At 71.1% G+C, this 54245-nt stretch carries 58 protein-coding genes (2 of these 58 running past the window's edge); 23 read left to right on the top strand and 35 right to left on the bottom strand.

Annotated elements, in window-relative coordinates; all coding sequences use genetic code 11:
* The 4 genes in view from H6927_01400 to H6927_01385 are tightly spaced (at most 53 nt apart) and all read right to left on the bottom strand, a layout consistent with a single transcriptional unit that may run on beyond the window.
* Positions 1-44, bottom strand: partial view of a biopolymer transporter ExbD gene (locus H6927_01400; GenBank protein ID MCP5216756.1) — the 5' end (the start) only. 427 nt of this gene lie to the left of the window's left edge; 44 of the gene's 471 nt are visible here — the first part of the coding sequence; the start codon lies at positions 42-44; its stop codon lies beyond the left edge, outside the window.
* A 9-nt stretch (positions 45-53) separates the two neighbouring features.
* On the bottom strand, positions 54-695 hold the full coding sequence (locus H6927_01395; protein ID MCP5216755.1) for a MotA/TolQ/ExbB proton channel family protein: 642 nt from the start codon (positions 693-695) through the stop codon (positions 54-56).
* A gap of 6 nt (positions 696-701) precedes the next feature.
* Positions 702-1520: a 4-hydroxy-tetrahydrodipicolinate reductase gene (gene dapB / locus H6927_01390; GenBank protein ID MCP5216754.1), complete on the bottom strand. Its 819-nt coding sequence runs from the start codon at positions 1518-1520 to the stop codon at positions 702-704.
* Between the two features lie 53 nt (positions 1521-1573).
* Positions 1574-2125, bottom strand: coding sequence for an outer membrane protein assembly factor BamE (locus H6927_01385; GenBank protein MCP5216753.1), 552 nt, complete (start codon positions 2123-2125; stop codon positions 1574-1576).
* 91 nt (positions 2126-2216) lie between these two features.
* On the opposite strand from H6927_01385, the gene fur reads away from it, so the two are divergent.
* A complete protein-coding gene (gene fur / locus H6927_01380; protein ID MCP5216752.1) occupies positions 2217-2669 on the top strand; it encodes a ferric iron uptake transcriptional regulator in 453 nt (150 codons plus the stop codon).
* A gap of 25 nt (positions 2670-2694) precedes the next feature.
* Here the strand turns inward: fur and H6927_01375 are convergent, their stop codons facing one another.
* The 3 genes from H6927_01375 to raiA form a co-directional block, all read right to left on the bottom strand.
* On the bottom strand, positions 2695-3657 hold the full coding sequence (locus H6927_01375; protein ID MCP5216751.1) for an HPr kinase/phosphorylase: 963 nt from the start codon (positions 3655-3657) through the stop codon (positions 2695-2697).
* A gap of 28 nt (positions 3658-3685) precedes the next feature.
* On the bottom strand, positions 3686-4153 hold the full coding sequence (locus tag H6927_01370) for a PTS sugar transporter subunit IIA (protein MCP5216750.1): 468 nt from the start codon (positions 4151-4153) through the stop codon (positions 3686-3688).
* Between the two features lie 188 nt (positions 4154-4341).
* A complete protein-coding gene (raiA, locus tag H6927_01365) occupies positions 4342-4671 on the bottom strand; it encodes a ribosome-associated translation inhibitor RaiA (GenBank protein MCP5216749.1) in 330 nt (109 codons plus the stop codon).
* Positions 4672-4986: 315 nt separating this feature from the next.
* On the opposite strand from raiA, the gene corA reads away from it, so the two are divergent.
* Positions 4987-5973 (top strand): magnesium/cobalt transporter CorA, encoded by a 987-nt coding sequence (gene corA, locus H6927_01360; protein MCP5216748.1) that lies wholly within the window; start codon positions 4987-4989, stop codon positions 5971-5973.
* Positions 5974-6198: 225 nt separating this feature from the next.
* On the opposite strand, the gene H6927_01355 is transcribed toward corA, so the two are convergent.
* The 6 genes from H6927_01355 to H6927_01330 all read right to left on the bottom strand — a co-directional run bounded on the left by H6927_01355 (position 6199) and on the right by H6927_01330 (position 12599).
* Positions 6199-6960, bottom strand: coding sequence for a 5'-methylthioadenosine/adenosylhomocysteine nucleosidase (locus H6927_01355; GenBank protein MCP5216747.1), 762 nt, complete (start codon positions 6958-6960; stop codon positions 6199-6201).
* Positions 6960-8633: a long-chain-fatty-acid--CoA ligase gene (locus tag H6927_01350; GenBank protein MCP5216746.1), complete on the bottom strand. Its 1674-nt coding sequence runs from the start codon at positions 8631-8633 to the stop codon at positions 6960-6962. The genes H6927_01355 and H6927_01350 overlap by 1 nt, the downstream gene beginning before the upstream one ends.
* Positions 8634-8784: 151 nt before the next feature.
* Positions 8785-10206, bottom strand: coding sequence for an NAD(P)(+) transhydrogenase (Re/Si-specific) subunit beta (locus H6927_01345; protein ID MCP5216745.1), 1422 nt, complete (start codon positions 10204-10206; stop codon positions 8785-8787).
* A 15-nt stretch (positions 10207-10221) separates the two neighbouring features.
* Complete coding sequence (locus H6927_01340; GenBank protein MCP5216744.1) at positions 10222-10539, bottom strand: NAD(P) transhydrogenase subunit alpha; 318 nt, start codon at positions 10537-10539, stop codon at positions 10222-10224.
* A gap of 45 nt (positions 10540-10584) precedes the next feature.
* Complete coding sequence (locus H6927_01335; GenBank protein ID MCP5216743.1) at positions 10585-11412, bottom strand: hypothetical protein; 828 nt, start codon at positions 11410-11412, stop codon at positions 10585-10587.
* Between the two features lie 23 nt (positions 11413-11435).
* The gene (locus H6927_01330; GenBank protein MCP5216742.1) at positions 11436-12599 is read right to left on the bottom strand and encodes an NAD(P) transhydrogenase subunit alpha; all 1164 of its coding nucleotides are present in this window, start codon (positions 12597-12599) and stop codon (positions 11436-11438) included.
* A 157-nt stretch (positions 12600-12756) separates the two neighbouring features.
* Here H6927_01330 and H6927_01325 point away from each other — a divergent pair, with 157 nt between their 5' ends.
* Entirely contained in the window at positions 12757-13239 is a 483-nt protein-coding gene (locus H6927_01325) for an NUDIX hydrolase (GenBank protein ID MCP5216741.1), read from the top strand.
* Between the two features lie 54 nt (positions 13240-13293).
* Complete coding sequence (locus H6927_01320) at positions 13294-14052, top strand: sulfite exporter TauE/SafE family protein (protein MCP5216740.1); 759 nt, start codon at positions 13294-13296, stop codon at positions 14050-14052.
* Positions 14053-14065: 13 nt separating this feature from the next.
* On the opposite strand, the gene H6927_01315 is transcribed toward H6927_01320, so the two are convergent.
* The 6 genes from H6927_01315 to H6927_01290 form a co-directional block, all read right to left on the bottom strand.
* A complete protein-coding gene (locus tag H6927_01315; protein MCP5216739.1) occupies positions 14066-16072 on the bottom strand; it encodes a tetratricopeptide repeat protein in 2007 nt (668 codons plus the stop codon).
* 3 nt (positions 16073-16075) lie between these two features.
* Positions 16076-17233: a D-alanyl-D-alanine carboxypeptidase gene (locus H6927_01310; protein MCP5216738.1), complete on the bottom strand. Its 1158-nt coding sequence runs from the start codon at positions 17231-17233 to the stop codon at positions 16076-16078.
* Between the two features lie 38 nt (positions 17234-17271).
* Complete coding sequence (locus tag H6927_01305) at positions 17272-17910, bottom strand: alpha/beta fold hydrolase (protein ID MCP5216737.1); 639 nt, start codon at positions 17908-17910, stop codon at positions 17272-17274.
* Between the two features lie 86 nt (positions 17911-17996).
* Positions 17997-18329, bottom strand: coding sequence for a (2Fe-2S) ferredoxin domain-containing protein (locus tag H6927_01300; GenBank protein ID MCP5216736.1), 333 nt, complete (start codon positions 18327-18329; stop codon positions 17997-17999).
* The gene (locus tag H6927_01295) at positions 18326-19441 is read right to left on the bottom strand and encodes a VanZ family protein (GenBank protein MCP5216735.1); all 1116 of its coding nucleotides are present in this window, start codon (positions 19439-19441) and stop codon (positions 18326-18328) included. Before H6927_01295 ends, H6927_01300 begins: the two co-directional genes overlap by 4 nt.
* A 16-nt stretch (positions 19442-19457) precedes the next feature.
* On the bottom strand, positions 19458-19886 hold the full coding sequence (locus tag H6927_01290; protein ID MCP5216734.1) for a CopD family protein: 429 nt from the start codon (positions 19884-19886) through the stop codon (positions 19458-19460).
* A 272-nt stretch (positions 19887-20158) separates the two neighbouring features.
* Between H6927_01290 and hemB the strand changes: the two genes are divergently transcribed.
* Entirely contained in the window at positions 20159-21169 is a 1011-nt protein-coding gene (hemB, locus tag H6927_01285) for a porphobilinogen synthase (GenBank protein MCP5216733.1), read from the top strand.
* A gap of 49 nt (positions 21170-21218) precedes the next feature.
* The gene (locus tag H6927_01280; GenBank protein ID MCP5216732.1) at positions 21219-22334 is read left to right on the top strand and encodes a magnesium transporter CorA family protein; all 1116 of its coding nucleotides are present in this window, start codon (positions 21219-21221) and stop codon (positions 22332-22334) included.
* 110 nt (positions 22335-22444) lie between these two features.
* On the opposite strand, the gene H6927_01275 is transcribed toward H6927_01280, so the two are convergent.
* Positions 22445-22747 (bottom strand): hypothetical protein, encoded by a 303-nt coding sequence (locus H6927_01275; protein MCP5216731.1) that lies wholly within the window; start codon positions 22745-22747, stop codon positions 22445-22447.
* 168 nt (positions 22748-22915) lie between these two features.
* On the opposite strand from H6927_01275, the gene H6927_01270 reads away from it, so the two are divergent.
* The 6 genes from H6927_01270 (at position 22916) to H6927_01245 (ending at position 29057) form a co-directional block, all read left to right on the top strand.
* Positions 22916-23848 carry a LysR family transcriptional regulator gene (locus tag H6927_01270; GenBank protein ID MCP5216730.1) on the top strand — a complete coding sequence of 311 codons (933 nt, stop codon included), beginning with the start codon at positions 22916-22918 and terminating at the stop codon, positions 23846-23848.
* A gap of 115 nt (positions 23849-23963) precedes the next feature.
* Positions 23964-24926 carry a LysR family transcriptional regulator gene (locus tag H6927_01265; protein ID MCP5216729.1) on the top strand — a complete coding sequence of 321 codons (963 nt, stop codon included), beginning with the start codon at positions 23964-23966 and terminating at the stop codon, positions 24924-24926.
* Between the two features lie 25 nt (positions 24927-24951).
* Positions 24952-25935 carry an ABC transporter substrate-binding protein gene (locus tag H6927_01260; GenBank protein ID MCP5216728.1) on the top strand — a complete coding sequence of 328 codons (984 nt, stop codon included), beginning with the start codon at positions 24952-24954 and terminating at the stop codon, positions 25933-25935.
* A gap of 18 nt (positions 25936-25953) precedes the next feature.
* Entirely contained in the window at positions 25954-26721 is a 768-nt protein-coding gene (locus tag H6927_01255) for an ABC transporter permease (protein ID MCP5216727.1), read from the top strand.
* An 11-nt stretch (positions 26722-26732) separates the two neighbouring features.
* Positions 26733-27500: an ABC transporter ATP-binding protein gene (locus tag H6927_01250; GenBank protein MCP5216726.1), complete on the top strand. Its 768-nt coding sequence runs from the start codon at positions 26733-26735 to the stop codon at positions 27498-27500.
* A 249-nt stretch (positions 27501-27749) separates the two neighbouring features.
* Positions 27750-29057, top strand: coding sequence for an FAD-binding oxidoreductase (locus H6927_01245; protein MCP5216725.1), 1308 nt, complete (start codon positions 27750-27752; stop codon positions 29055-29057).
* Positions 29058-29063: 6 nt separating this feature from the next.
* On the opposite strand, the gene H6927_01240 is transcribed toward H6927_01245, so the two are convergent.
* Together H6927_01240 and H6927_01235 are read right to left on the bottom strand one after the other, a co-directional pair.
* Positions 29064-29753 (bottom strand): dienelactone hydrolase family protein, encoded by a 690-nt coding sequence (locus H6927_01240; protein ID MCP5216724.1) that lies wholly within the window; start codon positions 29751-29753, stop codon positions 29064-29066.
* A gap of 19 nt (positions 29754-29772) precedes the next feature.
* The gene (locus H6927_01235) at positions 29773-30372 is read right to left on the bottom strand and encodes a 2-hydroxychromene-2-carboxylate isomerase (GenBank protein ID MCP5216723.1); all 600 of its coding nucleotides are present in this window, start codon (positions 30370-30372) and stop codon (positions 29773-29775) included.
* 91 nt (positions 30373-30463) lie between these two features.
* Between H6927_01235 and H6927_01230 the strand changes: the two genes are divergently transcribed.
* The 5 genes from H6927_01230 to H6927_01210 all read left to right on the top strand — a co-directional run bounded on the left by H6927_01230 (position 30464) and on the right by H6927_01210 (position 34616).
* Positions 30464-30946: a MaoC family dehydratase gene (locus tag H6927_01230; protein ID MCP5216722.1), complete on the top strand. Its 483-nt coding sequence runs from the start codon at positions 30464-30466 to the stop codon at positions 30944-30946.
* Between the two features lie 327 nt (positions 30947-31273).
* The gene (locus H6927_01225; GenBank protein MCP5216721.1) at positions 31274-31774 is read left to right on the top strand and encodes a hypothetical protein; all 501 of its coding nucleotides are present in this window, start codon (positions 31274-31276) and stop codon (positions 31772-31774) included.
* A gap of 7 nt (positions 31775-31781) precedes the next feature.
* Positions 31782-32954 (top strand): patatin-like phospholipase family protein, encoded by a 1173-nt coding sequence (locus H6927_01220; protein MCP5216720.1) that lies wholly within the window; start codon positions 31782-31784, stop codon positions 32952-32954.
* Positions 32951-33721, top strand: coding sequence for an acetoacetate decarboxylase (locus tag H6927_01215; protein MCP5216719.1), 771 nt, complete (start codon positions 32951-32953; stop codon positions 33719-33721). Before H6927_01220 ends, H6927_01215 begins: the two co-directional genes overlap by 4 nt.
* 79 nt (positions 33722-33800) lie before the next feature.
* Positions 33801-34616, top strand: a complete 816-nt coding sequence (locus H6927_01210; GenBank protein MCP5216718.1) for a 3-hydroxybutyrate dehydrogenase — start codon at positions 33801-33803, stop codon at positions 34614-34616.
* 5 nt (positions 34617-34621) lie between these two features.
* On the opposite strand, the gene H6927_01205 is transcribed toward H6927_01210, so the two are convergent.
* Entirely contained in the window at positions 34622-35380 is a 759-nt protein-coding gene (locus tag H6927_01205; protein ID MCP5216717.1) for a response regulator transcription factor, read from the bottom strand.
* A 3-nt stretch (positions 35381-35383) separates the two neighbouring features.
* Between H6927_01205 and H6927_01200 the strand changes: the two genes are divergently transcribed.
* A complete protein-coding gene (locus H6927_01200; protein MCP5216716.1) occupies positions 35384-37189 on the top strand; it encodes a hypothetical protein in 1806 nt (601 codons plus the stop codon).
* 12 nt (positions 37190-37201) lie between these two features.
* Here the strand turns inward: H6927_01200 and H6927_01195 are convergent, their stop codons facing one another.
* The 5 genes from H6927_01195 to H6927_01175 are packed head-to-tail and all read right to left on the bottom strand — an operon-like array spanning position 37202 to position 41304.
* Positions 37202-37699: a DUF421 domain-containing protein gene (locus tag H6927_01195; protein MCP5216715.1), complete on the bottom strand. Its 498-nt coding sequence runs from the start codon at positions 37697-37699 to the stop codon at positions 37202-37204.
* Positions 37700-37715: 16 nt separating this feature from the next.
* A complete protein-coding gene (locus H6927_01190; protein ID MCP5216714.1) occupies positions 37716-38327 on the bottom strand; it encodes a membrane integrity-associated transporter subunit PqiC in 612 nt (203 codons plus the stop codon).
* Positions 38328-38365: 38 nt separating this feature from the next.
* Positions 38366-39355, bottom strand: a complete 990-nt coding sequence (locus H6927_01185) for an MCE family protein (GenBank protein ID MCP5216713.1) — start codon at positions 39353-39355, stop codon at positions 38366-38368.
* 3 nt (positions 39356-39358) lie between these two features.
* The gene (locus tag H6927_01180; protein MCP5216712.1) at positions 39359-40195 is read right to left on the bottom strand and encodes an ATP-binding cassette domain-containing protein; all 837 of its coding nucleotides are present in this window, start codon (positions 40193-40195) and stop codon (positions 39359-39361) included.
* Complete coding sequence (locus tag H6927_01175; GenBank protein MCP5216711.1) at positions 40195-41304, bottom strand: ABC transporter permease; 1110 nt, start codon at positions 41302-41304, stop codon at positions 40195-40197. Before H6927_01175 ends, H6927_01180 begins: the two co-directional genes overlap by 1 nt.
* Positions 41305-41478: 174 nt before the next feature.
* Between H6927_01175 and H6927_01170 the strand changes: the two genes are divergently transcribed.
* Both H6927_01170 and H6927_01165 read left to right on the top strand, forming a co-directional pair.
* Entirely contained in the window at positions 41479-42015 is a 537-nt protein-coding gene (locus tag H6927_01170; GenBank protein ID MCP5216710.1) for a polymer-forming cytoskeletal protein, read from the top strand.
* Between the two features lie 37 nt (positions 42016-42052).
* Positions 42053-42760 (top strand): hypothetical protein, encoded by a 708-nt coding sequence (locus tag H6927_01165; protein ID MCP5216709.1) that lies wholly within the window; start codon positions 42053-42055, stop codon positions 42758-42760.
* A gap of 16 nt (positions 42761-42776) precedes the next feature.
* Here H6927_01165 and H6927_01160 read toward each other — a convergent pair whose 3' ends face one another.
* From H6927_01160 to H6927_01150, 3 genes are all read right to left on the bottom strand, one after another.
* Positions 42777-44774: a multicopper oxidase domain-containing protein gene (locus H6927_01160; GenBank protein MCP5216708.1), complete on the bottom strand. Its 1998-nt coding sequence runs from the start codon at positions 44772-44774 to the stop codon at positions 42777-42779.
* Positions 44775-44934: 160 nt separating this feature from the next.
* Complete coding sequence (locus H6927_01155; protein MCP5216707.1) at positions 44935-46479, bottom strand: YifB family Mg chelatase-like AAA ATPase; 1545 nt, start codon at positions 46477-46479, stop codon at positions 44935-44937.
* A 40-nt stretch (positions 46480-46519) separates the two neighbouring features.
* A complete protein-coding gene (locus H6927_01150; GenBank protein ID MCP5216706.1) occupies positions 46520-46954 on the bottom strand; it encodes a PAS domain S-box protein in 435 nt (144 codons plus the stop codon).
* 108 nt (positions 46955-47062) lie between these two features.
* Here H6927_01150 and H6927_01145 point away from each other — a divergent pair, with 108 nt between their 5' ends.
* Positions 47063-47881, top strand: coding sequence for a dioxygenase (locus H6927_01145; GenBank protein MCP5216705.1), 819 nt, complete (start codon positions 47063-47065; stop codon positions 47879-47881).
* A gap of 63 nt (positions 47882-47944) precedes the next feature.
* The gene (locus tag H6927_01140; protein ID MCP5216704.1) at positions 47945-48997 is read left to right on the top strand and encodes a serine endopeptidase; all 1053 of its coding nucleotides are present in this window, start codon (positions 47945-47947) and stop codon (positions 48995-48997) included.
* Between the two features lie 67 nt (positions 48998-49064).
* On the opposite strand, the gene H6927_01135 is transcribed toward H6927_01140, so the two are convergent.
* From H6927_01135 to queA, 4 genes are all read right to left on the bottom strand, one after another.
* Positions 49065-50039, bottom strand: coding sequence for a nitronate monooxygenase (locus tag H6927_01135; GenBank protein ID MCP5216703.1), 975 nt, complete (start codon positions 50037-50039; stop codon positions 49065-49067).
* 85 nt (positions 50040-50124) lie between these two features.
* Positions 50125-51297 carry a tRNA guanosine(34) transglycosylase Tgt gene (gene tgt, locus H6927_01130; GenBank protein MCP5216702.1) on the bottom strand — a complete coding sequence of 391 codons (1173 nt, stop codon included), beginning with the start codon at positions 51295-51297 and terminating at the stop codon, positions 50125-50127.
* 6 nt (positions 51298-51303) lie between these two features.
* Positions 51304-52644 (bottom strand): methyltransferase domain-containing protein, encoded by a 1341-nt coding sequence (locus H6927_01125; GenBank protein MCP5216701.1) that lies wholly within the window; start codon positions 52642-52644, stop codon positions 51304-51306.
* 56 nt (positions 52645-52700) lie between these two features.
* Positions 52701-53735 carry a tRNA preQ1(34) S-adenosylmethionine ribosyltransferase-isomerase QueA gene (queA, locus tag H6927_01120; GenBank protein ID MCP5216700.1) on the bottom strand — a complete coding sequence of 345 codons (1035 nt, stop codon included), beginning with the start codon at positions 53733-53735 and terminating at the stop codon, positions 52701-52703.
* Between the two features lie 48 nt (positions 53736-53783).
* Between queA and recG the strand changes: the two genes are divergently transcribed.
* Positions 53784-54245 carry the beginning of an ATP-dependent DNA helicase RecG gene (recG, locus tag H6927_01115; protein ID MCP5216699.1) on the top strand. The gene runs 1629 nt beyond the window's last position, so 462 of the gene's 2091 nt are visible here — the first part of the coding sequence; the start codon lies at positions 53784-53786; its stop codon lies off the right edge, out of view.

Here is a 54245-nt window from a genome sequence, read left to right as displayed (position 1 = left end):
ATGGGCTCGCTGCCCTTGGTGCGTTCCAGCCTTCCAAACGCCATGGTGGCCTCTTATGCGCGATGGGCCAGCAGCTCGCGCAAGTCGCGCGCAAAGCCTTCCAGCTCGGCCTCGATGGCGCCGATGACGCGCCCGAAGCCGTTGTAGGCCAGCACCGCCGGGATGGCCACGGCCAGGCCGGCGGCGGTCATGATGAGCGACTCGCCCACCGGGCCGGCCACGCGCTCGATCGAGATCTGGCCCGAGCCGGCGATGCTGGTGAGCGCGTGATAGATGCCCCACACCGTGCCCAGCAGGCCGATGAAGGGCGCGATGGAGCCGGTGGTGGCCAGCAGCACCTGGCCGAACTGCAGGCGCCGCATGACGGCGTGCAGCGCGCCGCGCAGCGTGCGCGTGAGCTGCTGCTCGCGCTCGCCCGCGCTGGCCAGGGTGTCGCCGGCCGGCGGCTGGGTGGCCTGCACCAGCGGCAGCACCAGCGTGGCGCGGTCGATGGTTTGCAGCTGCGTGGCGGCGTCCTGCAGCGAGGGCGCCTGCCAGAAGGCCGCCACCGCGCGCGCCACGTTGCCGCTGGCGCGGCGCAGCATCCAGGCTTTCCAGACGATGATCACCCAGCTGGCGATCGACATGAGCAGCAGCAGCAGCGCCACGGCCTTGCCGATGGCGTCGCTCTGCGAGAAGACTTGTTGCAGGTTCATAAAAATTCAGCGCAGGTTCAGCACGTCGGCCATGTCGAACAGGCCCCGGGCCTGGCCGGCCAGGAAGCGCACCGCGCGCAGGCTGCCCTGCGCGTAGCCGGCGCGGCTGGAGGACTTGTGGGCGATCTCGATGCGCTCGCCGGTGCCGGCGAACAGCACGGTGTGGTCGCCCACGATGTCGCCGCCGCGCACGGTGGCGAAGCCGATGGCGGAGGGGTCGCGCTCGCCGGTGTGGCCGTAGCGCTCGTACACGGCGCGGTCCGCCAGGCGCGTGCCCTGGGCCTGGGCGATCACCTCGCCCATCTGCAGTGCCGTGCCCGAAGGGGCGTCCACCTTGTGGCGGTGGTGCGCCTCGACGATCTCGATGTCGTAGCCGGTGGCCAGGGCCTTGGCGGCCAGCTCCAGCAGCTTGAGCGTGACGTTGACGCCCACGCTCATGTTGGGCGCCAGCACGATGGGGATGTGCTGCGCGGCGGCCTGGATCTCAGCCTTTTGCGCGTCGGAAAAGCCGGTGGTGCCGATCACCATGGCCACGCCGTGCTGGCGGCAGGCCGCCAGGTGCGCCAGCGTGGCCTCGGGGCGGGTGAAGTCGATCAGGCAGGCGGCGTCCCGCAGGCCGGCGTCCAGGTCGGCCGTCACCTTCACGCCGCTGGCCCAGCCGGCGAAGGCCCCCGCGTCCTGGCCCAGCGCCGGGCTGCCTGCGCGGTCCAGCGCGCCGGCCAGCGTGCAATCGTGCGCGGCGTGCACGGCCTCGATCAGCATCTGGCCCATGCGGCCGGTGGCGCCGGCAATGGCAACGCGGTGGGAGGCGGGGGCAGCGGTCATGGCAAAGGCGGGGGAAGGCGCGGCGCGCTTGAAGATGCGCCGCCGAAGGCTTCTCAGCGTGAGCTGTCGAGCGGGGGGTAGCCGCCGGCCGGCGGCTCGGGGGTGGGCGCGGCGGCGGCCGCAGCCGCCGAGGCGCCGGGCGCCGGGAACTTGGCGAGCTGCTCCTCGGTGGCTTCCAGCGGCGGCACCTTGTAGGTCTTGTCGCGGCCGATGCGCTGCACGAACTCGTTCTCGCTGGGCATCTCGTCGCCCTCGAAGCGGTCAAGCGCGTCGCCGTTGAAGAACAGCGTCAGGCGGTACTGCTGCGGCTTGACGCCCTGGCGCTCGATGGTGAACACGTAGTCCCAGCGGCCTTCGTGGAACAGGCTGGTCATCAGCGGCGTGCCCAGCAGGTCGCGCACCTGCAGGCGCGTCATGCCCGGCTGCAATTGGGCCACCTGCTCCTTGGACACGAAATTGCCCTGCACCACCTCGGGCTTGTACAGCGTGAGGGCGTTGGCCATGTCGCGCGTGGCTTCGTTGAACGAGCTGCAGGCGCCGACGAGCGCGGCCACGCACAGGGCGAGCGTCACCCGGCCAGCATGGCGGACGGGGGGGCGGGGCATCTGGGGCATCGCGGAGGGCTTGGGCACAATACGACCGGGCATTGTAGCCAGCGCGCGGCACCGGGCCGTGCCGGCGGGTATGCTGCACGCCATGGACGACACCCTCAACGAGCTGAAGAACACGGGCCTGAAGGCCACCCAGCCACGGCTGAAGATTCTGGAGATCTTCCAGAACTCCCAGCTGCGCCACCTGTCGGCCGAGGACGTGTACCGCCTGCTGGTGGCCGAGCACTCCGACATCGGCCTGGCCACGGTGTACCGCGTGCTGACGCAGTTCGAGCAGGCGGGACTGCTCAGCCGCAACCATTTCGAGGCCGGCAAGGCGGTGTACGAGCTCAACGACGAGCAGCACCACGACCACCTGGTGTGCCTGGACTGCGGGCACGTCGAGGAGTTCTACGACGCCCAGATCGAGCAGCGCCAGAGCGCCATCGCGCGCGAGCGCGGCTTCACGCTGGCCGACCACGCGCTGAGCCTGTACGCGCACTGCGACAAGGCGGTGTGCGCCTACCGCGGCAGCGCGCCGCCGCGTCGCGGCGCGTGAACGCCGGCGGGCGCGCCGACGCCGCTCAAGCCGACGAGGCGCTGCCCTTTTCCATCGCCACGCGGTGGCGCGTGACGAATTCCTCGTAGGTGTCGATGCCGCGCAGCTGCAGGATGTGGTTGCGCACCGCCGCCTCCACCAGCACGGCGATGTTGCGGCCGGCCACCACCGGGATGACCACCTTGTGGATCGGCACGCCCAGCACGTCCTGCGACAGCGGCTCGTAGGGCAGGCGCTCGTAGTCGCGCTCCATGGTCTCGCGGCGCACCAGGTGCACGATCAGGCGCAGGCGCATGCGCCGGCGCACGGCCGCCTCGCCGAAGATGGCGCGGATGTCCAGCAGGCCGATGCCGCGCACCTCCAGCAGGTTCTGCAGCAGCTCGGGACAGCGGCCCTCGATGGTGGTCTGGTTGATGCGGTACAGGTCCACCGCGTCGTCGGCCACCAGGCCGTTGCCGCGCGAGATCAGCTCCAGCCCCAGCTCGCTCTTGCCCAGGCCCGACTCGCCGGTGATCAGCACGCCCAGGCCCAGGATGTCCATAAACACGCCGTGCATGGTGGTGCGGTCGGCGAAGTGCTTGGCCAGGTAGGTGCGCAGCACGTCGATGACGAAGGCCGCCGACTCGTGGGTGGCGAACAGCGGGATCTGCGCGCGCTCGCACATGCTGACCAGCGCGTCGGGCGCCGCCTGGTCCTCGCACAGCACCAGCACCGGCGGCTCCAGCGTGACGATGCGCGCGATGCGCCGCGCGCTGTCCTCGGGCGAGCACGCACCGATGTAGCGCACCTCGCGCTCGCCCAGGATCTGCAGGCGGTAGGGGTGGATGTAGTTCAGGTAGCCCACCAGGTCGGCGCCCGAGCGCGCCTGGCGCACCACCACCTCGTCGAAATGCCGCTCGGACGCGCCCTGGCCGGCCACCCACTGCCAGCGCAGCGAGGCGCGGTGGTCCTCGAACAGAACGTCGGCGCTGATGGCGGTGGGTTTCATGCCGGCGTGGCGTGGGGCGGCGCGGCGCTCAGCCGCCCTGGGCCGAATGCCAGTCGGCGATCAGCGCGTGCAGCTGATCGGCCGTGGGCGCGGTCTTGATGCGCTCGCGCAGGCTGGCGTCGGACAGCAGCTCGGCGATCTCGGACAGGATCTCCAGGTGCTTTTGTGTCGCCGCCTCGGGCACCAGCAGGAAGATCAGCAGGCCCACCGGCTGCTCGTCGGGCGCGTCGAAGCCGATCGGCTGCTGCAGCTGCAGCACCGCCGCCATGGGCGCCTTCAGGCCCTTGATGCGCCCGTGCGGAATGGCCACGCCGTGGCCCAGGCCGGTGGAGCCCAGGCGCTCGCGCGCGAACAGGCTGTCGGCGATCAGCGCGCGCGACAGGCCGTGCAGGTTCTCGAACAGCAGGCCGGCTTCCTCGAACGCGCGCTTCTTGCTGGTGACCTCGATGCCCACCAGCACCTGCGATGCGGGAAGGATGGATGCAAGTCGATTCATGGATGGATGCGACAGCGTGGAAAGCCCATGTTACGCCAGCCGGCCGGCCGGGTGCGAAACCGCGCCGCGCCTTCCTGGGGCTGGTCCGTGCGGGCTCCCGAATGTCATCGAGTCGTCGAAAAGAAAGCCGCCCGAAGAAAGGCGGCTGTGTAAGTGGAGTCGGTTGCAGGTGTTTTTATTTGCTAATCTTACATCAGATGTTTGCCGGCCACCCGGTCCACCGTCTGGCGCCGGTCCTTGTCGCGCACCAGCTGGCGGTCCAGCTTGTCCATCAGCTCGTCGACCGCGGCGTACAGGTCTTCGTGCGCACTCTCGGCATACAGCTCGCCACCCTTGACCTTGATGTTGCATTCCGCGCGCTGGCGTCGGTCCTTTTCCTTCAGGTTGTCCACCGACAACAGCACCCGTACGTCCATCACCTGATCGAAATGCCGCGTGATCCGGTCCAGCTTGCCGGACACGTAGCCGCGCAGCGCCGGGGTCACTTCCAGGTGGTGTCCGCTGATCGTCAAGTTCATACCAATCTCCTTGCTTGCGATGGGTGGCCGCCACGGGCACGTGCGGGTGGCAGCCACCGGGCCCATGCACGGTGCCTGGCAGCGCGCCAAGCGGGCCGTGCCATGCCATGATGCCCCCGATCCGCAGCCAGTGCAATCCCGCCGCGGCCCCGGGGTGGTGACATAATCGCCGGCTTGTCCGAACGTCGAAAGCACACCGTGGAATCCATTCCCAGTCGGTAGCTTTCGCCTCCCTGGAACGCTGGCGCGGGGGGCCGAAAGCCCCCGCCTCCACCCATCCGCCAGACGCTTGCACTCCGCTGCAGGGAGAGCCTCATGTTGAACGTCTTCACGCTGTCGAACGGCCGCCTGTTCCAGGAAGAAATCGAGTCGCTGGAGGAGCTGTCGCGCTTCCAGCCCATCTGGGTCGACCTGGAGGAGCCCTCGCCCGAGGAAAAGCGCTGGGTCAAGCAGTATTTCGGCCTGTCGATCCCCGAGGACGCGATGGACGAAGACATCGAGGAGTCGGCGCGCTTTTACGCCGAGGACAACGGCGAGCTGCACATCCGCAGCGACTTCCTGGTGGCCGACCCGGACGCGCCGCACCAGGTGCGCGTGGCCTTCATCCTCAACACCGTCAACCAGCAGCTGCGCAGCCAGGGCGTGCTGTTTTCCATCCACGACGAGACCGTGCCCGCGTTTCGCCTGCTGCGCATGCGCGCGCGCCGCATGCCCGGCCTGCTGACCGACGCCAAGGAGGTGCTGCTCAAGCTGCTGGACGCCGACGCCGAGTACTGCGCCGACACGCTGGAGGGCATCTACGACGACCTGGAGGCCGCCGGCAAGAAGGTGCTGGACGACAACATCAGCGACGAGATGGCCAGCGAGGTGCTGGCCACCATCGCGCGCCAGGAGGACATGAACGGGCGCATCCGCCGCAACGTGATGGACACGCGCCGCGCCGTCAGCTTTCTGATGCGCAGCAAGATGCTGGACGCCGAGCAGTTCGAGGAGGCGCGCCAGATCCAGCGCGACCTGGACTCGCTGGACAGCCACACCACCTTCCTGTTCGACAAGATCAACTTCTTGATGGACGCCACGGTGGGCTTCATCAACATCAACCAGAACAAGATCATCAAGATCTTCTCGGTGGCCAGCGTGGCGCTGCTGCCGCCCACGCTGATCGCCAGCATCTACGGCATGAACTTCCGCAACATGCCCGAGCTGGAGCACCCGCTGGGCTATCCGTTCGCGCTGGCGCTGATGGTCGCCAGCGCGCTGGTGCCGATGTGGTACTTCCGGCGCCGCGGCTGGTTGAAATAGCTCCCCCCTGAGCCGCTCACGCGGCATCCCCCCAGAGGGGGGACGCACCCTGTGGCCGGGGGGACCCCGGCCACGAGTGCACTGGCCTGGCCTGCTCCGCGGCCTTTCGACTTGTTTCTCCCTCCCCCGCTGGGGGAGGGTTGGGGTGGGGGCCGGCGGCCGTTGTTCAGCCAGCGCGATTTGAACAAAATCGGCCGCTGGCCCGCATGCACAGAGCGCAATCAGCTATCTATTTGATAGTTTCGAGAAATACCCCTCCAGCACCGCCGCCCCCAGCGGGCTGGCCACGCGCTCGACGAAGCGGGTGAAATCGACGTGGGCGCTGTCGTCGGCGCGGTCGGAGATGGTGCGCAGGGCGGCAAAGGGCAGGCCGTAGTCGTGGCACACCTGGGCCACGGCGGCGCCTTCCATCTCCACCGCCAGGGCGTCGGGCAGCGCGTGGCGCAAGGCGGCGCTTTCGGCGGCGGTGGCGACGAAGCGGTCGCCGGTGACGATCAGGCCCTGGCGCAGCGTGGCGCCATGCAGCGCGAACTCGCGCGCCGCCGCGGCGCCCAGCGCGTCCTCGGGCCGGGCCAGCACCGCCTGCGTCGCGGCGGCCAGCGCGTCGGACAGCGCCGCGTCGGTGGCAAAGCGCGCGCGCCCGTACAGCGGCACCTCGTGGCGTGCAAACAGCGGCGAAGCGTCCATGTCGTGCTGCAGCAGCTCGCGCGCCACCACGATGTCGCCCACCTTCACGCCCGTGGCCAGGCCGCCGGCGACGCCGGTGAACACGATGCGGTCGACGCCGAAGCGCTCGACCAGGAGGGTGGCCGTGGTGGCCGCCGCCACCTTGCCCACGCGCGCCAGCACCGCCACCAGCTCGTGCCCGTGCCAGTGGCCGCGCCAGAAGTCGCGCCCGGCCACCGACTCGCGCTGCTCGTCGGGCAGGCGCTGCAGCACCGCCGCCAGCTCGTCGTGCAGCGCGCTGACGATACCGATGCGGGGCATCAGTGGTCGCGCAGCTCGCGGCGCAAAACTTTGCCGACGGGGGTTTTCGGCAGGTCGGCGCGGAACTCGATCACGTGCGGGCGCTTGTAGCCGGTGAGGTTTTCGCGGCAGTACGCGCGCACGGCCTCCTCGGTCAGGGCCGGGTCCTTCTTGACCACCACCAGCTTGATGGCCTCGCCGGTCTTGTCGTCGGGCACGCCCACGGCGGCGGCCTCCATCACGCCCGGCATGGCGGCCACCACGTCCTCGATCTCGTTGGGGTAGACGTTGAAGCCGCTCACCAGGATCATGTCCTTCTTGCGGTCGACGATCTTGGTGTAGCCGCGCTCGTCCATGATGCCGATGTCGCCGCTCTTGAAGTAGCCGTCGGCCGTCATGACCTTGGCGGTCTCATCCGGGCGCTGCCAGTAGCCGGCCATCACCTGCGGGCCCTTGATGGCGATCTCGCCGGGCTGGCCCAGCGGCACCTCGACGCCGTTGTCGTCCAGGATCTTGATCCAGGTGCCGGGAATGGGCAGGCCGATGGTGCCGGTGAAGGTCTTGGACGTCACCAGGTTGCAGGTGGCCGAGGGGCTGGTCTCCGACAGGCCGTAGCCCTCGCAGATCGGGCAGCCGGTTTTCTCGAGCCACAGCTTGGCCACGGCGCCCTGCACGGCCATGCCGCCGCCCACCGACACCTTCAGGTTCCTCCAGTTGACGGTGCCGAAGTCGGGGTGGTGCGCCAGACCGTTGAACAGCGTGTTGACGGCCGGAAAGCTGTGAAAGGTTTCCTTGGACAAATCCTTCAGCACCGAGGGCAGGTCGCGCGGATTGGGGATCAGGATCAGCATGCCGCCGGTGCGCATCGACAGCATCATGCCCACCGTGAAGGCGAAGATGTGATAGAGCGGCAGCGCGCACACCGAGGTGGACTGCTCGCCCGCCGGGATGCTCTTCATCACCGGGTCGTTCCAGGCCTCGGACTGCAGCACGTTGGCGATCAGGTTGCGATGCAGCAGCACCGCGCCCTTGCTCACGCCCGTCGTCCCGCCGGTGTACTGCAGCACGGCGATGTCGTCGGGCCCGATGGCGGGCTTGCTGAAGGCACTGGCGCGGCCCCGGGCCACGGCGTCGTTGTAGCGTACGGCGCCGGGCAGGCTGAAGGCGGGCACCAGCTTCTTGACCTTGCGCACCACGTAGTTGACGATGGTGCCCTTGAGCAGGCCCAGCCGGTCGCCCATGGCGGCCAGCACCACGTGTTGCACGGGCGTCTTGGCGATGCACTGCGCCAGCGTGGCGGCGAAGTTCTCGATGATGATGATGGCCTTGGCGCCCGAGTCGACGAGCTGGTGCTCCAGCTCGCGCGCGGTGTACAGCGGGTTGACGTTGACCACCACCAGCCCCGCGCGCAGCACCGCCGCCACCGCGGCCGGGTACTGCGGCACGTTGGGCATCATCAGCGCCACGCGGTCACCCTTGGCCAGGCCCAGGCCCTGCAGGTAGGCGGCCAGCGCGCGGCTTTGCTGGTCGGTCTCGGCGTAGCTGACGCCGTGGCCCATGAAGCGGTAGGCCGTGCGCTCGGCGTACTTGTCGAAGCTCTCCTCGATCAGCTCCACCAGCGAGCCATAGGCCGACGGTTCGATGTCGGCCGGCACGCCCTCGGGGTACTCGCGCAGCCAGATGCGTTCGGTCATGTCAGGAATCCTCCAGCAACACAGTCAACCAACGGATGTTTGCAACCTATTGTCACCGCGATGGGTGCACCCGGCGATTGTGGCCTCGAATGGGCATGAAAAAAGCGAGGCTTCGAAGGCCTCGCTTTTGGGGGACGGGGGCGTCAGCCGCTCATTCGATCGCCTTGGCAATCTCCTCGACCACCTTCTTGGCATCGCCGAACACCATCATGGTCTTGTCCATGTAGAACAGCTCGTTGTCCAGGCCCGCGTAGCCCGCCGCCATGGAGCGCTTGTTGACGATCACGGTCTTGGCCTTGTAGGCCTCCAGGATCGGCATGCCGTAGATCGGGCTGCCCTTTTGCAGCGCGACGGGGTTGACCACGTCGTTGGCGCCCAGGATGATGGCCACGTCGGCCTGGCCGAACTCGCCGTTGATGTCCTCCATTTCGAACACCTGGTCGTAGGGCACCTCGGCCTCGGCCAGCAGCACGTTCATGTGGCCGGGCATGCGGCCGGCCACGGGGTGGATGGCGTACTTGACGTCCACGCCCTTCTCGGTCAGCTTTTCCACCATCTCCTTGACGGCGTGCTGCGCGCGCGCCACGGCCAGGCCGTAGCCGGGCACGATGATCACGCTGTCGGCGTTGCCCAGCATGAAGGCCACGTCGTCGGGGCTGCCGCTCTTGACCGGGCGCTGCTCCTGCATGCCGCCGGCGGCGGCGGTCTCGCCGCCAAAGCCGCCCAGGATGACGCTGAGGAAGGCCCGGTTCATGGCCTTGCACATGATGAAGGACAGGATGGCGCCCGAGCTGCCCACCAGCGAGCCGGCGATGATCAGCATGCTGTTGTTGAGCGAGAAGCCGATGCCCGCCGCCGCCCAGCCCGAGTAGCTGTTGAGCATGGAGATGACCACCGGCATGTCGGCGCCGCCGATGGGGATGATCAGCGTCACGCCGATGATGAAGCCCAGCAGGCACACCAGCGCGAAGTCGAGGTGGCTTTGCGAGTGCCAGAAGCCGTAGATGAAGAAGATGGAGGCCAGGCCCAGCAGCAGGTTCAGCCAGTGCTGGCCGGCAAACTGCACCGGCGCGCCCTGGAACAGGCGGAACTTGCTCTTGCCCGACAGCTTGCCCCAGGCGATGACCGAGCCGCTGAAGGTGACCGCGCCGATGAAGGCGCCCAGCGACAGCTCGATGCGGTTGCCGCCCGGGATGGGCTCGCCCGCCTGCGCCACGATGCCCAGGGCGTGCGGCTCGATCGCGGTGGCGGCGGCGATGCACACCGCGGCCAGGCCGATCATGCTGTGGAAGAACGCGATCAGCTCGGGCATCTGGGTCATCTCGACCGTCTTGGCGCGCCAGGCGCCGTAGCCGCCGCCGACGACCAGGCCCAGCAGCACCCAGGCCAGGCCGGCCATGGAGCCCGAGAGCTTGACGATCAGCGCGGCCGTGGTCAGCATGGCGATGGCCATGCCGGCCATGCCGAAGACGTTGCCGCGGATCGAGGTGGTGGGGTGCGACAGGCCCTTCAGGGCCTGGATGAAGCAGACGCTGGCGATCAGGTACAGCAGCGCGACGAGGTTCATGCTCATGCCGGGTGCTCCTTCTTATTTGGCGGCGTCGGCCTTGGCCGGACGCTCTTTTTTCTTGAACATCTCGAGCATGCGGCGCGTGACCAGGAAGCCGCCGAAGATGTTGACCGAGGCCAGCGCCACCGCGGCCACCCCCAGCAGCTTGGTGAAGGCGCCGCCGGTCAGCGCGGCGGCCAGCATGGCGCCGACCACCACGATGGCCGAGATGGCGTTGGTGACGGCCATCAGCGGCGTGTGCAGCGCCGGCGTGACGGTCCACACCACGTGGTAGCCCACGTAAATGGCCAGCACGAAGATGGTCAGGTTGATGATGGTGTGGGATACGACATCCATGGGGGTCTCCTCGAAATGCTGGGTGGGCGGCGCGCGGGCCGGTTCTTATTGGCGGTCGGCGCGCGGGGCGCGCTCGGGCGGGTTCACCTGCACCGCCGTGGCGGCGGGCGGCGCCGTCACCACCGCCGGGGTGGTGGCGAGCGGCGCCGGCGCGGCCAGCGGGGCCGAATACGGGAAGGGCGGCACGCGCAGCGTGCCACCGGCGGCGGCCGCCTGCGTGGCGCGGGCGAACTGGCGCGCCCAGGCCTGGCCGGTGCCGCCGCTGACGAGAAAGTCGTAGTTGTTGCGCGTCACGGGCTCCAGCAGCGCCGGGTTGACCAGCGCCACGGCCTCGACGGCGTCGCCGCTGCCCGTGGCGCGGTCGCTGATCCAGGCGCGCGGGCGCGCGGCCCAGCCGTGGGCGTCGATCCAGCGCGCCAGCACCGGGTTTTGCTGCTGCAGCCAGTGGTCGAAGTCGGCGTCGCGGCGCATGCGCAGGCAGCCGGCGGCGTCGGCCACGTCCTGCCGGCCGGCCGCGGGGCAGGTGCTGCCGCCACCGGCCACGCGCTGCACCAGCACCAGCGCCAGCCATTGGCCGTCGGCACGCTGCAGGCCGGCCACGCGGGTGGGCACGCTGGCGCCGCTGGCGGGCGCCGGGCCTTCGCCGGCCAGCCAGGGAGCGTCGTAGGCGCCCAGGTCGTACCAGCGGCCGATGGCGCTGGGCGGCACCTCGATGGGCGGGGCAGACACCGGCTCCTGGGGTGCGGCGGCCACGGCCGGGTTGGCCGTCGGCGCCGATGCCAGCGGGGCGTTGGCGCAGGCGCCCAGGGCCAGCGCGGCGGCCAGCGCTAGGCCGGTGGCGCCGGAGCGCAAAAAGGAGGGTGAAGCGGTCATGGACATGGCGCGGGCGGCGCGCGTCAGGACTTGCGGGTGACGGCGCCCTGGTGCGCCATCAGGCAGGCGGCGACGATGTCGTCTTCCAGGTCGATGCGGAACGCCGACGCGGGCTCGCCCTTGGCGGCGGGCGGCAGCACCAGCTTGAGGAAGTCCAGCACGTTGCGCGCGTACAGGCTGCTGGCGTCGGCCGCCACCAGCGCGGCCAGGTTGGTCTCGCCCACGATCACCACGCCGTGCCGGGTCACCGTCTGGTCGGCCACCGTCAGCGGGCAGTTGCCGCCCACGCTGCCGTCCGGGTTGGGCGCGCCCTTGCCGGCCGCCATGTCGATGATGACCGAGCCGGGCTTCATGCTCTTGACCATATCCTCGGTGATCAGCACCGGCGCGGCGCGGCCGGGGATCAGCGCGGTGGAGATCACCACGTCGGCCTGCGCCACGCGCTTGGCCACCTCGGCCTTTTGCCGGTCGAGCCAGCTTTGCGGCATGGGCCGGGCGTAGCCGCCCACGCCCTCGGCGGCTTCTTTTTCCTCGGCGGTCTCGTAGGCCACGTCGATGAACTTGCCGCCCAGCGACTCGACCTGCTCCTTCACGCTGGGGCGCACGTCGCTGGCCTCGATGACGGCGCCCAGGCGCTTGGCGGTGGCAATGGCCTGCAGGCCGGCCACGCCCACGCCCAGGATGACCACGCGCGCCGCCTTCACGGTGCCGGCGGCCGTCATCAGCATGGGAAAGAACTTCTGGTAGCGGTCGGCCGCCATGACGACCGCCTTGTAGCCGGCGATGTTGGCCTGGCTGGACAGCACGTCCATGCTCTGCGCGCGCGTGGTGCGCGGCGCGGCCTCCAGCGCGAAGCCGGTCACGCCCGCGGTGGCCAGGCGCTGCAGGCCCTCGGCGTTGAAGGGCTCCAGCATGCCCACCAGCACCGCGCCCGGCTTCATCTGCGCCAGCTCGGCGGGCGCCGGGCTGCGCACCTTCAGCACCATCTCGGCACCCAGCGCGGCGGCGGCATCCACCAGTTGCGCGCCGACCGCGGCGTAGGCCTCGTCGGTCACGCTGGCGCGCAGGCCGGCGCCGGCCTGCACGCTCACCGCGTGGCCCTGCGCCACCAGTTTCTTGACCGTTTCCGGGGTCGCGGCCACGCGGCTTTCGCCGGCGGCCGTTTCGGCGGGGATGCCAATCAGCATGAAGTCTCCTCTTTGCTCAAGCGCATGCGTGAATCCGCCGCGCCAGCGGGCGGCGCGATCCGATGGGCGGGGGCTGCAGCCCCGCGATTGGGGCCGATTGTGCTTGATTTTTCCTGCCACGCCTGGCCACCCATAAACGCTCTGCATAATCGGCGCCATGAGCAAGCCCCGTTGGAGGCCGCGCGTCACCGTCGCGGCCGTGATCGAGCAGGACGGCCGCTACCTGCTGGTCGAGGAGAACACGTCCGAAGGCCTGCGCCTGAACACCCCCGCCGGCCACCTGGAGCCGGGCGAGACGCCCGAGCAGGGCGCGGTGCGCGAGGCGCTGGAGGAAACCGCGCGCCACTTCCAGCCCAGCGCGCTGCTGGGCGTGTACCTGGCCGCCTCGCGCGACGCCGAGGGCCAGCCCACCACCTGGCTGCGCATCACCTACTGCGGCACCGCGGGCGAGCCGCTGCCCGGCCGCGCGCTGGACGCCGGCATCGTGCGCACCCTGTGGCTGACGCCCGAGGAGGTGCGCGCCAGCGCGGCACGCCACCGCAGCCCGCTGGTGCTGTGCTGCATGGAAGACCACCTGCGCGGCCAGCGCTTCGGGCTGGATGCGGTGCAGGCGCATGCCTCCGCATTGAATTTCAAGTGAAACAGGCCTATGGCCCGCATGGAATGTGCGTCATAAGCTATCAAAATTGAAGCAATGACGGGCGATCTGCTGACCTGGGCGGTGCTGGCCGCCGCCGCGCTGGGCGCCGGCGTGCTCAACGCCATGGCCGGCGGCGGCACCTTCCTGACCTTTCCGGCCCTGGTGTGGGCGGGCGTGCCGCCGATCGCGGCCAACGCCACCAGCGCGCTGGCGGTGTGCCCGGGCTACTTCGGCAGCGTGGCGGGCTTTCGGCGCGAGCTGGCGGCCCTGCCGCGCGCGCTGCTGGCGCGCGAGATGGCGATCAGCGCCGCCGGCGGCGTGGCCGGCGCCCTGCTGCTGCTGGTGACGCCGCCCAAGGTGTTTGCCGGCGTGGTGCCCTGGCTGCTGCTGCTGGCCACCGTGCTGTTTGCCGCCGGCCCGCGCCTGGCGCGCTGGAGCGCGGGCGAAGGCGGCAGCCGCCTGGCCGCCTGGCGCGCGCCCGGCCTGCTGCTGGCCACGGCCTACGGGGGTTACTTCAACGGCGGCGTCGGCATCCTGCTGCTGGCGCTGTACCTGCTGGTGGGCGAGACGCGGCTGAACACCGCCAACGCATTCAAGAACCTCAACTCGTCCGTGCTGTCGGTGCTGTCGGTGGCCGCCTTCGCCCTGGGCGGCGCCATCGTGTGGGGGCCGGCGCTGCTGATGGCCGTGTTCGCCACCGTGGGCGGCGTGGCCGGCGCCCGCCTGGCCCGGCGCCTGCCGACGGCCTGGGTGCGTGCGATCGTGATCGCCACCGGCCTGGTGATGAGCGCGCTGTTCTTCGTGCGGGCGTAAGCGCTTCAGCCCTTCAGCCAATCGGCGCGACGTCGAAGCCCGCCGGCGGCAGGCCCTGCTGGTGGCGCTGCCCCATCTGGCGGTACGCCGCCTCCAGGTGCCGCGTGAAGCGCGCGCTGTCGAACAACGGCGCGGTGGCGCGCGCGGCGGCCAGGCGCGTGCGCAGGCCGTGCAGCCGCGCCGGCTCGCGCGCCAGGCGCAGGGCCAGCGCCTCATACTGAGCCGCGCCGTGCGTGATGAGCTCGGGCAGGCCCACGGCGTCGAGCAGGCTGGCGGCCATGCGGCCGGCGAAGCTGCGGCCGGCCAGGGTCAGCACCGGCAGGCCGGCCCACAGCGCGTCGCTGGCGGTGGTGCCGGCGTTGAAGGGCCAGGTGTCCAGAAACAGGTCGGCGCGCTGCAGTTGCCCCAGGTACTCGGCGTAGGGCCGGCGGCTGGCGAACACCAGCCGCGCCGGCGCGACGCCGCCCGCCTGCGCCGCGGCGCGCAGGCGCTGGCGCACGCCGTCCGATTCGCCCAGCAGCCACAGCACGCTGGCGGGCACCGCGCGCAGCAGGCGCAACCACAGTTCGAACACCTGCGGACCGATCTTGTGGGTGCTGTTGAGGCCGCAGAAGACGAAGCCGTCCTCGGGCAGGCCCAGCTCGGCGCGCGGCGGCGCGGCGGCGGGCCGCACGCGGCGCGCGTCGTTGGCCTGGAAGCTGTCCGGCAGCCGCACGACGTGCTCGGCGAAGTCGGCCTCGGCACCCGCGGGCGTGACCCAGCGGTCGCCCAGGATGTAGTCCAGCTCGGCCATGCCGCAGGTGCCCGGAAAGCCCAGGTAGCCCACCTGGACGGGCGCCACGCGCTGAGCCAGCAGTTCGGGGCGGCCGTGGCGCGTCAGGCCCATCAGGTCGACGGCGATGTCCAGCCCGAGCGCGCGCACGGCGGCCAGGGCGCGCTCGGGCCGCGGGTCGCTGGCGTCGACGAAGGGGCCCAGCGCCTGGCGCAGCCGGGCGCGCATGGGCGAGTCGGGCACGGGCGGGCGGTGCAGGTCGATGCCGACGATCTCGAAGCCGGCGCGGTCATGGTGCTCGAACACGCCGGCCATCAGGTAGGCCATGGCGTGCTCGCGGAAGTCGGCCGACAGGTAGCCGACGCGCAGGCGCCGGCGGCTGGCCGGGCGCGGCGCCAGCGGCGGCGCCGCGGCCAGGCCCTGGCGCAGCGTGCGGGCCTGCGCCTGGGCGCCGCGCAGCAACTCGGCGCCCGAGGCGCCGGGGTGCGACAGCATGGCCCAACTGGCCACGCCCGCGCGCGCGTGGTCGATTTGCGCCAGCGTCTGGGAAAAAAGGGCTTCCAGCCCGCGCCAATCGGCCTCATGCTGCTTCAGATTCATGAGCGCGCAGGCCAAGCCGGCATCGCCCGGGTCGCGCTGCCAGGCGCCGTGGTAGGCCGCCAGCGCATCGCCCGCGCGGCCGGCGCGCTCCAGGGTCTGGCCCAGCGCGCGCAGCACCAGGGCGTCCTGCGGCGCCAGGCGGGCGGCGGTGGCCAGGCTGGCCAGGGCCTCGTCGACGCGGCCCAGCTCGCGCAGCATGTTGCCGCGGTTGAGCCAGGCCTGGGCATGCCGCGGCGCCAGCGCCAGCGTGCGCTCGAAGCTGGCCAGCGCCTCGCCCGGGCGCCCGGCCTCGAACAGCGCCCGGCCGCGGTCGTGCCACAGGCCGGGTTCGGCGGGAGCCAGGGCCAGCGCGCGGTCGAAATGGGCGACGGCCTGCGCCGGCACGCCGGCCTGCACGCAGGCCACGGCCAGCAGGGACAGGGTGCGCGCGTTCTGCCCATCCAGCGCCAGCGCGCGGCCGAGCGCGGTGCGCGCCGGCTCGGCCTCGCCCTGTTGCAGGTGCACCAGGCCCAGCAGCTGCCAGGCCGCGGCATCGTCCGGCTGCTGCCGCAGCCACGGCAGCAGCAGGGCCCGCGCGGCCTCGACCTGGCCCTGGGCCAGCAACGGGGCGGCCGCCGCCGGCCCGGCGGGCGCGGCCGGCTCAGGCACCGATCACTTGATCCACAGGCGCATGGCGTCCCAGGCGCGGCCCAGGAAGCCCGATTCCTCGACGCCCTCGAGCGCGACCAGCGGCACCTCGCCCAGGGGCTGGCCGTTTTGCGTGATCTTGAGCGTGGCCACCACCTGGTCCTTCTTGAAGGGGGCGATCAGCGGCTCGGGGCGCGCCACCTCGGTCTTGACCTGGGCGGCGCTGCCGGCCGGCACCGACACCACGATGGGCGTGACGCTGCCCAGCTTGAGCTCGCTGGCCTTGCCCTTCCACACGCGCGGCGTGGCCACGGCCTGGCCGGCGTCGAACAGCTTGACGTCCTCCCAGGCGGTGTAGCCCCAGTTGAGCAGCTTCTGCGACTCGTTGGCGCGCGCGCTGTCGCTGGTGGCGCCCAGCAGCACCGACACCAGGCGCCGGCCCTTGAGGTTGGGAAAGTCGCGCGCCGCAGTGGCCACCAGGCAGTAGCCGGCGGCCTTGGTGTGGCCGGTCTTCAGGCCGTCGACCGTGGGGTCGCGAAACAGCAGGGTGTTGCGGTTGGTGTCGTTGCTGGCCGGGGTGCCGGGGTAGCGGTACTTCTTGATGGCGAAGTACTTCACGTCCTCCGGAAAGTCCTGCATCAGCCGTGCCGACAGCGTGGCCAGGTCGCGCGCGGTGGTGACGTGGGCCGGGTCCGGCAGGCCGTCGACGTTGGCGTAGTGCGTGTTCTTCAGGCCCAGCGCCTTGGCCTGGTCGTTCATCATCTCGACGAAGCGCTCCACCGTGCCGCCCACGCCCTCGGCCAGGGCCACGGTGGCGTCGTTGCCCGACTGCACCAGCATGCCCTTGACGAGGTCTTCCACCGGCACCTGCATCTTGGGGTCGATGAACATGCGCGAGCCCGGCGTCTTCCAGGCACGCTCGCTCACCGGCAGGGTCTGCGCCAGGCTGACCTTCTTGGCGCGCAGGGCGTCGAACACCACGTAGGCGGTCATCAGCTTGGTCAGCGAGGCCGGCTCGACCGGCGCGTCCATGTCCTTGCCCGCCAGGATCTGGCCCGAGCTGACGTCCATCAGCAGGTAGGCCTTGGCGGCGACCTCGGGCGGCTGCGGCGCCTGCGCGTGGGCCAGCAGCGCGGCGCTGGACAGGGTGAAGGCGGCAAGGGTCTTGAGCAGGCGGTTCATCATCGGCTTGGGCAACGGGAAAAAGTGGATGGGGTGGTTCAGGCGCGCACGTGGCGCGCCACCAGCGACTTGAGCAGCGGCAGCTGCCCGTGAAAGAAATGGCCGCCGCCGGGCACCACGGTGACCGGCAGGCTCTGCGGGCGCGCCCAGTCGAGCACGGCGGCCAGCGGCACGGTGTCGTCGTGCTCGCCATGGATGACCAGGGTGGCGGCGTGGAGTTCCGCCGGCACTGGCGCCACCGCGAAGTGCTGGGCGGCCGTGCCCACCAGCACCACGCGCTCGATCGGGCGCCGGCCCTGCAGCGCGGCGACGGCCTGGCTGGCCACGAAGGCGCCGAACGAGAAGCCGGCGATCGCCAGCGGCGCATCGGCCGGCGCCTGCTGCTCGATGGCGGCCAGCATGTCCTGCAGCTCGCCGCGGCCTTCGTCGTAGGCGCCCTGGCTGGCGCCCACGCCGCGAAAATTGAAGCGCAGCGCGCGCCAGCCGCACAGCACGCAGGCGCGCGCCACGGTCTGCACCACCTTGTTGGTCATGGTGCCGCCGAACTGCGGGTGGGGGTGGGCGATGACGGCGGTGCCGCGCGGGGCGGCGCCTTCGGCCAGCAGGGGCGTGTCGAGCAGGGCCTCGATCGCGCCGGCGGGGCCCGGCAGCGTCAGCGATTGGGTCAAGGCGTTCATCAGCTATTTAAATTATAGCTACCGGCGCTTGCCGCATCCGCGCGAGAACGTGAAAAAGCTTGTAAACGGCGGGGCGCGCGCCAGCCTCAGCGGCCCACGTCCGGTGGCAGCAGCAGGCGCTCGACGACCTGGCCGTGCTTGAGGTGCGAGTCGACGATCTCGTCGATGTCGCCGATGTCCACGTAGGAGTACCAGGTGCCCTCGGGGTACACCACGGCCACCGGCGCGCCGGCGCAGCGGTCCAGGCAGCCGGCCTTGTTGACGCGCACCTGGCCCACGCCGGCCAGGCCCTCGGCCTTGACGCGCGCCTTGCAGTGATCGAACGCGGCCTGGGCGCCGTGGTCGGCGCAGCAGTTTTCACCGTGGGTGCGCTGGTTCAGGCAAAAGAAGATGTGGCGCTGGTAGTAGGGCGGGCTCATGGCCTGATTCTAGGCACCGGCGCCCGCGCCAGCAGGCGCGCCAGCAGCCAACCCAGCACCGCAAAGGGCCACAGCCAGCCCAGCCACTGGGCCAGGCCGTAGAAGTGGATGAAGCGCCCCTGCTCCCAATTTTGGAGCGTAGCCGCAAAGTACACATTGGGCGTGGAACTGTTGAGCAGCGCCAGCTGGGCCAGAACGACCAGGCCAAGGGCGGCGGCGCAGGCACGCGGGGGCAGCGCCAGCAGCAGCGCCGCCGCCAGCGCCGCCAGCGGCAGGCCGTGCTGCACCGAGGGCGTCACCCAGGTCCAGGCGTTGGCCGGCCCGAAGGACAGCGCGGTCGACAGGGTCGACACGGCGATGCCCGCGGCCAGCGCGGCGGCGGCAAACACGGCGCGCCGCCCGCGCGGGGCAATCACGCAATAGCCCAGCAGGCAGGGCGCCAGCGCGCCCAGCGCCACGCTGGCGGCCTCGGCCCAGGGCAGCATGGGCTGCAGCTCGATGTCGCGCACCGGCAGCCAGTCCAGGAAGGGCGTGCCCTGCAGCCATGCGCCCAGCGCGTCCTCGCTGCGCTCGTAGACCTGGCCCATGCCGAAGGCCACCGGCAGCGGAAACAACAGGCCGATGGGCCACAGCGCCAGCAGCACCAGCGCGCCGCGGGCGTCGCGCGCGAACCAGCGGCTGCGCACGCGCCGCCCCTGCTCGATGGCGCCCAGGCGATCGAGCACCGCGGCGCCGAGCGCGCCCAGCGCGCCGCCCAGGGCGTTGAAGCCCAGGTCCACGTTGGAGGCCACGCGCAGCGGCAGGTACGACTGCAGGCATTCCATGGCGAAGGACAGCGCCGCCGTGGCCAGGCCGGCCAGCAGCGCCGCCGTCCAGCGCGGCCCGGTGCGCAGCAGCGCCAGCGCCAGCAGAAAGCCCATGGGCAGGTAGCCCACCAGGTTGATCGCCAGGTCGAACCCCGTCCAGTACCGGGGCCAGGGCGCGTGCAGGTAGGCCCAGGGCACGATGCCCTGGTCGCGCCAGCCGGTGAACGGAAACAGGCTGGCGTAGACGATCAGCGCCGCGTACAGCAGCGTCAGCGGCCAGGCGGTGGAAGGGGGGGAGCGTCCCATGGGGCCGCGCGGCGCCTCAAAACGGCTTGACGACCACCAGGATGACGGCCGCCAGCAGGCCCAGCACGGGCAGTTCGTTGAACCAGCGGAACCACACGTGGCCGGGCGTGGCCTGGCCGCGCTCGAAGCGCGCCAGCAGCCGCGCGCAGACCGCGTGGTAGGCGATCAGCAGCAGCACCACCGCCAGCTTGGCGTGCAGCCAGCCGTTGCCCGGCCCCTGGCCGATGCCGTAGCCCAGCCACAGCCACAGGCCCAGGGCCAGCGCGGGCACCGCCAGCAGGGTCATGAAGCGGTACAGCTTGCGCGCCATCAGCAGCAGCCGCGTGCGCTCGGCGCTGGACTGGGGGAGCACCATGGCCAGGTTGACGAAGATGCGCGGCAGGTAGAACAGGCCCGCGAACCAGCTGACCACGAACACGATGTGCAGGGCTTTGATCCACAACATGGGGCGAGTGTAGGCGGCGGCCCGGTGCGCGGGCTCGCGTGGTGGCGCCAGAGCAAAAAACCCCAGCCGCGAACGGCTGGGGTCAAAAGCCTGTCTGCTGTCACACATCAAGGCTCCCGCTCAGGGAGGAAAAGCGGGGGGCGACGAATCGCCCGAATGAAATATACCAAAAGTGTGCATCGCTTTCCACAAAACCCATGAACTTTTCGGGGGCGTGGGGATCGTCCGGCGCCCCGTCGGGCCGGCCGCCGTTTGGGGCACAATTTTCCCCCATGACCCCTTTCGCTCCCGCCCCGTTTCCCGCCCTGCGCCCGCGCCGCCTGCGCCGCGACGATTTCACCCGCCGCCTGGTGCGCGAGCACCGCCTGTCGGCCGACGACCTGATCTACCCCGTGTTCGTGCTCGACGGCAAGGGCAAGCGCCAGGCCGTGCCCTCCATGCCGGGCGTGGAGCGCCTGTCGCTGGACCTGCTGCTGCCGGTGGCCGAGGAATGCGTGGCGCTGGGCATCCCCGTCATGGCGCTGTTTCCGGTGATCGACGCCAGGCTCAAGGACGACAAGGGCAGCGAGTCGACCAACGCGCGCGGCCTGGTCCCGCGCGTGGTGCGCGAGCTGAAGAAGCGCTTTCCCGAGCTGGGCATCATGACCGACGTGGCGCTGGACCCCTACACCAGCCACGGCCAGGACGGCTGGCTGGACAAGAGCGGCTACATCCTGAACGACGAGACCGTGGGACAGCTGGTCAAGCAGGCGCTCACGCAGGCCGCGGCCGGCGTGGACATCGTGGCGCCCAGCGACATGATGGACGGGCGCATCGGCGCCATCCGCCAGGCGCTGGAGGCCAAGGGCCACATCCACACCCGCATCATGGCCTACAGCGCCAAGTACGCCAGCGCCTTCTACGGGCCGTTCCGCGACGCCGTGGGTTCGGCCGCCAACCTGGGCAAGGGCGACAAGAAGGTCTACCAGATGGACCCGGGTAACGGCGACGAGGCGCTGCGCGAGGTCGCCATCGACCTGCAGGAAGGCGCCGACATGGTGATGGTCAAGCCCGGCATGCCCTACCTGGACGTGCTGCGCCGCGTGAAGGACACGTTCCACGTGCCGACCTTCGCCTACCAGGTCAGCGGCGAGTACGCCATGCTCAAGGCCGCGGCGCAAAACGGCTGGCTGGACCATGACCGCGTGATGATGGAGGCGCTGCTGGCCTTCAAGCGCGCCGGTGCCGACGGGGTGCTGACGTATTTTGCCCGCGACGCCGCCCGATTACTACAAAACAAATAGCGACTTGCGCTTGTCCTGCGCCGGCCAAAGGCCCATTCGATTCAAATCCGTGCACATCGTCGAGTTCACCGCCGGCAGCCTGCGCTTCGTCGACACCGTGCCGGCGCAGCCGCCGGCCGACGGCTTCGTGTGGGTGTACCTGGAGCGCGCCGAGTACGCCGCCACCCTGCCCGAGCAGCAGGCGCTGGCGCAGCGGCTGGGCGGCTCGGCCCTGCTGGACGTGCACGCGCGCGACCTGGCCAACGAGGCCCATCCCTCGCACTTCGACGCCACCTCGGTCTACGACCGCGTGATCTTCCGGCGCCTGGCCACGGCCGAGGAAGCGCGCGCGACGGCCGCCGCGGGCGACGCCCCCGACGCGGCCGCCCGCATCGACTCGCGCGCGGTCGGCTTTGCCGTGTTCGACGGCCTGCTGGTCAGCGTGCACCCCGCCGGCTGCCCCGTGGCCGTCGGCTTCATCGAGCGCCTGGCCACCGACGCGCGCCTGAGCGTGGACGCCGCCAGCGCGCGCTCGCGCCTGCCGCAAAGCCCGGTCGACCTGGCGCTGCGGCTGATCAACGTCATGGTCGACAGCTACCTGGAACTGCGCAAGGCGCTGACGCGCCGGCTGGAGGCCGCGCAGCACCTGCTGCTGCGCCAGCGCCCCGCCGCCCAGGCCTGGCCGGCGCTGATGCAGGCGCGCCAGCAGCTCGGCTGGCTGCAGGAGCTGTGCGAGGAGCAGCAGGACGCGATGCAGGAATGGCTGGACGCGCTGCGCGAGCAGCCGCTGGCGGACTGGGGCGCCGACACCGCGCTGGCGCTGCACCGGCGCGATGGCCTGGTGGCGCGCGCCCGCGACGTGATGGAGCACATCGACCGCGTGCTGCACCACGCGCGGCGCCTGGAGCAGTCGGCCGAGACCGCGGTGCAGATCCACTTCAACGCCCAGGGCCAGCGCACCAACGACATCATGCGCACGCTGACGGCCATCACGGCGGTGTTTTTGCCGCTGAACCTGTTCACCGGCTTCTTCGGCATGAACTTCGACCACCTGCCGCTGATCCACAGCGGCCCGGGCATGTGGGTGGCGCTGGCCCTGCTGCTGGCGCTGGCCCTGGCCATCGTGGTGCTGTTCTGGCGCCGGCACTACCTCAGCCACGAGCGCGACGACGAAGGCTCGTCCTGAGAGCGTTGGCGCGTTGACGAACTGAGCGCCCGAAAGCCAAAAACCCCGCCGGCACGGGCGCGCCAGCGGGGTTGGGGCGGTATCTCCGGCCCGCGGGCCGGAGCGCGGCATCAGGCGGCTTCGCCGACGGCCAGGTGAAAGCCGTTGGCCAGCGCCTGGCGCGTGGCCTCGCGCACTTCGGCGCGCGTCACGGTGCTGGTGGGCTCGGGTGTGGCCTGGGCGCTCATCTCGCCGGCGGCCGGCAGCTGGCGCGCGGCGTCGGCGCGCACGTCCTGGCGTTGCAGCGAGCTGTTCAACACCACGGCCTGGCCGGCAAACGGCGCTTCACCGGCGGCCGGCTGCAGCGAGCCGGCAAAGGCGCTGCCCGACAGCAGCAGGACGGCGGCGGCGATGGAGGCGTTGAGTTTTTTCATGATGCATTCCTTCATATCGGTACGTTGATCCCCGCGGCCGACCGGCCGTGCGGGGCTCGAAGGTGTGTGTGTTGCGGCCTTCGATGGAACGTAGTTTGTGCCGATCGCGGTGTTTAAAAAAGCCCTTCAGAACGATTTCACTTGTTCCATATCGGAAATAATGTGGCCATGGACTCCCTCGACCTCATCCAGACCTTCCGCGAAGTCGCCCGGCGCGGCAGCTTCTCGGCCACGGCGCGCGCGCAGGGCGTGTCGCCGGCCAGCGTCAGCAAGTCGATCGCGCAGCTGGAGGCGCGCTTCGGCCTGCGCCTGTTCAACCGCACCACGCGCAAGGTGTCGCTGACCGACGCTGGGCAGCTGCTGTTCGAGCGCAGCGGCGCGCTGCTGGAGCTGATCGATCTGACCCAGGGCGAGCTGCACCAGCGCGCCACGCGCCCCAGCGGGCGGCTGCAGCTGACGGCCCCGCACGCGCTGATGCAGACCGACCTGCCGGCCCTGCTGGGCCAGTTCATGCTGCAGTACCCCGAGGTGACCCTGGACCTGCACGTGACCGACCGCGTGCTCAATCTGGTCGAGGAGGGAGTCGACCTGGCGTTTCGCATCGGTCCGATCGACGACGCCAACCAGATCGTGCGGCGCCTGGTGCCGATCGACTTCGTGGCCGCCGCCGCGCCGGCGTACTGGCGCGAGCACGGCAAGCCCAGCCATCCGCGCGATCTGCTCACGCACGCGCAGCTGGCCCACAACCTGTACGGCGAGGCGCCGCGCTGGCAGTTCAGCGTGCAGGGCAAGCCGCTGGAGCTGGCGCTGCAGCCGCGCTTTGCCGCCACCAGCCAAACCCCCCTGATCGCCCTGGCGATGCAGGGCCTGGGCGTGATCTGGGGTGCGCGCCGCGCGCTGGCGCCGCACCTCGAGCGCGGCGAGCTGGAGAGCGCGCTGGAGGCGTTCTCACCCGCCGATGTCTGGCTGCACGTGGTCTACATGCAGCGGCGCCACAACAGCGCGGCGCTGCGCGCGCTGCTGGCGCACCTGGAGGAATTCGCCCAGGCCTTCAGGCAGGCCGAGGCCGCCAAGCCGGCGCGTCATGCCGATTGCCGTTGATGGCGCGGTTTGTTCCCATTTTTGATATTAAATATTAGTTTTAATTAATTGAATATCCAATTCAACCTCGTTTCGATAGCATCAGAATAAATTCTGATAATCGATTGGAAACGAGGTGAAAACTGCCAGCGGGCTCGACGTCCGTGTCCTGCGCATCTTTGAGGCAGCCGCCCAGAGCGGGACGCTGTCGCGCGCGGCCAGCCAGCTCGGCATCACGCAGTCGGCCGTCTCGCAAGCCATTGGCCAGATCGAGCAGATCCTGGAAACGCAGGTCTTCGACCGCTCCCAGCGTCCTTTCAAGCTGACTGCGGCCGGCATTGCCCTGAGCCGGCGCGCGCGCCTGATCGTCAGCGACATGGACCGCCTGGTGGCCCATGTGCGCGAGGCCGACCTGGCCAGCCGGCCCGCCATCCGCGTGGGCATGATCGATTCGGTGGCCGCCACCGCGGGCCCGGGCATCATCAAGTGCGTCAACTCGGCGGCCAGCCAACTGCTGCTGTGGTCCGGTCTGGCGAACAGTCATGCGCAGGCCTTGCTGAGCCGCCAGCTCGATCTGATCGTCACCTCCGACACGCTCGAGGACGTGGATCGCATCATCCGCCGCACCATCTTCACCGAGCCCTTCATCGTGGTGGTGCCGGCCGCGCGCAAAAAGGAATTCGAAAAAATCGATCTGATCCAGATGGCCCAGCGCGCGCCGTTCATCCGCTTCAGCGCGCGCTCGCACTTCGGCGCCATGATCGAGCGGCACCTGCGGCGCGTGGGCCACACGCCGCTGCCGTCGCTGGAGATCGATTCGGCCGACATTGTCATGGCCATGGTGGCCGCGGGCCTGGGCTGGAGCATCACCACGCCGCTGTGCGTGCTGCAGGGCCGCGCCTGGTTGGGCCAGGTGGCCGCCCTGCCCCTGCCCGGCCCGCCGCTGAGCCGCACCATCCACCAGCTCTCGCGCGAAGGCGAGTACGAGGACATGGCGGGCACCTTCTTTCAGGCCAGCCGCAAGGTGCTGGACGACGAAATCTTTCCCGCCATCCGGGGGCACATCCCCTGGCTGCGCAACAGCATCGCCCTGTGCTGAGTTTTAACCACCCAAGGAGACAACCATGACCCTGAACCGCCGCCATTTCATCGGCGCCTGCGCCGCCGGCAGCCTGGCCTGCGCCGCCCCCTTGCCCGCATGGGCGGCCCCGCAGGCCGTCAGGTACGGCGGCTCGGCCTGGCTGGGGCACTACCCGGCGTACCTGGCCATGAGCGATGGCACTTTCAAGAGCGCCGGCATCGAGCAGAGCTGGGAGTCGTTCGGCACCTCGTCGGCGCGGCTGACCGCGCTCATGTCGGGGGGCATCGACATCGCCTGCACCGGCATCGTCTCGGCCATGGCCCTGATGGCGCGCGGCGCCAGGCAGTTCTCCATCATCGGCATTCCCGAGTCCTTCGGCCGTGTCGAAGGGCTGCTGGGGCGCGGCGGCATCAAGTCGGTGGCCGACCTGAAGGGCAAGAAGGTCGGCGTCACCTTTGCCTCCAGCGCGCACCTGCTGGTGCTGGACGTGCTGAGCAAGGCCGGGTTCAAGGACGCCGACGTGACGGTGCTGAACGTGCCGGCCCCCGAGCTGCCCGCGGCCATGCAGGCCGGCCAGATCGACGCCGCCGCGGCCTGGACGCCGCAGTTCGACGCCATCCGCAAGCAGCCCGGGGTGAGCCTGCTGGCCGACGACACGGCCTTCTCGCTCTACAAGTCCAGCCACGTGACGCCGGGGCCGGACGTGCTGGTGGTGCGCCGCGCCTTTGCCGACGGCAACAAGGAGCTCGTCAAGACCTATCTGAAGGCCTATTTCCAGGCCTGCGACCTGCTGCGCGACAAGCCGGACGCGGCCGTGCAGCCGCTGATGAAACTGACCAACCTGTCGGCCGAAGACCAGCTGGCCGCCGTCAGGGGCGCCGACTGGTATGGTGCCGCCCGCCAGCAGGAGCTGCTCAAGGGTCCGTTCGTCGATGGCCTGCAGCAGCTGGCCGAGATGCTGGTGCAGCACAAGCAGATCGACAAGGCGCCCCAGGTCAAGGACTGGGTGGATGCGTCCTTCATCTGACGCGGCGGGAAGCACAAGGTGAACCCCAAGAACCCGCCCCGGGCGTCCCTGCTGGCCACCAGCGCGCTGTCCGTGCTTGTCTTCCTGGCCATCTGGGAGCTGGTGTGCCGCACCGGGCTGGTCGATCCGATCTTTCTGCCTCCGCCCAGCGCCGTGCTGGCCAAGGGGTGGGCCATGGCCGAGCAGGGCACCCTGCTGGGCCAGGTGCTGGCGTCGGCGCGGCGCGTGATGACGGGCTTTCTCGCCGCCGCCCTGGTGGCCATCCCGCTGGGCATCGTGCTGGGCACCTCCACCTACGCCCGCGCCGCGTTCGACCCGCTGCTGTCGTTCCTGCGGCCGCTGCCCTCCATGAGCTGGATTCCCCTGTCGCTGCTGTGGTTCGGCATCACCGAGACGCAGAAGTACAGCATCGTGTTCATGGGCACCTTCGCGCCCGCGCTGGTGTACGTGATCGAGGCCACGCGCAACATCGACCCCCTGCTCATCCGCGCCGCCCAGAACCTGGGCGCCAGCCGATGGCAGGTGATGAAGGAAGTGATTCTCCCGGGCAGCCTGCCGCAGATTCTCAGCGGCATGAAGGTGATCCTGGGGCTGGCCTGGACCTGCGTGATCTCGGCCGAGCTGGTCGCCGCACGCGAGGGCCTGGGCTTTCTGATCATGAACGGCAAGGAATTCTTCCAGACCGAGGTGGTGGTGCTGGGCATGGTGCTGATCAGCGTCACGGTGCTCATCACCGACTTCGTGTTCCGGCAGATCGAGCACCGCGTGCTGAGGTGGCAGAAATGAGCAACGCGTCCATGATTTCCATTCAAGGCGTCTCCAAACACTACGGCAGCTTCCAGGCGCTCGAGCAGGTCGATCTGGACGTGGCCCAGGGCGAGTTCGTGGTGCTGCTGGGCGCTTCGGGGTGCGGCAAATCCACGCTGCTGAACCTGATCACCGGGTTCGACCACCCCACGTCCGGCCGCATCGTGGTCAACGGCAGGCCGGTCAACAAGGTCGATCCCAACTGCGGCATGGTGTTTCAGCAGTACGCCCTGTTTCCCTGGCTGACGGTGCTCGAGAACGTCGGCTTCGGCCTGAAGATGAAGGGCGTGCCCAAGGCCAGGCGCAACGAGGTGGCGCAGCGCTTCGTCGAGATGGTGGGCCTCAAGGGCTTCGAGGACCGTTTCCCGAGCGCCCTGTCCGGCGGCATGCGCCAGCGTGTGTCGATCGCCCGGGTGCTGGCCAACGACCCCGACGTCATCCTGCTGGACGAGCCCTTCGCGGCGCTCGACGCGATGACGCGCCAGGTGCTGCAGGACGAGCTGCTGCGCATCTACGAGAAGAGCAGGAAGACCATCGTCTTCATCACGCACTCCATCGATGAAGCGCTGCTGCTGTCCACCCGCATGCTCATCATGAGTGCCCGGCCCGGGCGGGTGGTGACCGACATCCGCAACGACCTGCCGATGCCGCGCAACGCCGAAGTCCAGCTCTCGCCGCGCTACAACGAGCTCAAGTCTCAGATCTGGAAAACCGTCCAGGCCGAGGTGATGCGCAGCCTCGAAGCCACGTCTCACTGAACCTAGAAACGGCAGTTGACCGCTTGCCATCCTCTCGAAAGCAGCGCCATGCTTGACTTCACTAACTCCGATCACGCTCACCTATCGGGTGAGCACGCTATGCACTTGCCGGCACCGCTCTCGACGCGCCATGCGGCGTTGCTCCGCCTTGCGGGCATCAGCCCGCTGCGTTGTCGCGCCTTGCCTGGCACGCCGATAGCGGCACCGGCAAGCGCATCCAACTGCCGTTTCTAGGCTGAAAGTTTTTTGATGACCGACCCCATCACCTACCCGCGCTACCAGGCGGCGTCCGGCTGGAACGCCTTGCTGCCCGCCCGGCAGGCGCGCACCGCGGCGCCCGAGGAGCGGCACTTCGAGGCCGTGGTCATCGGCGCCGGCGTCACCGGGCTGGCCGCCGCGCGGCGCATCGCCGAGCTGCAGCCGCAGGCCCGCGTGCTGCTGATCGACGCCAGCACCATCGGCGAGGGCTCGTCGGGGCGCAACTCCGGGTTTCTCATCAACCTGCCGCACAACACCGGCATGTCCGGCCACGGCAGCCCGGTGGAGGTGGCGCGCAAGCAGATCAAGCTCTACAACACCGGCATCGATTGGCTCAAGTCACTCGTCGACCAGCACGGCATCGACTGCGGCTGGAACCCGGTGGGCAAGTACCACGCCGCCGCCACGCCCGATGGCGAAATGCGGCTGCGCGAGACGCTGCGGCAATACGAGCAGTGGGGCGTGGCGTACCGCGAGCTTGGCGCCGATCAACTGCAGGCCGCCCTCGGCACGCGCTACTACCACTACGGCTACCACTCCCACAACAACATCTTCGTGCAGCCGGCCGCGCTGGTGCGGGGCCTGGCCGATCACCTGCCGGCCAACGTGCAGTTGTGGGAAGGCGAGCCGGTGCTGGCGCTGTCGCGCGGCCGCCGCCCGTTCGAGGTGCGCACGCGCTCGGCCACCCTCATGGCCGACCGGGTCGTGATTGCCAACAACGGCTTCGCCACCCGGCTGGGCCTGGCGCGCGACCGGGTGTTCACGATCTACACCTACGCGGCCCTGACCCCCAAGCTGCCCGTGGACGATCTGTCCCAGTTGGGCGATGCGCCCGAGTGGGGCGTCATCCCGGCCAATCGCCTGGGCACGACCCTGCGCCGCACGGCCTCGGGTCGATTCATGGTACGCAGCGCTTACTCCTACGAGTCGGAGCTGGATATGGGGTCGGTGCGCGCCATGCTGCAGGACTGCTACCGCCGCCGCTACTCGTCCATGCGCTCCTTCGCGTTCGAGCAGGTCTGGGGCGGCGTAACGGCCCTGACTCGCAACGGCGCGCTGTACTTCGGCCGGGTCGAGGAGGGGCTGTACGTGTCCGTCGGCTGCAACGGCGCCGGCCTGCTCAAGGGCAGCATGTTCGGCAAGCTGCTGGGCGAGATGGCCTGCGGCGCGCAATCGCCCGAGCTGGCCGACGCGCTGGGCTTTCAGCGTCCGACCTGGTTGCCGCCCGAGCCCATTCGCCGCATCGCCGTGGTGTCGGCCATTCATTACCAGAAGTACCGCGCCGGGCTGGAGCGCTGAGGGCACTCAGCCCAGATGCCGGGCAAAGAACGCCAGCGTGCGCTCGCGCGCCAGCGTGGCCGCGGCTTCGTTCCATGCCGCGCGCTGGTCGCAGTTGAAGCCGTGCGGCGCCGCGTACAGGTGCACGTCCACCGCCGGGTGGGCCTGGCGCAGCGCCGCCACGCCGTCCATGGGCACCGACTTGTCGTGGTCGGACAGATGGGCCTGCACCGGCACCTTGGGCTGCAGCGCCAGCTCGGCCGGCGCCGCCATGCCGCCGCCGTAGTAGCACACGGCCGCGCTCAGGTGCGTGCAGCCGCTGGCCGCGCGCCAGGCCAGCAGGCCGCCCCAGCAAAAGCCCACCACGCCCACCTTGCCGGCGCCGGCTTGCCGCGCGTGGTCGATGGCGGCCTGGATGTCGGGCAGCACGCCGGGCGCGGGCAGGGCCTCGGCGGCGCGCTTCAGGCCCATGCCGGCCTGCATGGCGGCCTCGTCGTAGCCCAGCTCGACCCCCGCCCGCACCCGCCCGAAGGTGGCGGGCGCCAGCGCCAGATAGCCTGCGGCCGCGTAGCCTTCGGCCACCGCGCGGATGTGCGTGTTGACGCCGAAGATTTCCTGCAGCACCACCACCGCGCCGCTCGGCGCGCCGGCCGGCTCGGCCAGCCAGGTGGTGACGGCCTGGCCGTCGGCGGCCTTCAGTTCAAGCCAGTGTCCCATGCGTTGCTCCTTGGTCGATTCACAAGCCCAGCGCCCGGCGCACGAAGTCCAGCCGGTCCTGGCCCCAGAACAGCTCGCCCTCGATGACGTAGGTGGGCGCGCCGAACACCCCGGCGTCGATGGCGGACTGGGTCTGCGCCTCGTAGCGTGCCTGCACCTCGGGTGCCTGCGCCGCGCCCAGGCGCTCGGCCGGCAGGTCGCTTTCGTCCAGCAGCTCGGCCAGCGTGCCGGCGCTGGCGATGTCGCGCTGCTCGGCCCAGCAGGCGGCCATGACGGCGCCGGTCAGACGCAGCGCCGCGTCGGCGCCGTCGGCCTGCGCCACGGCGGTGATCAGGCGCGCGGCGGGGGCGCCATCGACCGGAAAATGGCGCGGCTCGGGGTGCAGGGCCACGCCCAGGTGCTCGGCAAAGCGGCGCAGCTCCACCAGCCGGTAGGCCTGGCGCTGCGGCGCGCGCTGGCCCAGCGGCAGGCCGCCCGAGAGCGGGAAGATGCGGCCATAGTCCACCGGCAGCACGCGCACGGCGCGCCGGCTGGCGCGCAGCAGCTCGACGAAGCGGGCATGGCCCAGGTATGCCCAAGGGCTTTGCGGGGTGAAAAAGTAGTCGACGGGGCGGGACATGGCGTACCTTGCGAATAATGGGCCTGTTGTAGCAGAGAGCGGCCGCGCGCGCGAGCGGCGGGGCCGCTGCCGATTTTTCATGGAAACCAACATGTCGCAAGCCAAGGCCAACAAGACCATCAAGTACTACTGGGAAGACCTGCACGCCGGCCAGACCATCGAGCTGGGCAGCGTCACCGTCGAGCGCGAGGAGGCGCTGGCCTTTGCCGGCCGCTACGACCCGCAGCCCTTCCACCTGGACGACGAGGCCGCCGCGCAGTCGATCTTCGGCCGGCTGGCCACCAGCGGCTGGCACACCTGCAGCATGGCCATGGGCCTGATGGTGCGCAACTTCCTGCTCGAGTCGTCCAGCCTGGGCTCGCCCGGCCTGGAAAAGCTGCAGTGGCTCAAGCCCGTGTTCCCCGGCGACACGCTCACGCTGCGTCAGCGCGTGACCGAGACGCGGCCGATGAAGTCGCGCCCCGACGTCGGCCTGGTGCGCACGCAGTGGGAGATGTTCAACCAGCGCGGCGAGCAGGTGCTGATGATGGACGGCTACGGCATGTTCCGCCGCCGCACGCCGGCCGCCGGCTGAGAAGGTGCGAACGAACCCGCCATGCCCGCTCATCCCGCCCAAACGCGCCCGCTCGGTGTTGCAAATGCTCGCCGTAGCCCGAGCTACGTCTGCGCTTTGCGCCTTGATCGGCCACGTTGGGGCGGTCTGCTCGGGCACGCCGGATTCATTCACACCTTCTGACCCAGCGCCGAGGGTGTGACGCCGGTCACGGGCAAGTCGTGACGACCGGCACTGTGCACGCGCCGCCCAGGCGCCTAGAGTGGGCCCCATGCCTGATGACAGCTTGTCATCTCAACGGTTCTTCGCAGGCATCCCCGAAGAGCGCCGATGAACATGGAGCCCATCATGAACACACCCACCCTCCAACGCACCGGCCTGCGCACGGCCGTGGCGCTGGCCGCCCTGGCGCTGGGCGGCACGCTGGCCGCCCCCGCCTGGGCCGCCGCGCCCGCCGCCACCGCGCCAGCCAAGGCCACGCAGGCCAGCAAGCCCGTGGTGGTCGACGAGGACGTGACGATGTTCGACGTCGTGCCCGGCACCACCTACCTCAACGGCGGCGTCGGCCAGCTGAGCGAGGAGCGCATGCACAAGGACGCGCGCCACTGGCCGCTGCGCCTGACGTTTTCCGACAAGTCCAGCAACGAGTTCGTCGCCGACGTGAAGCTGAAGATCTTCGACCACGGCGGCCGCGCCGTGCTGCGCCTGAAGGACGCCGGCCCGATGACCTACGTGCAGCTGCCCCAGGGCGACTACCGCGTCACCGCCGCGTACAAGGGCGACACCCTGACGCGGGAGATCCACATCGGCCCCAAGGGCATGGACGCCAACTTCCACTGGATGAGCTGAGCCCTTCATGCCGCATGCCGCAAGCCCCCGCTCATCGAACGCCCCCCTCGCCGCCCTGGTGCTGCAGGGTGGCGGCGCGCTGGGCGCGTACCAGGCTGGCGCCTACGAGGCGCTGGCGCTGCGCGCGCAGGCGCTGGACTGGGTGGCGGGCATTTCCATCGGCGCGATCAACGCGGCGCTGATCGCCGGCAACCCGCCGGGGCGGCGCGTGGAGCGCCTGCGTGCCTTCTGGGAGCGCGTCAGCCTGGCGCTGCCGCTGCGCCCGCAGGCCGAGTGGGTGGCGCCGGTGCGCGGCTGGTGGGACAACGCCATGGCCCTGTGGGGCGCGATGGTGGGCGTGCCGGGCTTTTTTGCGCCGCGCCCGCCGCTGGCCTGGTGGCCGCAGCCGCCCGCCAGCTGGTACGACACCGCGCCGCTGCGCGATACGCTGCTGGAGCTGGTGGACTTCGAGCTGCTCAACCAGGGCCCCATGCGCTTTTCGGTCGGCGCGGTGGACGTGCAAAGCGGCAACTTCACCTACTTCGACAACCGGCGCGAGCGCATCGGCCCCGAGCACGTGATGGCCAGCGGCGCGCTGCCGCCGGGCTTTGGCGCCGTGCCCATCGGCGAGCATTTCTACTGGGACGGCGGCCTGGTGTCCAACACCCCGCTGGCTTATGTGATGGACCAGCTGCCGGCCGGCGCCGCGCGGCCGGTCACGGTGTTCCAGATCGACCTGTTTCGCGCCCGCGGCCGCGTGCCGCAGACCCTGGCCGACGCGGCCGAGCGCGAGAAGGACATCCGCTTTTCCAGCCGCACCCGGCTGGTCAGCGACGAGGTGCGCGCGCGCCATCAGCTGCACGCGCGGCTGCGCCGCCTGGCGGCGTTGCTGCCCAAGGCCCGGCGCGCCAGCGCCGAGGTGCAGGCCTTGCTGGCGGGCACGCTGGACGCGCCCGTCACCCTGGTGCACGTGATCCATCGGCGCAAGGACAGCGAGACCCAGACCAAGGACTACGAGTTCTCCCACCTGTCCATGACCGAGCACTGGCAGGCCGGCGGCGCCGACATGGGCGCCGCGCTGCAGCTGCTGGGCCGCCAGGGCGCGCCGCGGCCGGGCGAGTTTCGCGTGCTCGATGCGCACCCCGACGCGCCCATGCCGCGCCACCCTCCTGCCGTCACTTCCAAGGAAAACCCGTCATGAATCAGCACGACGTTCGCGCCCAGGCCTGGGCCATGCCGCTGACCAGCCCGATCTACCCGCGCGGGCCCTACCGCTTCGTCAACCGCGAGTTCATGGTCATCAGCTACCGCACCGACCCCGCGCTGCTCGATGCCGTGGTGCCCGCGCCGCTCAAGCCCGCGCCCGGCGCCATCGTCAAGATGGAGTTCATCCGCATGCCCGACTCCACCGGCTTTGGCGACTACACCGAGTCGGGCCAGGTGATCCCGGTCAGCTTCAACGGCGCGCCCGGCACCTACTCGCACAACATGTTCCTCAACGACGACGCGCCGATTGCCGGCGGGCGCGAGATCTGGGGCTTTCCCAAGAAGCTGGCCGGCCCCAGCCTGCGCGTGGACAAGGACGTGCTGGTGGGCACGCTGGACTACGGCGACATCCGCGTGGCCACCGGCACCATGGGCTACAAGCACCGCCCGTTCGACCACGACCAGGCGCTGGCCGCGGTGACCGGCGCCAACTACCTGCTCAAGATCATGCCGCACGTGGACTGCACGCCGCGCGTGTGCGAGCTGGTGCGCTACCACTGCCAGGACGTGACCGTGAAGGGCGCCTGGGAAGGCCCGGCCGCGCTGCAATTGTTCGAGCACGCGCTGGCCCCCGTGGCGCGCCTGCCGGTGCTGGAGGTGGTGGGCGCGGTGCACATCCTGACCGACCTGACGCTGGGCCTGGGCGAGGTGGTGCACGACTACCTGGCCGACGGCACCGCGGCGCGCAAGCATGCGAAGTAGTATCAATTTAATAGCTTGTGGCGCTTGATTGGCGCCCGCCAACGACCCCTTTCATTTAAAAACCTACCGGAGCATCATCATGAGCAACCCCCAAGTCCAGGCCAGCACCACCCTCAGCCTCAAGGGCAAGACAGCCCTCGTCACCGGCGCCGCCAGCGGCCTGGGCAAGCGCATCGCCGAGGTCTACGCCGACGCCGGCGCCAACGTCGTCATCGCCGACCTGAAACTGGCCGACGCGCAGGCCGCCGCCGACGCCATCGCCGCCAAGGGCGTCAAGACCCTGGCCATCGTGATGGACGTGACCGACGAGGCCGCGGTGGACGCCGGCTTCGCGCAGGTGCAAAAGACACTGGGCGCGGTTGACATCGTGGTCAGCAACGCCGGCATCCAGATCGTCGCGCCGATCGAGGACTTCAAGTTCGCCGACTGGAAGAAGCTGCTGGCCGTGCACCTGGACGGCGGCTTCCTCACCTCGCGCGCGGCGGTGCGGCAGATGATCGCCTCGGGCCGCGGCGGCTGCATCATCTTCATGGGCTCGGTGCACTCCAAGGAGGCCTCCAAGCTCAAGAGCCCCTACGTCACGGCCAAGCACGGCCTGGAAGGCCTGGCCAAGGTCATCGCCAAGGAAGGCGCGGCGCACAACATCCGCGCCAACGTCATCTGCCCGGGCTTCGTGCGCACGCCGCTGGTCGAAAAGCAGATCCCCGAGCAGGCGGCCGAGCTGCACATCAGCGAGGACGAGGTCATCAAGACCGTGATGCTCAAGGACACCGTCGACGGCGAGTTCACCACCACCGACGACGTGGCGCAGGCCGCGCTCACCTTCGCCGCCTGGCCCAGCAACGCGCTCACCGGCCAGTCGCTGGTGGTCAGCCACGGCTGGTTCATGCAGTAGGGGCCTCAGCCGCGCCGGGTCTGGGCCAGCACCGCCAGCTCGATGCGGTTGCGCGCGTGCAGCTTGTCCATGATGCGGCTGACGTAGTTCTTCACCGTGCCCTCGGCCAGGAACACCCGCTCGGCGATCTGCCGGTTGGACAGGCCGTCGGCCAGCAGGGCCAGCACGCGCTCCTCCTTGTCCGACAGCGGCTCGTCCAGCGCGGGCGGCGTGGGCACGTGGGCGGCGCCGGGGTAGGGCGGCGGGCTGCCGGCGTGGCGGGCGCTGGCCGCCAGGGTGCGAAACTGCTCCAGCACCTTGCGCGCCACCGCCGGCGACAGGCGCGACTCGCCGCGGTGCACGGCGCGCACGGTCTCCAGCACCTCGGCCTCGGCGGCGTCCTTCAGCAGGTAGGCGTGGGCGCCGGCGCGCACCGCCTCGTACACCAGCTCGTCGTCGTCGAAGGTGGTCAGCACCACCACGCGCACGCGCGGCAGCTCGGCCGCCAGCTGGCGCGTGGCCGCCACGCCGCCCAGGCGCGGCATCTGCAGGTCCATCACCACCACGTCGGGCCGCAGCGCGCGCGCCAGCTCCAGTGCCTGCTGGCCGTCGGCCGCCTGGCCCACCACCGCGATGTCGTCCTCGGCGTCCAGCATCAGCGCCAGGCCGCGGCGGATGATGGGCTGGTCGTCGGCCACCAGCAGGCGCAGCGGCGCCGCGTTCACGGGGAGCTCCGGCGCGGCCCGCTGGCCGACAATGCATCCACCCTGGTTCGGTCCTGGCATGGCATGACAGCAAGCTTATCGCAAGCCCACGCGCCGCCCGAAGGCGCGCCCCGCGAGCCGCTGGCGCGGCGGCTCGACCCGCGCCGCCACATCGCCGCCGCCGTCGGCTGGGCGGTGTTCGTGCTGGTCCTCGTCGCCGCGCTGGTGGCCGCCGAGCTGGCCGCCGCCGCCGTGGCGCGCCAGATGCGCGCCGACACCCAGGCGCGCCTGGGCCAGACCGCCGGCCAGGCCGCCGACGCGCTGACCGCGCGCGTGCAGGTGCTGCTGGCCGCCATGCAGGCCAGCGCCGCCCAATGGCGGCTGGACGACGGCGCCGCCGCGCCCGACCTGGCCGAGCGCCTGCAGGCGCTGCAGCGCGCGCAGCCCGTGCTGGGCTGGATCGGCCTGCGCGACGCCCAGGGCCAGCTGCTGGCCGCCACCGACGGCCTGGACGGCGCGCCGCCCGCGGCCCTGCAGGGCCGCATGGCGCAGGCGCTGCGCGCGCCGCAGCTCATCGTGCAGCGCGCGCGCGCCGCCGGCGGGGACGACGCCCTGGTGCTGACGGTGCCGCTGGCCGGCGCCGGCGCGCCACCGGCCGGCGTGCTGGTGGCGCAGCTGCCCTGGCTGTGGCTGCAGGCCGAGCTGGACGCGCGGCTGCGCGCCCTGGCCGGCGGCGCGCCTCTGGAGCTGCTGCTGCTGGACGCGCAGGGGCGGCTGCTGGCCGGGCCGCCCGCGTTGCGCGAGGGCGCGGCGCTGGCCGACCCGGGCGAGCACGGGCGCTACCTGGTGGGCCAGCCGGTCGATCACGCCGGCGCCGGCTGGCGGCTGCTGGTGCGCGAGGACGCCGCCAGCGCCCTGGCGCGCGCGCGCCAGACGCGCCGTGCCGTGCTGCTGGGCGTGCTGGGCATGGGCCTGCTGGCGGCGCTGGTGGCGGTGGGCGTGGCGCACCGGCCGCTGCGCCGGCTGCGCGCGCTGGCGCGGCAGGCGCGGGCGGTGCAGGGCGGGCAGCGCGCCGGCGTGGCGGTGCCGGCCGGGCGCGACGAGGTGCATGCCATCGGCCAGGCGCTGGCCGAGCTGATCGAGCACCTGCAGGCCGAGAAGGCCGCGCTGGCGCGGCTCAACGGCGAGCTGGACGCCCGCGTGGCGGCGCGCACCGCGCGCATCGAGCGGCTGGCGCGCGACGCGCGCCACGCCGCCGTCACGCGCGAGCGCCTGCGCCTGGCGCGCGGCCTGCACGACACGCTGGCGCATTCGCTGATGGCGCTGCTGACGCAGATCCGGCTGATGCGCAAGCTGGGCGCGCGCTGGAGCCAGGGCGAGTGGAGCGCCGAGCTGGCCGCGGCCGAGCAGGCCGCCGCCAGCGGCCTGGCCGAGGCGCGTGCGGCCATCGGCCAGATGCGCGCGGCCGGCGTGCACGACAACGGCCTGGGCCCCGAGCTGCAGCAACTGCTGCAGCACTTGGCCGAGCGCAGCGGCGTGGCGGTGACGGCCGACATCGACCCGGCCGCCGCCGAACTGGTGGACGAGCGCGCGGCCACCGTGCTGGCCATCGCGCGCGAGGCGCTGCGCAACGCCGAGCGCCATGCCCAGGCGCGCCAGCTCACGCTGACGCTGCAGCCCGAGAACGTGCCCGCGCCCGACAGCGACGAGCCCGCGCGCTGGCGGCTGGAGCTGGCCGACGACGGCGTGGGCTTCGATACCGCGACGCCGCGCGCCGGCCACTTCGGCCTGCAGGGCCTGCGCGAGCAGGCCGAGCAACTGGGCGCCGCGCTGACGCTGGACAGCGCGCCGGGCCGGGGCTGCCGCGTGCGGCTGTGTTTTGCGGCGTGAAAGAACCTGGGCTCAGGACTCGCCCGGCGGCATCTGCGCCGACGCGCGGTTGCGCAGCACCACGGTGATCTGGCCGTTGGTTTCGATGGTGGCGCGCTCCACCTCGTGCGTGTGCAGGCAGCCGGCGGCGCGCAGCGCGGCGTGCACGTCGTCGGGCGTTAGGCGCTCGTCGCCCATGGCGGCCTGGTCGAGCTGGCCGGCGCGGATCAGCACGCGGGGCTTGCCGTCCAGCCAGCGCGCCAGGCGCGGGCTGGACCAGGCCAGGCGCGAGATCAGCACGTGGCAGCCGATCAGCGTCAGCGCCGAGATCAGCCCGCCGATGAGCGAGTTGTCGCCCGCGTTCATCGAGTTCTGCACCGCGTTGGACAGGATCAGCAGCAGCACCAGGTCGAACGGGTCGTACTGGCCGATCTGCCGGCGCCCCGTCAGGCGCAGGAACACCAGCAGGAACAGATAGACCACCACGCCGCGGACGATGAACTCCCACCAGGGGACGCTGAGCTGGAACATGGCGCTGGGCTCCGGGTTATTGCGGCGCGGGCAGCGCGCCCACCCAGGCCGCCACCTCGCGCACCAGCGCGTCGCTGGCCTCGCGCAGCGCCTGCGCGCCGCCCTCCGCGTCGGGCGTGGGCGCGGGCACGCGCTGCACAAAGCTGCGCTGGCCCAGCAGGCGGCCCTGGCGCGCCAGCGGCGCCGTGGCGGTCACGCGCAGGCGCACCACGCCCTCGCTGGCCGTGGGCGCGCTGAACACCTGGTCGAACTCGTCCAGTTCGGCGCGCAGCTCGACGGTGGCCAGGCCGCTGCCGGGCTCCAGCACCGGGTGGGTGGCGGTCAGCGCCTGGCGCAGGCGCTGCTCCAGCAGCTGGGCCGGCGGCATGCTCCAGCGCGCCTGGGCGTAGGGGCGCGGCTGCTGCGCGCCGCCCGCGTACAGCAGCCGGTAGATGACGGCGTTGGTGTCGATGGCCGCCGGTGCCTGCACCCGCTCGAAGGCCAGGGGCGCGCCGCTGCCGCTGGCCGCGGGCATGGCCAGCGGCGGGCCCAGGTCATAGGCGGCGGGGCGCACCGGCTTGTCGGGCAGCGGCAGGGCGCAGCCGGCGAGCAGCAAGGTTATTGAGAAAAAAACAGAGCTGGCCCGCATGGATGATGCCACAGTAGCTATTAATTTCATAGTTCCGTTCAGTGTGAAGCCATGCCCGTGGCGGCCGGCGCCACGAAGCCGGGCTCGCCCGGGCCGGGCGCGATGGCACCGCTGCCGTACAGCAGGGCCTGCGGGTTCTCGCCCAGGGTGTTGGCGATGCGGTCCAGGCGGCGGATGGTGCGGCTGGCGTCCTCGGTCAGGTTCTGCAGCTGCGGCAAGGTGGTGCGGGTGACGGTGCTGGCGCCTTCGTCCACGCGCTCCAGCACGCCGCCGGGGCCGCTCAGGCGGGCCAGGCCCTGGCGCGCGTCGCCGGCCACCGCGTCCAGCGTGGCCAGCGTGCGGCGCGCGTCGGTGGCCACGCCCTCGGTGGCCTTGAGCGTGCTGCTGGCCTGCCGGATCAGGCCGGGCAGATCGGCGCGCGCGGGGTCGAGCTGGGTGCGCAGGGTCTGGTCGGCGGTGCGCGCCAGCCGGTCGGCGCTGGCCGCGGCGGCGCCCACCTCGGCCAGGGCCTGGGTCAGCTTGGCCTGGTTCTCGGGCGCCAGTACCTGGTTGATCCGCTCCACCGCCTGGTCCACCTTGCCGATCAGCACGCTGGCCTGGTCCGAGATCTGGCCCAGCGGGTTGGGGCGCAGGGCGATGCGCGGCACGCCGTCGGGGCCGGGCGGGGGCGGCTCGGTGGAGCCGCCGGTGTCGTCGAGCTGGATGAAGGACAGGCCGGTCACGCCCTGGAAGGCCAGGGTGGCGAAGGTGGAGGCGGTGATGGGCGCCTGCGGGCTGACGGCGATGCGCACCAGCACGTTGCTGCGCTGCTGGGGGTCGAAGCGGATGTCGGTGACCTTGCCGATGGCCACGCCCTTGTAGCGCACGGCGGCCTGCACCTGCAGGCCGTTCACGCCGTCGGCGGTGGTCAGCTCGTAGGCGGTGGTGTTGGTCACGTCGCGCGTCAGCCACATGGCCATGGCCACCAGCAGGGCCGACACCAGCAGCACGAACACGCCGGCGGCCAGGGCGTGGGCTTTGTTTTCCATGGCTTATTGTCCTTTCTCGCCGTCGTGGTGGCGCGTGCGCAGCAGTTCCATGGCGCGCTGGCCGCGCTCGCCCAGGAAGAAGTGGCGGATGAAGGGGTGCTCGAACGCCAGCACCTCGGGCACCGGCGCGCAGACGATCACGCGCTGCTCGGCCAGCACGGCCACGCGGTCGGACAGCTCGAACAGCGTGTCCAGGTCGTGCGTGACCATCACCACCGTCAGGCCCAGCTCGCGGTGCAGCGAGCGCAGCAGGGCGACGAAGGCGTCCGAGCTGTCCGGGTCCAGCCCGGCGGTGGGCTCGTCCAGCATCAAGAGCGGCGGGTCCATCACCAGCGCGCGCGCCAGCGCCACGCGCTTGATCATGCCGCCCGACAGCTCGGCCGGCATCTTGTGCGCGTCGCCGGGCTTCAGGCCCACCATGTGCAGCTTGAGCAGCGCCGCCTCGCGCGCCAGCGCGTCGGGCAGGGCGCGCGTCTCGCGCAGCGGCAGGGCGATGTTGTCCAGCACGCTGAAGGCCGAAAACAGCGCCCCCTGCTGAAACAGCATGCCCACGCGCGCGGCCGCGCCGGTGCTGGTCAGCTCGGCCACCGGCCGGCCCAGCACCGTCACGCGCCCGCGCGCGGGCTGGTTCAGCCCCAGCATCTGGCGCAGCAGCACCGTCTTGCCCGTGCCCGATCCGCCCACCAGGGTCAGCACCTCGCCGCGGCGCACGGTCAGGTCCAGCTCGCGGTGCACCACCACCTCGCCGCCGCCCGGCACCGGAAACACGCTCCACAGGCCGCGCACCTCGATCACCGGATCGACGGCAGCGGGCGGCGCGGCGGGGGTTGGTGGGTTCATCAGATGCCCACGCTTTTAAATAGGACGGCAAACAGCGCGTCGATCAGGATCACCGCCGTGATCGAGGTCACCACCGACGAGGTGGTGCCCTGGCCCAGGCTCTCGGTGTTGGGCTTGACGCGCAGGCCGTAGTGGCAGCCGATCAGCGCGATGAACAGGCCGAACACCACCGACTTGCCCACCGCCAGCCCCAGGTTGGCGCCGGGCACCGCCTTGGGCAGCGCCTCCAGGAAGTAGCTGGCGCTGATGCCCAGGGTGACGTCCGAGGCCAGCACGCCGCCCACCAGCGCCGCCGCCGTGGTCCACACCGCGATCAGCGGCATGGCGATGGCCAGCGCCATGGCGCGCGGCAGCACCAGGCGAAAGCCCTTGGGGATGCCCAGCACGCGCATGGCGTCCAGCTCCTCGGTCACGCGCATCACGCCGATCTGCGCCGTGATGGCCGAGCCCGAGCGCCCGGCGATCAGCACCGCCGCCAGCAGCGGCCCCAGCTCGCGGATCAGCGCCAGGCCCAGGATGTTGACGATGAAGGTCTCGGCGCCGAACTGGCGCAGCACCTGGCTCATCAGGTAGGCCAGCACCACGCCGATCAGAAAGCCCACCAGCGCCGTGATGGGCAGCGCCTGCGCGCCGATGCGGTACAGCAGGCCCGAAAAATCACGCCACGGCCCCCACTGCGGCGCCGCCAGCAGGCGCAGGGCCGACAGCAGCAGCTGGCCCGACAGCGCCACGAAGTCGCGCAGCTGCGCCAGCGCGCCCAGCAGGGCGATGCCGAAGGTGTCCACGCGCGCGCCCAGGCCGGCGCGCGGCCGCTGCGGCTCGGCAGCGCTCAGCGTGGCCACGCGCTCCAGCAGGGCGCGCTGCGCGTCGTGCGCCTGCAGCTGCGCCGGCCACTGCCGGCCCCAGTGCTGCCACAGGGTCAGCGCGCCCAGGTGGTCGAAGGCCTGCAGCGCGCGCAGGTCCCAGGCGGCGCCCGGCGCCACCTGAGCCAGCGCCGCCTGGGCGGCGCGCCAGGCCCGCTTGCTGCCCAGCGCGCCGGCCGTCCACCGGCCCTGCAGCACCGCGCGCGCGTCGGTGGCGGGTTCGATCCAGGCGGGTGGTTGGGGCATGCGGGACGCAAACGGGATGGGGACGCTGGCATGGTAACGTCCCTGCCGGCAGGGAGGGCGCGCCAGCGTGGGTCGCGTAATCGTTACGACTCTTGCGCGCTGTTGGACGCATTATCCCGAGATGCGCCCTTAGGATCGACCGACCTTTAGACCGATTGTTACTTAGGAGAAAGCATGGCACTGCAAGGACCGTTCTTCGGCAAGCGCGACACCGACCCCACCCCCACCCGCCCGGCTGGCAGCCCGCTGGGCGGCACCAGCTCGCTCGGGTCCGCCGGCGGCAGCGCGCAGCCCTTCGCGGCCCCGGTGCCGGCCGGCGCATCCACCAGCCCGCTGGCGGCCGCGCCGGCGGCCAACCCGGTGTCCGACGGCGGCGCCAAGCTGACGGTGGGCCCCAACATCAAGCTCAAGGGCGTCGAAATCACCGATTGCGACACGCTGGTGGTCGAGGGCACGGTCGAGGCGACCATGAACTCGCGCGTGATCCAGATCGCCGAGCAGGGCGCCTTCAAGGGCTCGGCCGAGATCGACATCGCCGAGGTGCGCGGCAGCTTCGACGGCACGCTCACCGTGCGGCAAAAATTGGTGATCTTCGCCACCGGCAAGGTCACGGGCAAGATCCGCTATGGCAAGATCGTGATCGAAGAAGGAGGCCAGCTTTCCGGTGAGATCACGTTCGGCATGGACAAGAGCAGCGGCAAGAGCGCCTGAGCTCCGCGCCGCGGCGCGCGCTGTCCACGGGGCCGCCTTGGCGGCCCTTTTGCTTGCCGGCGCGCTGGCGGGCTGCGCCAGCAGCGCCCCCACGACGCGGGGCGAGGTGCAGGGCGCCAGCTTCCAGTCGGGCGAGCTGCTGCAAAGCGACGGCAACCGCCTGACGCAGGCGGCCATGCGCGCCAACCTGGCCAGCCTGCGCCGGCTGGCCGACAAACTGTACCGGCGCAACCCGGCCGAGTGGCGCAAGACGGCGGCCACGCGCGAGGCGGCCCTGCGCCAGCTGGACGCCAGCGTGCTGGGCGGCCAGCCCTGGGGCCCGCTGCAGGGCCAGCGCGACGTGGCGGCGCTGTCGCTGGCGCTTTCGCCCGGCTTCGCGGGCGACCGCGTGGCGGCCTTCGTGGCCGCCTGCGCCGACACCCTCGTCGCCGCGCACGGCGGCCGGCGCGAGTTCTATTACCTGGACGGCATCGATCCGCAGCACGTCTACAACGCGGCGCGCAACATGGAGGCCGCGCTGTGGATCCTGAACACGCGGCGCGACGCCGCGGGCCAGCCGCTGCTGCACGCCAACGAGATCGCGGGCGAGGTGCGCAACCTCAGCTTCGAGCGCGAGTTCGGCCAGATCATCGGCCGGCTCGACCTGCTGGCCACCGTCGCCACCGAGCGCCATCGGCGCGCGGTGATCGACTACGTGCAGGGTCTGGTGGCGGCGCCTTTCCTGGCCTTTCTGCCGGTCAAGTGACGGGCGGTCCCTGGGGTCAGCGCGCCGCCTTCACCTCGTCGGCCGTCGCGTTCCTGGCCTGGTTGCCCCAGGACGTGCGCTCGTGGTTGACGATGTCGGCCACTTCGCTGTCCGACAGGGTGGCGCCGAACGGCGGCATGGGGCTGGGGTAGGCCGTGCCGTTGATGGTCTGGCCCTGCACGCCGTGCAGGATGGCCTGGATGTGCTTGGCCGGGTTGGCGTCCAGCACCACCGGGTCGCCCTTGAGCGGCGGGAAGGCGCCGGGCAGGCCCATGCCGGTGGCCTGGTGGCAGGCGGCGCAGTGCTGGGTGTACAGCGCGTCGCCACGCGCGGTGTCGAACTGGTAGGGCCCGGCCGGCTCGGGCGCGGCGGCGTGCGCCGGGGCGGCCGTGGCCGCGCCGCCGGCCTGGGTCAGCGTGGGCTGGGCGGGCGTGGCGGCCGCGCTGTCGCCCCTGGCCTCCAGGATGCCCACGGCCCCGATCGCCATGTGGGCCATGCTGTGGTCGACGAAGGGGTACTTGCCCGCCTTGGGCAGGATCACGTCGAACACCGCGCCCTCGCCGGGCCCCACGCTGTGCGTGGACACGCCGCTGAGCGCGTGCGAGGCGTCGGCGTCCGGATAGATCTTGTCGAACATGCCGCCGATGACGTGGAAGGCGCTCCACAGGTTCGGCCCGGCGTTGACGAAGTAGATGCGGGCGCGCTTGCCGGCCGTGATCGGCAGCGGCTGGTCGTGGTACTGGTTGGCGATGCCGTTGAACACGATCTCGTCCGGACGCATCTGCAGCATCTTCTCGAAGCTGGGGCCCATCAGGTTGCCGGCCATCTGCTGCGTGTACCACTCGCTTTGCACGATGACGTAGCTCTCGCTGGCCTCGGGCAGCGGCGTGGCCGGGTCGACGATGATGGCGCCGAACATGCCGTTGGCCATGTGCAGCAGCACCGGCGGCGTGCCGCAGTGGTAGACGAAGGCGCCCGGCGTGCTGGCCACGAAGGTGTACTCCAGCGTCTCGCCGGGGTTGATGTCCACGTAGTTCAGGTTCGGCGGCGTGATGGCCGAGTGGAAGTCCAGCGCGTGGTGCATGGTGCCGCGGTTGGTGAACTTCACCGTCACGACCTGGCCCTGGCGCAGGTGGATCATGGGCGCCGGCACCTGGCCGCCGAAGGTCCAGGCCTGGTATTCGACGCCGTTGGCGATGGCGACCTTCTGGTCCTCGGCGATCACCTCGATGGTGGCCGTCCTGCCGTCGCCGGCCACCGGGGGCAGGCGCGCGTCACGCGCCTTCTGGATCGGCTCCTTGGAGGCCAGCATCAGCGGCGACACCGCCGCCGCCGCCGTGCTGGGCGAGGCCGACTTGACGTTGAGCGTGCTGGGCAGGCCGGCGATCAAGAGGGCCAGCACCACCACGATGCCCAGCACCGCGACGATCTGCACGCCGGGCGGCAGGGCCTCGGGCGCGGGCGGCGGCTCGGTGGCGCTGCTCCATTCGGCGATCTTTTGCCAGCGCGGCCAGCGCCGCTCGATCAGGTAGTCCAGGCTGTAGGGCACCAGGCCGGCGCGGTAGTGCAGGCCGATCAGGGCGAGGAAGATCAGCACGTAGGTGATGGCCGTGCCGATGTTGGACACGCCCACCGCGTACGGGCCGCCGAAGCCTTCGGCGGTGCTCCACACCAGCAGGCTGAACAGGGCGCCCAGGGCGTACAGCGTGCGCCCGCCGAAGCCGATCACCAGGCAAATGGCGATGGCCGACACCGCCAGGCGCGTGAGCCAGGTGAACAGCGCGGCGTGCGGCGTCACCAACGCGATCCAGGCAGAGAACCACCAGGCGTTCCAGCCCGGCTGGCCCTGCGCGGCGTTGAGCAGGTAGCCCACGTAGTGCGAGGCGAAGTCGGGCAGCCAGGTGAGGGCCGCGGCCACCATCCAGATGATGCCGAAGGCCACGCGCAGGGCGGTGGTGGCGATGCCGGGCCAGGTGGAGGCGTGCCGGGTGTCGTGGGTGGGGGATGTGCTCATGAGTCAGGCTCCGGGTTGCGCAGCAGGGGCCCACGGCGGGCCGCGATCGCAGGGCGGGATCGGCGCGCGTCGGTCTCGCGGACGTTCATCCTCCTCTTTTATCGGTGCAGTTGACGCCAGTCAAATTTCAACCCTGGTGGGGTGCTGGCCATGGGGGAGCTCAGCCGGGCGCCGCCCGCAGCGCACGCCGGTACTGGATGGCCTCGGCCACGTGGGCCACGGTGGTGGCTTGGCTGCCGGCCAGGTCGGCGATGGTGCGCGCCACCTTCAGCGCGCGGTGCGTGGCGCGCGCGCTCCAGCCCAGGCGCGCGGCGGCGGTGCCGGCAAAGGCGGCGGCGGCCGGGTCGAGCCGCAGGTGTGTGTCCAGCACCTGGCCCTGCAGCGCCTGGTTGGGCGTGCCCTGGCGCGCCAGCGCCCGCTCGCGCGCCGCCACGCAGCGTGTGCGCACGGCGGCGCTGGCTTCGCCGGCGGGGGCGGCCAGCAGTTCGTCGGGCGCCAGTTGCGGCACCTCGACGTGCAGATCGATCCGGTCGAGCAGCGGGCCCGACAGCCGGCCCTGGTAGCGCGCCACCTGGTCGGGCGTGCAGCGGCAGGCGGGCTGGCCGCTGCCGGCGCGCGCGCCCAGGTGGCCGCAGGGGCAGGGGTTCATGGCGGCGACGAGCTGAAAGCGCGCCGGAAACTCGGCCCGCCGCGCGGCCCGGCTGATGTGGATGCGGCCGCTTTCCAGCGGCTCGCGCAGCGCCTCCAGGGCGGCGCGCGGAAACTCGGGCAGCTCGTCCAGAAACAGCACGCCGCCGTCGGCCAGCGAGATCTCGCCCGGCCGCGGCGGCGAGCCCCCGCCCACCAGCGCCACGGCGCTGGCCGTGTGGTGCGGTGCGCGCGTGGGGCGCTGGCCCCAGTGCGCCAGCTCGAAGCTGCCGTCCAGGCTGGCGATGGCCGCGCTTTGCAGGGCGGCGTCCTCGTCCATCGGCGGCAGCAGGCCGGCAAAGCGCTGCGCCAGCATCGACTTGCCGCTGCCCGGCGGGCCCACCATCAGCAGCGAATGGCCGCCGGCGGCGGCGATCTCCAGCGCGCGGCGCGCGGCGGCCTGGCCCTTGACGTCGGCCAGGTCGGGGTAGGCGGGCTCGGGCGCGCGGGTGGCGGCGGGCATGCGCGCCCAGCCGTCGGCGGGCGCGGCGCTGTCGGCGCCCGGCACGAACTGCGCCACCACGTCCAGCAGGTGCCGGGCGCGGTACACGGCCAGGCCGGGCACCAGGGCGGCTTCGTCGGCGCTGCCGGGCGGCAGCACCAGCCGCGGCGCCGGCTGCAGGCCGCGCAAGGCGGCCGCCATGGCCAGCGCGCCGCGCACCGGGCGCAGCTCGCCCGACAGCGACAGCTCGCCGGCGAAGGCCCAGCCCGCCATGCGCGCGCCGTCGATCTGCCCGCTGGCGGCCAGGATGCCCAGCGCGATCGGCAGGTCGAACCGCCCCGAGTCCTTGGGCAGGTCGGCCGGCGCCAGGTTGACGGTGATGCGCTGGTTGTGCGGAAACGTGAGGCCGCTGTTGAGCAGGGCGCTGCGCACGCGCTCGCGCGCCTCCTTGACCTCCACCTCGGCCAGCCCGACCAGGGTGAAGCTGGGCAGGCCGTTGGCCAGGTGCACCTCCACCGTGACGGCGGGCGCGGCCAGGCCCAGCAATGCGCGGCTTTGCACCCAACTCAGACCCATGTGGCGGCCCCCCTTTGTGCCGCCACTGTAGCGCGTGTTTTCAGTGGGGCGGCGCGGTGGTTTCGGCGCTGCGCCGCGCGCGCTCGGCCAGGTAGCGCTCGGTGGCGTCGCGCGCCATCGCGGCCGAGCCGAGCGCGCGGCCGTCATCGCCCAGCACCACGCTGAAGGTCATGTCCACGTACAGCCGGCGCCCGTCCTTGTGCGTGGCGCGCGTGGTGCGCACTTCGGCGCCGTGGCGGGTGGCGCCGCGCGCCATCGCCTGCTCGAAGCCGCGCCGGTGCCCCGCGCGCAGGTGCTCGGGGATGATCAGGTCGACGCTCTGCCCCAGCGCCTCGGCCGCGCTGAAGCCGAACAAGGCTTCGCACCGGGCGTTCCAGACGCGGATGACGCCCTGGGTGTCGATGAAGATCAGCGCGTCGGCCACGTCGGCGACGATGCGTGCCCAGGGGATGGAGGGGTTGGGGTCTGGGGTCATGGCGGTCGGTGGGGCGGCGGTATGGGCGTGGCCCGGATCACGCCAGCGCCATAAGTCGGATGATAGGAACCCTGGAAAAACCCCGTCACCCTGCCGATTGGAATCACCATGACCGCTGCCGCCTCCCGCATGCCCGCGTTCTACATCCCGCACGGCGCCGGCCCCTGCTTCTTCATGGACTGGAACCCGCCCGACGCCTGGGACAAGACCGCCGCTTTCCTGCGCGGCATGCCGGCCAGCCTGCCGGCCAGGCCCGCGGCCATCGTGCTGGTCACGGCGCACTGGCTGGCGCCGCAGGTCATGCTGACCGGCTCGGCCCAGCCCGGCATGCTGTTCGACTACCACGGCTTTCCGCCGCACACCTACGAGTTGCGTTACCCCGCGCCCGGCGCGCCGGCGCTGGCCGAGCGCGCGCGCGGCCTGCTGGCGGACGCCGGCATCGCCGCCGCCGTCGACACCCAGCGCGGCTACGACCACGGCACCTTCATCCCGCTGATGGTGGCCTTTCCCGACGCCGACGTGCCGGTGCTGCAGGTGTCCCTGCTGGGCAGCCTGGACGCGCAGGCGCACATCGGCTACGGCCAGGCGCTGGCGCCGCTGCGCGACGAAGGCGTGCTGGTCATCGGCAGCGGCATGAGCTACCACAACATGCGCGGCTACGGCGATCCGCGCTCGACGCCGGTCAGCGCCGAGTTCGACCGCTGGCTGACCGACACCGTGGCCCTGCCCGCGGCCGAGCGCAACGCCCGCCTGGCCGCCTGGGACACCGCCGCCGGCCCGGCCGGGCGCCTGTGCCACCCGCCGCGCGCCGAGGAGCACCTGCTGCCGCTGCACGTGGTTGCCGGCGCCGCCGGCAACGGCGTGGGGCGCAAGGTGTTCTCGGACCAGGTGCTGCGCACCACCCTTTCGGCCTTCCGCTTCGATTGAGGGCGGCGCCTTGCCGCCGCGTCGGCGAACCCGGTAAGCTGCGCGCCAACCCGGGAGTCCCTCATGAGCCGATCGCTTCGTCTGTCCGAAAAATGGTTTCGCCGCGGCCTGTGGCTGGTGGCCCTGGTGTTCGCCGGCTTCCTGATCGGCCTGGGCGGCAGAATCGTCGACGACCTGCCGCGGGTCGAGTCCGCGACCTCGATCGACGACTTCATGGACGCCGCCAAGGCCGCCGACGCGCGCCGCACCATCGACGCCGCGCGCCAGCGCGCGCAGACCGCACAGGACGCCCTGGCGCAGGCGCGGCTGCAGCAGCGCGTGGCCGCGTCCGACGTGGGCAACGCGCGCCAGGGCTTCGAGAACTGGATCGCCACGCGCAAGGCCACCGAGCGTGCCGAGCAGGACCCCGAGGTCGTCACGCGCACCCGCGCGCTGGACGGGTTGCAGGCGCGCGAGCGCGCCGCGCGCGCCGAGGTCGAGCGCCAGCAGCAGGCGCTGCTGGACGCCAGCCAGGCCCGCGACGGCGCGCAGCGCCAGCTGCAGCAGATGCAGGACGAGGCCCAGGGCCGCTACGAGCGCGCGCTGCGCGCGCGGGAGCTGCGCGTGTTCGGCTACCGCCTGGCGCTGACGCTTCCCCTGCTGCTGCTGGCCGGCTGGCTGTTCGCCAAAAAGCGCAAGAGCAGCGCGTGGCCCTTTGTCTGGGGCTTCATCCTGTTCGCGCTGTTTGCCTTTTTCGTCGAGCTGGTGCCCTACCTGCCCAGCTACGGCGGCTACGTGCGCTACGCCGTGGGCATCGTGCTGACGGTGCTTGTCGGGCGCTGGGCTATCGCCGCGCTCAACCGCTACCTGGCGCGGCAGCAGGCGGCCGAGGCGCAGCCCGAGCAGGAGCGCCGGCGCGAGCTGTCCTACGACACCGCGCTGGCGCGGCTGGCCAAGGGCGTGTGCCCCGGCTGCGAGCGCGCCGTCGACCTGAAGGACGGGCACATCGACTTCTGCCCGCACTGCGGCATCGGCCTGTTCAACCGCTGTGGCCGGTGCGACGCGCGCAAGAGCAGCTTCGCGCACTACTGCCATGCCTGCGGCACGGCGGCAGCGGCCGGTCTGCAGGATGGCTGAATGCTATTTAAACAATAGCTATCTGCGCTTGTTTGTCGCCGGCTGAAGGCCGATTCGATCAAGAATCTCAGCTCAGCATGCCCGCCAGCCGCTGGCGGATCAGGCCCTCGGCCTCGGCCATCATGCGGTCGACCAGCACCTTGACGGTGGGCACGTCGTGGATCAGGCCGGCCACCATGCCGCAACTGAAGGCGCCGGCATCCATCTCGCCGTTCTGCATGATGCGCGGGTACACGCCGGCCACTTCCTCGATGATGTCCTGGAAGGTGAGCTTGTCGCCCAGCGCCTTTTCCTTGGCGATCAGGCGCTCGACGGCGGCGTTGTTCAGCACGCGCTCGGTGTTGCGCAGCGGGCGCATCACCAGACGGGTGTCCAGCTCGCTCGCCGCCACGATGGCCTTCTTGACGTTTTCGTGGATCGGCGCCTCCTGCGTGGCCATGAAGCGCGTGCCCATGTTCATGCCCTCGGCGCCCAGCGCCAGCGCCGCCACCAGCGAGCGCCCGTCGGCCATGCCGCCTGAGGCGACGAAGGGGATCTTGAGTTCTTCGGCCGCGCGCGGCAGCAGGATGAAGTTGGGCACGTCGTCCTCGCCCGGGTGGCCGCCGCACTCGAAGCCGTCCACGCTCACCGCGTCGCAGCCGATGGCCTCGGCCTTGAGCGCGTGGCGCACCGAGGTGCACTTGTGGATCACCTTGATGCCGTGCTCGTGCAGCAGCGGCATCCACTTTTGCGGGTTGTTGCCGGCGGTCTCGACGATCTTCACGCCGCCCTCGACGATGGCCTTGATGTAGCCCGGATAGTCGGGCGAGGTGACGGTGGGCAGAAAGGTCAGGTTGACGCCGAAGGGCTTGTCCGTCATCTCGCGGCAGCGGGCAATCTCGCGCGCCAGCAGCTCGGGCGTCTTTTGCGTCAGGCCGGTGATGATGCCCAAGGCGCCCGCGTTGGACACGGCAGCGGCCAGCTCGGCCAGGCCGACGAAGTGCATGCCGCCCTGGATGATGGGGTGCTGGATGCCGAACAGTTCGGTGATGCGGGTTTTCATGGGCCAGGCTCCGTCGAATGGGGGTCGCAAATCTCAAAGCATAGCTTCTGCGCGGCGCCATTCCAGTCGCCTGCGCGGCAGGCTCTTAAACCCCGCGCGCCCGGTCGGCGGCAAAGCGCGCGCGAAAGGCCGCAAACTCGCCCGCGTCCAGCGCGGCGCGCACCTCGCGCATCAGGTTCAGGTAGTAGTGCAGGTTGTGGATGCTGGCCAGCATGGGGGCCAGCATCTCGCCGCAGCGCTCCAGGTGATGCAGGTAGGCGCGCGAGAAGCCGCCGCGTCCGCCCTCGGCCCAGGGCACCCCGGCCTCGCCCGCGCAGGCGTGGCAGGTGCAGGTCTCGTCGATGGGGCGGGGGTCGGCCTTGTGGCGGGCGTTGCGGATCTTCAGGTCGCCCCAGCGGGTGAACAGGTGGCCGTTGCGCGCGTTGCGCGTGGGCATCACGCAGTCGAACAGGTCCACGCCGCAGGCCACGCCCTCGACCAGGTCCTCGGGCGTGCCCACGCCCATCAGGTAGCGCGGCTTGTGGGCGGGCAGGCGGTGCGGGGTGTGCGCCATGATGCGCCGCATGTCCTCCTTGGGCTCGCCCACGCTGACGCCGCCGATGGCGTAACCGGGAAAGTCCATGGCCACCAGCTGCTCCAGCGACTCCTGCCGCAGGTGCTCGAACATGCCGCCCTGCACGATGCCGAACAGGGCGTTGGGGTTTTGCAGGCGCTGGAATTCGTCCTGCGAGCGCTTGGCCCAGCGCAGGCTCATTTCCATGCTGGCGCGGGCTTCGGCCTCGGTGGTGACGTGGCCCTGGGTCTCGTAGGGCGTGCATTCGTCCAGCTGCATCGCGATGTCGCTGTTCAGCACGGTTTGAATCTGCATGCTGACCTCGGGCGACATGAACAGCTTGTCGCTGTTGACGGGGCTGGCAAAGTGCACGCCCTGCTCGGTGATCTTGCGCATCTCGCCCAGCGACCAGACCTGAAAGCCGCCCGAGTCGGTGAGGATGGGCTGGTCCCACCGCTCGAAGCCGTGCAGCCCGCCAAAGCTGCGCAGCACGTCCAGGCCGGGGCGCATCCACAGGTGGAAGGTGTTGCCCAGGATGATCTGCGCGCCCATCTCGCGCAGGCTGCGCGGCAGCACGCCCTTGACGGTGCCGTAGGTGCCCACGGGCATGAAGATGGGCGTCTGCACGACGCCGTGGTTGAGCGTGAGCCGCCCGCGCCGGGCGTGGCTGTGCGGGTCGTTGCCCAGCAGCTCGAACTGCAACATCGTTCGTCAGGCAGCCAATGGCTTGCGCGCGGTGACCAGGAAGCCCGGCAGGGGCTGGCCGCCTTCCAGGCGCAGCGCGGGCAGCTCTTCGATCACGACCTCGTCGAAGCCGGCCGCCCGGCACAGGCGTTCCACCGCCGAGGCCTTGTGGGCGTAGCGGTTGCTTTTCTCGCGCAGCACCAGGTCGGCCTCGTCCTCGCCGGCGCTCTCGCACGAGAAGACGAAGTGCCCGCCGGGCTTGAGGATGCGCAGCGCGTTGGGAATCACCGGCTCCAGCTCGCCCACGTAGATCAGCACGTCGGTGCAGGTGATGGCCTCGTAGAGGTCGGCCGGGGTCTCGCGCAGCGCGTCCAGCACGTTGACCTGGTGGAAGCGCGAATACAGGCCCAGTTTGGCGGCCTGCTCGATCATCTTGTCGGACAGGTCGACGCCGATGATGTGGCCCTGGATGCGGCCCAGGTAGGCCGCCACCTGGCCGGTGCCGCAGCCCAGGTCCAGCAGGTTGAAGCGCCCGTCGGGGTGCTTGGCCTTCAGGATCTCGGCCACGCGCCGGGGCACGCGGTACTGCAGGGTGCCGACCAGGTGCTGGTCGAAGCGCTCGGCGTAGCCGTCGAAGATGCCGGTGATCACCTCGGTGGGCTGCGTGCGCGGCGTCTGGCCGTGCGCGATGGCGTGCCAGGAGCGCACGTTCTCGTCCTGCGGGTGCAGGGCCAGCAGATGGTCGGCCCACTGGCGGGCCTGCTCGTCGTCCTTCTCGTGCAGCGCGCAGTCCAGCAGGCCGCGCAGCGTCTCGTCGTGCTGCGGCAGCCGCGCCTGCACGTGGGCGTAGTGCTCGCGCGCCAGGGCGTACTCGTCCTGGCTGGCCAGAAAGCGCGCTAGGAACAGGCGGATGCCCAGCTCGTCCGGAAAGCGGCGCACGCCGTCCTCGGCCCAGCGGCGGGTCTGCTCGATGCGCTCGGCGTACAGCGCGACGTTGATGGCGCCGATCATCACCTGCTTGTCGAGGGGCTCGTTGGCCAGCGCCTGCATGGCCAGCGACAGCGCCTCGTCGCCCTGCTTGTCCTTGGCCAGCATCAGGGCCAGCTCGATCTGCGCCACGTGCCAGTCGGGCGCCAGCGCCAGCGCCTTGCGCGCGGCCTGGATGGCGGCGGGCACGTTGCCGGCCTGCTGCGCCAGCCGCATGCCCACCAGGGGCACGCGGGCGTCGGTGGGCGCCTGTTTCTGCGCCGCGTTCAGCGCCTGCGCGGCGGGCTGCAGCTGCCCCACCTCGATCAGGCCGCGAATGCGCTGCAGCTCGAGCGTGAACGGGTCGGTGAAGGGATCAACGGAGGAAAAGGGGCTGGACATCGTCGGGAGGCCGGAGGCAAAAGAGGGGCGGGCAGGGCACGCGCGTGAACCCGTGATTATCCGGGACGCACCAGCCACATGGCGTCGCCGTAGCTGAAGAAGCGGTAGCGCGCGGCCACGGCGTGGCGGTACAGCGCCATCACGTGCGCGTGGCCGGCGAAGGCGCTGATCATCATCATCAGCGTGCTGCGCGGCAGGTGGAAGTTGGTGACCAGGGCATCGACCACCCGAAAGCGAAAGCCCGGCGTGATGAAGATGCCGGTGTCGCCGTCGGCCTGGCCGCTGTGCGCCCAGCTCTCCAGCGTGCGCACCGTGGTCGTGCCCACGGCCACCACGCGCCCGCCGCGCGCGCGGCAGGCGGCGATGGCGGCCTGCGTGGCCTGGGGCACGTGGTAGCGCTCGCGGTGCATCACGTGCTCGGCCAGGGTTTCGGTCTTGACGGGCTGGAAGGTGCCGGCGCCCACGTGCAGCGTGACGGCCGCGCGCGCCACGCCGCGGGCATCCAGCGCGGCCAGCACCGTGTCGTCGAAGTGCAGCGCTGCCGTGGGGGCGGCCACCGCGCCGGGGTTCTTGGCGAACACGGTCTGGTAGCGCGCCAGGTCCTCGTCGGTGTCGGCGTGCTCGATGTACGGCGGCAGCGGCACGTGGCCGTGCGCGGCCATCAGCGCGTAGGCGTCGCCGGACAGGCGCAGGTGAAACAGCGGGCCGCCGGCATCGGGCCAGCGCCCCAGCAGCTCGGCCGCAAAGCCGCCGTCCATGTTCAGCACCGTGCCGGGCGGGGGTTTTTTGCTGACCTTCATGTGCGCGGCCACCGTGCCATCGGGCAGCATGCGCTCGATCAGCAGCTCCAGCCGGCCGCCGCTGGGCTTGGTGCCGTACAGGCGGGCCTTGACCACCTGCGTGTCGTTGAACACCAGCAGGTCATCGGGCGCCAGCAGCGCGGGCAGCTCGCGGAAAGCGCGGTCGACGGGCGCGGGCCCGCTGCCGTCCAGCAGGCGCGAGGCGCTGCGCTCGGGCGCGGGGTGCTGGGCAATGAGCTCGGGGGGCAGAGCGAAGTCGAAGTCGCTCGTGGTGAAGATGCGTTCAGACATGCTTGAGGGCCGGACGGGCCCGTGCCAAGGGAAAGGCAGAATTGTCCCATGCCCGACGCCCAGGCCCCGCCCGCCCAGCCGCTCAGCGCGCCGCAGAAGGCGCTGCACAAGCTGGGCCTGGTGCGCCCCATCGACCTGGCGCTGCACCTGCCGCTGCGCTGGGAGGACGAGACGCGGCTCACGCCGCTGGCCGAGGCGGCGCGCGTGCTCAGCCATGAGCCGGTGCAGTTCGAGGCCACGGTGGTGCACCAGGAGGTGGCCTACCGCCCGCGCCGCCAGTTGCTGGTGACGGTGGAGGACGGCGGCGAGCGCTGCGTGCTGCGCTTTTTCAACTTCTACCCCTCGCAGCTCCGGCAGCTGGCGGTGGGCGCGCGCCTGCGCTTGCGGGGCGAGCTGCGCGGCGGCTTCGGCGGCCTGACCATGATGCACCCCACGGTGCACGCCGCCGGCGGCGCGCTGCCGGCGGCGCTCACGCCCGTGTACCCCACGGTGGCGCAGCTGCCCCAGGCG

The sequence above is a fragment of the Burkholderiaceae bacterium genome (assembly GCA_024235995.1).
GTDB lineage: Bacteria > Pseudomonadota > Gammaproteobacteria > Burkholderiales > Burkholderiaceae_C > Ottowia.
The sequence above is the reverse complement of the archived record's forward strand: the minus strand, read 5'-3'. Positions and strand labels throughout refer to the sequence as shown.

Bases quoted from the DNA above. Each gene is read 5' to 3' on its own strand.
- H6927_01150 (MCP5216706.1), bottom strand. From the start codon at position 46,954: ATGACCCCAGACCCCAACCCCTCCATCCCCTGGGCACGCATCGTCGCC.
- H6927_01335 (MCP5216743.1), bottom strand. From the start codon at position 11,412: ATGACCGCTTCACCCTCCTTTTTGCGCTCCGGCGCCACCGGCCTAGCG.
- raiA (MCP5216749.1), bottom strand. From the start codon at position 4,671: ATGAACTTGACGATCAGCGGACACCACCTGGAAGTGACCCCGGCGCTG.
- H6927_01355 (MCP5216747.1), bottom strand. From the start codon at position 6,960: ATGCCCCGCATCGGTATCGTCAGCGCGCTGCACGACGAGCTGGCGGCG.
- H6927_01295 (MCP5216735.1), bottom strand. From the start codon at position 19,441: ATGGGACGCTCCCCCCCTTCCACCGCCTGGCCGCTGACGCTGCTGTAC.
- corA (MCP5216748.1), top strand. From the start codon at position 4,987: ATGTTGAACGTCTTCACGCTGTCGAACGGCCGCCTGTTCCAGGAAGAA.
- H6927_01300 (MCP5216736.1), bottom strand. From the start codon at position 18,329: ATGAGCCCGCCCTACTACCAGCGCCACATCTTCTTTTGCCTGAACCAG.
- H6927_01220 (MCP5216720.1), top strand. From the start codon at position 31,782: ATGCCGCATGCCGCAAGCCCCCGCTCATCGAACGCCCCCCTCGCCGCC.
- fur (MCP5216752.1), top strand. From the start codon at position 2,217: ATGGACGACACCCTCAACGAGCTGAAGAACACGGGCCTGAAGGCCACC.
- H6927_01320 (MCP5216740.1), top strand. From the start codon at position 13,294: ATGACGGGCGATCTGCTGACCTGGGCGGTGCTGGCCGCCGCCGCGCTG.
- H6927_01180 (MCP5216712.1), bottom strand. From the start codon at position 40,195: ATGAACCCACCAACCCCCGCCGCGCCGCCCGCTGCCGTCGATCCGGTG.
- H6927_01200 (MCP5216716.1), top strand. From the start codon at position 35,384: ATGACAGCAAGCTTATCGCAAGCCCACGCGCCGCCCGAAGGCGCGCCC.
- H6927_01370 (MCP5216750.1), bottom strand. From the start codon at position 4,153: ATGAATCGACTTGCATCCATCCTTCCCGCATCGCAGGTGCTGGTGGGC.
- H6927_01330 (MCP5216742.1), bottom strand. From the start codon at position 12,599: ATGCTGATTGGCATCCCCGCCGAAACGGCCGCCGGCGAAAGCCGCGTG.
- H6927_01310 (MCP5216738.1), bottom strand. From the start codon at position 17,233: ATGAACCGCCTGCTCAAGACCCTTGCCGCCTTCACCCTGTCCAGCGCC.
- H6927_01325 (MCP5216741.1), top strand. From the start codon at position 12,757: ATGAGCAAGCCCCGTTGGAGGCCGCGCGTCACCGTCGCGGCCGTGATC.
- H6927_01375 (MCP5216751.1), bottom strand. From the start codon at position 3,657: ATGAAACCCACCGCCATCAGCGCCGACGTTCTGTTCGAGGACCACCGC.
- H6927_01260 (MCP5216728.1), top strand. From the start codon at position 24,952: ATGACCCTGAACCGCCGCCATTTCATCGGCGCCTGCGCCGCCGGCAGC.
- H6927_01140 (MCP5216704.1), top strand. From the start codon at position 47,945: ATGAGCCGATCGCTTCGTCTGTCCGAAAAATGGTTTCGCCGCGGCCTG.
- dapB (MCP5216754.1), bottom strand. From the start codon at position 1,520: ATGACCGCTGCCCCCGCCTCCCACCGCGTTGCCATTGCCGGCGCCACC.
- H6927_01290 (MCP5216734.1), bottom strand. From the start codon at position 19,886: ATGTTGTGGATCAAAGCCCTGCACATCGTGTTCGTGGTCAGCTGGTTC.
- H6927_01125 (MCP5216701.1), bottom strand. From the start codon at position 52,644: ATGTCCAGCCCCTTTTCCTCCGTTGATCCCTTCACCGACCCGTTCACG.
- H6927_01250 (MCP5216726.1), top strand. From the start codon at position 26,733: ATGATTTCCATTCAAGGCGTCTCCAAACACTACGGCAGCTTCCAGGCG.
- H6927_01190 (MCP5216714.1), bottom strand. From the start codon at position 38,327: ATGCGGGCCAGCTCTGTTTTTTTCTCAATAACCTTGCTGCTCGCCGGC.
- H6927_01235 (MCP5216723.1), bottom strand. From the start codon at position 30,372: ATGTCCCGCCCCGTCGACTACTTTTTCACCCCGCAAAGCCCTTGGGCA.
- queA (MCP5216700.1), bottom strand. From the start codon at position 53,735: ATGTCTGAACGCATCTTCACCACGAGCGACTTCGACTTCGCTCTGCCC.
- H6927_01170 (MCP5216710.1), top strand. From the start codon at position 41,479: ATGGCACTGCAAGGACCGTTCTTCGGCAAGCGCGACACCGACCCCACC.
- H6927_01210 (MCP5216718.1), top strand. From the start codon at position 33,801: ATGAGCAACCCCCAAGTCCAGGCCAGCACCACCCTCAGCCTCAAGGGC.
- H6927_01395 (MCP5216755.1), bottom strand. From the start codon at position 695: ATGAACCTGCAACAAGTCTTCTCGCAGAGCGACGCCATCGGCAAGGCC.
- H6927_01350 (MCP5216746.1), bottom strand. From the start codon at position 8,633: ATGACCGAACGCATCTGGCTGCGCGAGTACCCCGAGGGCGTGCCGGCC.
- H6927_01155 (MCP5216707.1), bottom strand. From the start codon at position 46,479: ATGGGTCTGAGTTGGGTGCAAAGCCGCGCATTGCTGGGCCTGGCCGCG.
- H6927_01305 (MCP5216737.1), bottom strand. From the start codon at position 17,910: ATGAACGCCTTGACCCAATCGCTGACGCTGCCGGGCCCCGCCGGCGCG.
- H6927_01175 (MCP5216711.1), bottom strand. From the start codon at position 41,304: ATGCCCCAACCACCCGCCTGGATCGAACCCGCCACCGACGCGCGCGCG.
- hemB (MCP5216733.1), top strand. From the start codon at position 20,159: ATGACCCCTTTCGCTCCCGCCCCGTTTCCCGCCCTGCGCCCGCGCCGC.
- H6927_01385 (MCP5216753.1), bottom strand. From the start codon at position 2,125: ATGCCCCGCCCCCCCGTCCGCCATGCTGGCCGGGTGACGCTCGCCCTG.
- H6927_01275 (MCP5216731.1), bottom strand. From the start codon at position 22,747: ATGAAAAAACTCAACGCCTCCATCGCCGCCGCCGTCCTGCTGCTGTCG.
- H6927_01345 (MCP5216745.1), bottom strand. From the start codon at position 10,206: ATGAGCATGAACCTCGTCGCGCTGCTGTACCTGATCGCCAGCGTCTGC.
- H6927_01270 (MCP5216730.1), top strand. From the start codon at position 22,916: ATGGACTCCCTCGACCTCATCCAGACCTTCCGCGAAGTCGCCCGGCGC.
- H6927_01225 (MCP5216721.1), top strand. From the start codon at position 31,274: ATGAACACACCCACCCTCCAACGCACCGGCCTGCGCACGGCCGTGGCG.
- H6927_01160 (MCP5216708.1), bottom strand. From the start codon at position 44,774: ATGAGCACATCCCCCACCCACGACACCCGGCACGCCTCCACCTGGCCC.
- tgt (MCP5216702.1), bottom strand. From the start codon at position 51,297: ATGTTGCAGTTCGAGCTGCTGGGCAACGACCCGCACAGCCACGCCCGG.
- H6927_01205 (MCP5216717.1), bottom strand. From the start codon at position 35,380: ATGCCAGGACCGAACCAGGGTGGATGCATTGTCGGCCAGCGGGCCGCG.
- H6927_01135 (MCP5216703.1), bottom strand. From the start codon at position 50,039: ATGAAAACCCGCATCACCGAACTGTTCGGCATCCAGCACCCCATCATC.
- H6927_01195 (MCP5216715.1), bottom strand. From the start codon at position 37,699: ATGTTCCAGCTCAGCGTCCCCTGGTGGGAGTTCATCGTCCGCGGCGTG.
- H6927_01185 (MCP5216713.1), bottom strand. From the start codon at position 39,355: ATGGAAAACAAAGCCCACGCCCTGGCCGCCGGCGTGTTCGTGCTGCTG.
- H6927_01215 (MCP5216719.1), top strand. From the start codon at position 32,951: ATGAATCAGCACGACGTTCGCGCCCAGGCCTGGGCCATGCCGCTGACC.
- H6927_01340 (MCP5216744.1), bottom strand. From the start codon at position 10,539: ATGGATGTCGTATCCCACACCATCATCAACCTGACCATCTTCGTGCTG.
- H6927_01245 (MCP5216725.1), top strand. From the start codon at position 27,750: ATGACCGACCCCATCACCTACCCGCGCTACCAGGCGGCGTCCGGCTGG.
- H6927_01240 (MCP5216724.1), bottom strand. From the start codon at position 29,753: ATGGGACACTGGCTTGAACTGAAGGCCGCCGACGGCCAGGCCGTCACC.
- H6927_01145 (MCP5216705.1), top strand. From the start codon at position 47,063: ATGACCGCTGCCGCCTCCCGCATGCCCGCGTTCTACATCCCGCACGGC.
- H6927_01230 (MCP5216722.1), top strand. From the start codon at position 30,464: ATGTCGCAAGCCAAGGCCAACAAGACCATCAAGTACTACTGGGAAGAC.